The organism is Pseudomonas sp. Gutcm_11s (assembly GCF_028649395.1).
GTDB lineage: Bacteria > Pseudomonadota > Gammaproteobacteria > Pseudomonadales > Pseudomonadaceae > Aquipseudomonas.
In genome coordinates this window covers 1-54,026 of the sequence record NZ_JAQSUW010000016.1, presented here as the reverse complement: position 1 = coordinate 54,026, position 54,026 = coordinate 1, and the positions used below count along the sequence as shown (strand labels likewise).

Sequence of the window (54,026 nt, the reverse complement as noted above, 5' to 3'; positions counted from 1 at the left end):
ACTCCAGAACATCAGGCCGCCATGCTGCCATGCCTGTTGGGGCTGGCCAATCACAGTGATTAAGTGTTACAACATAACCTAACAATTGATCGCCGGAGTTTGCCCCATGCGCCGCACCCTGCTCGCCCTGCCCTTCGCCCTGCTGCCGCTGTCCCTCGCCCAGGCCGCCAGCCACGAGCATGCCCACGACCACGATCATGCCCACGAAGAACACGGCAGCCTCGGCGCCCACGAGCACGGCGTGGCCAGCCTCAACGTGGCACTGGACGGCCAGACCCTGGAGATCCAGCTGGAAAGCCCGGCGATGAACCTGGTCGGCTTCGAGCACGAGGCCAAGAGCGATGCCGACAAGGCCAAGGTCGCCGCAGCCCGCGAGCATCTGGAACAACCGCAGGCGCTGTTCGCCCTGCCGATCGAGGCCAAGTGCGCACTGCAGGAAAGCGCGCTGGAGAGCCCGCTGTTCGGCGAAGCCGAGCATGAGCATGCCGAGCACGAGCACGAACATGAGCACGGCGACGAACATGGTCATAGCGACATCGACGCCAGCTACCGCTTCGCCTGCGCCCATGCCGAGGCACTGAAGACCCTGGAGCTGGGCAGCTTCTTCGGCACCTTCCCCGGCACCGAGAAGCTGGAAGTGCAGCTGATCGGCCCCGGCGGCCAGCAAGGCGCCGAGCTCACCCCGAGCAACTCGCGCCTGAGCTTCTGACACATTTGCGGCGCACCTGCCGGGTGCGCCGTCCGCCTGCTTGCCTTTAAGCTGTCGCCATCCCCGACGCGCGAATCGCCCATGCCCGACGCACTGATCGAACTCAACGACCTCGGCTTCGCCTGGCCCGGCCAGGCCGAGTTGCTGGATATCCCCGCCTTCACCCTGCAACGTGGCGAGAGCCTGTTCCTCAAGGGCCCCAGCGGCAGCGGCAAGACCACCTTGCTCGGCCTGCTCGGCGGCGTGCAGAAGCCCGGCCGCGGCAGCCTCAAGCTGCTCGGCCAGGAGCTGGCCAGCCTGTCCTCCGGCGCCCGCGACCGCTTCCGCGTCGACCACACCGGCTACATCTTCCAGCAGTTCAACCTGCTGCCGTTCCTCTCGGTACGCGAGAACGTCGAGCTGCCCTGCCGCTTCTCCAGGAGCCGCGCACAGCGGGCCAGCGAGCGCCATGGCAGCGTCGATGGTGCCGCCGCGCAACTGCTGGAACATCTGGGGCTGAAGGCCGAGTTGCTGGAGCGCCGCGCCGATTCGCTGTCCATCGGCCAGCAGCAGCGCGTCGCCGCCGCCCGCGCGCTGATCGGCCAGCCGGAGCTGGTGATCGCCGACGAACCGACCTCGGCGCTGGACCACGACGCCCGCGAGGCCTTCCTGCAGTTGCTGTTCGCCGAATGCCGCGCCGCCGGCGCCAGCCTGCTGTTCGTCAGCCACGACCAGAGCCTGTCATCGCTGTTCGACCGTAGTGTCTCGCTGGCAGAACTCAACCGCGCCAGCAAGCCGGTGGAGGTCTGACATGCACCTGATCCGCATCGCCCTGGCCAGCCTGGCCAACCGCCGCTTCACCGCGCTGCTCACTGTGTTCGCCATCGCCCTGTCGGTATGCCTGCTGCTGGCCGTCGAGCGCGTGCGCACCGAAGCGCGCGCCAGTTTCGCCAGCACCATCAGCGGTACCGACCTGATCGTTGGCGCGCGCTCGGGCAGCGTGAACCTGCTGCTGTACTCGGTGTTCCGCATCGGCAACGCCACCAACAACATCCGCTGGGACAGCTTCGAGACGCTGGCCAAACACCCGCAGGTGAAGTGGGCGATCCCGCTGTCGCTGGGTGACTCGCACCGCGGCTACCGAGTGCTGGGTACCGATCCCGGCTACTTCGAGCACTACCGCTATGGTCGTGCGCAGCCGCTGCAACTGGCCCAGGGCAAGCCCTTCGCCGACCTGTTCGAGGTAGTGCTCGGCGCCGAGGTGGCGGAGGCGCTGAAGTACCAGCTCGGCGACCAGATCGTCCTGGCCCACGGCGTCGCCACCGTCAGCCTGACCCAGCACGACGACAAGCCCTTCACCGTGGTCGGCATCCTCGCCCGCACCGGCACGCCGGTGGACCGCACCCTGCACATCTCGCTGGAGGGCATGGAGGCGTTGCACGTCGACTGGCAGAACGGCATGCCGGCGCGCGGCAACGCCAAGGTCTCCGCCGAGCAGGCGCGCGACATGCACCTGCAGCCCAAGGCGATCACCGCCGTGCTGCTCGGCCTGAAGAGCAAGGTCGCCACCTTCGCCGTGCAGCGCCAGGTCAACGAGTTCCGCGGCGAGCCGCTACTGGCGATCCTCCCGGGCGTGGCCCTGCAGGAGCTGTGGAGCCTGATGGGCACGGCCGAGAAGGCGTTGTTCGTGGTCTCGCTGTTCGTCGTGCTGACCGGCCTGATCGGCATGCTCACCGCCATCCTCACCAGCCTCAACGAGCGCCGCCGCGAGATGGCCATCCTGCGCTCGGTGGGCGCGCGGCCCTGGCATATCGCCGGGCTGCTGGTGCTCGAGGCGCTGGTGCTGGCCGCAGCCGGTGCTGCGCTGGGCCTGGCGCTGCTGTATGGCGGCATCGCCGTCAGCCAGGGCTGGGTGCAGGCGCAATATGGCCTGTACCTGCCGTTGGCACTGCCCAGCGCCTATGAGTGGAGCCTGCTCGGCGCTATTCTGGGCGCCGCCCTGCTGATGGGCGCCGTGCCGGCCTGGCGCGCCTATCGGCAGTCGCTGGCCGACGGCCTGTCCATTCGTCTATGAGGTTGCCCATGCGTCATCTGTTGTTCGCCCTGCTACTCGCCATCGCCAGCCCGCTGTGGGCCGCTGACACCCGCGAGCTGACCTGGAGCGAGATGGTCCCTGCGGATGCACCGCCGCAACCGGCGCAGCAGGCGCCGATGCACGACCTGTCGCAACTGGCCGACGCCCTGGCCGCCGAGAGTGCCCCGGCGGCTCAGCAGTCGGCACCGGACGCCCCGGTGGTCAAGGAGCTGGATGGCCAGCGCATCAAGCTGCCCGGCTACATCGTGCCGCTGGACGTGACCGAGGAAGGCCGGGTGACCGAGTTCCTCTTCGTGCCCTACTTCGGCGCCTGCATCCACGTGCCGCCGCCACCGTCCAACCAGATCGTCCACGTCACCAGCGAGCTGGGCGTGCTGATGGATGCGCTGTACCAGCCGTTCTGGATCGAGGGTTCGCTCAAGGTCGGCGCGCACAGCAGCGAGATGGGCACCGCTGGCTACCAGATGGAAGCCGAGAAGATCTATCCCTACGAGATGTAGTGCGACAGGCCGCCGCACCACGGTGTGCGCGGCCATTGAGCCAGGTCAAGAGATCACCCGCGGCGCTCCGTAGCATGACAGTCAGCCAACACACATTGCTGACTCCCTCGGAGCCCCAAGATGAAGAAAACCCTGCTCGCCACCTCCCTGATTGCCCTTGCCCTGGCCGCCCCGCTGGCCCAGGCCCACAAGGCCGGTGACATCATCCTGCGCGCCGGCGCCGTGACCGTCGACCCGCACGAAAGCAGCAGCGACATCTGGGTCGGCGCCCTCAACACCGACGTGGCCGGCACCAAGGCCACCCTGGACAGCGACACCCAGCTGGGCCTGAACTTCGCCTACATGGTCACCGATCACGTCGGCGTCGAACTGCTGGCCGCCACCCCGTTCACCCACAACGTCGGCGTCAAGGGCATGCCCGGCCCGTTCGCCGGTCTCAACGGCAAGCTCGGTGAGCTCAAGCACCTGCCGCCGACCCTGAGCGTGGTGTACTACCCGCTGGACGCCGCCTCGGCCTTCCAGCCCTATGTCGGCGCCGGCATCAACTACACCTGGTTCTTCGATACCGAGCTGACCAGCGAAGCCGAGAACAAGGGCTTCAGCGGCTTCGACCTGGACGACTCCTGGGGCCTGGCCGCGCAAGTCGGCATGGACTACATGCTGACCGACAACGTGATGGTCAACGCCCAGGTGCGCTACATCGACATCGACACCAAGGGCAGCACCAACTACGGCGGCCGCGAGGTCGAGGTGGATGTCGACGTCGACCCGTTCGTCTACATGATCGGCCTGGGCTACAAGTTCTAAGATTCGGCCTGCCTGGACCAACAAAAAGCCCCGCATCTGCGGGGCTTTTTGTTGCGCGGGAGAAGCTGCTATTTGCCCAGCAGATGCGCGAGACCCTGGTTCAGCGGGGTGGCCGGCGCCAGCTGGTAGTGCCGCAGCAACTGAGTGTTATCGGCCTTGGAGTGGCGGATATCGCCAGCCCGCGCCGAGCCGTAGGTCACCTCCGGCAAGCCGCCAAGCACCTGGCCGATGGCCTCCAGCAGCTGATTGAGGCTGACCGACTGGCTGTGCCCGACATTCACCGCCCCGGGCGCGGCCGTTTCCTTCTCCAGCGCCTGCACCAGCAGCGGCACCAGGTCCGCGACATAGAAGAAGTCGCGGGTCTGCTCGCCATCGCCGAACACCGTGATCGGCCGGCCAGCCTGGGCGCGCTCGGTGAAGATGCTGATCACCCCCGAATAGGGCGAGGACGGGTCCTGGCGCGGGCCGAAGATGTTGAAGAAGCGGAAGATCGCCGGCGTGAAGCCGTGCTCGCGGCGATAGAAGTCCAGGTAGTGCTCGCTGGCCAGCTTGTCGGCGGCGTAGGGCGTGAGCGGCGCCTTGGCGGTGTCTTCGGAGACCGCCACACCTTCGCCGTTGTTGCCGTATACCGCGGCACTGGAGGCGAACACCACGCGGCGCACGCCGGCCTCGCGCATGGCCTCGCAGACATTCAGGGTGCCGACGAAGTTGCTCTGGTGGGTGCTCACCGGGTCGTCCACCGAGGCCTGCACCGAGGCCACCGCAGCCAGGTGCACCACCGCACTGCAGCCGGCCATGGCGCGGCGCACCAGGGTGGCGTCGGCGACGTTGCCCTCGATCAGTTCCAAGCGCGGGTCGTGCAGCGCCAAGTTGCTGCGCTTGCCGGTGGACAGGTCGTCCAGCACGCGCACCCGATGACCGGCCGCCAGCAGTGCATCACACAGATGGGAACCGATGAAGCCGGCGCCGCCGGTAACCAGAATCAGAGAGTCGGACATGGGGTTCTCGAAAACGAATCAGACGTGACGATAGTAGCGGCCCAGCAGGGCCGGCAGGCTGGCGCGCCAGGCCCGCGGCTTGATGCCGAAGGTGTGCAGGATCTTCTTGCAGGCCAGCACCGCGTGCTGCGGCTCCTCGGCGGCGTCGGCACGCGCGGCGTGCGCCTGGGCGCCGACTTCCTGCACCTTGAGTGGCTGCAGGCCACGCGCCTCGCCGATCAGCGCCTGGCCCAGGGCCAGCGGCGTGGTGGCCTCGTGGCCGCCGTAGTGATAGACGCCCCACAGCGGGCTCTGGCAGTCCAGCTGCTTGAGCACGGCGAGAATCACCCGCGCGGCATCATCGACCGGGGTCGGGTTGCCGCGCCGGTCGTCGGCCATCAGCAGTTCCTCGCCCTGCTCGGCGCGGCGCAGGAAGCGCCCGAGCAGGCCGTCCTGGCTGTCGTCGAGCAGCCAGCCGAAGCGCAGCAGCACATGGCGCGGGCAGGTGGCGCGCACGCATTGTTCGATACGCAGCAGGGCCTGGCCACGCAGCCCCAGCGGCACTGGCTCGTCCTTCTCGCTGTAGGCGGTAGCGCGCGAGCCGTCGAATACGCGGTAGCTGGAGGGTTGCAGTAGGACGATGTTGTGGTGCTGGCAGAGCTCGGCCAGGCGTTCCATGGCGCGCTCCTGCACAGCGAAACGCGCCGCGTCGAAGGCCTCGGCCTGGAACCAGTCGAAGTAGTAGGCGAGGTTGATCACTGCATCCGGGCGGGTCTCATCGAGCAGCTCGGTCAGGCTGGCGCGGTCCCAGCCGCCTTCTGGCGGGCGCGGCGCGAGGAAGCCGATGTCCTCCTCCGCCCCCTGGCGCACCAAAGCCTGGCCCAGGGCATTGCCCCCTCCCAGCAGTAACAAACGCATTCGCATATCTTAAGAAAGAGCCTCGACTGACCCGACGAAAACCCCGGACGAATCCGGGGCGAAAGGGTCATTCTGCGGGTTTAGTGACGGCTCGTCACTACTAGGGGCTGCTGCCGTTTCGGCGCAAGCCGCGTTGCTGCGAAAAATCTCGCCAGGCTAGGCGTGGGACGCAGGCAATGGTCATTCCCTTGGCAAGTCCCACAACAACGCATGGCGAGATTTTCCGCGCAACCCGCAGGGACGGGCCAGTTTTTGCGCGGAACGTTGTTACTCGACGGCTCATTTGGATCACCAAACTTCGCGTCTCGCGCCTAGCTCCGCGCAAAAACTGGCTCCGTCGCGGTCGCGGCGAAACGGCAGCAGCCCCTATATGACGCTACTGGGTGCCCTTGCGGCGCAGGCTGGCGGGGGTGAAGTAGTTCTCCGGCGGTGGCGTCAGGAGGAACTGGCGTGGCGCCTTCTCGTTGTTGCGCAGGCCGATCACCGTGTAGGTGCGGGCGATCAGGTCGTGGTAGACCAGGTTCACCGGGGTGATGCTGGGCACCTCGTAGGCGTTCTTGCTGAAGGCCAGGTTAACGTGCCACAGCTCTCCGCGGGCATCGTAGTTCTCCACCATCAGGGCGTACCAGCTGTCCTCGTCCAGGTAGAAGCGCCGCTTGGCATGCACGTGGCGCTGGCCAGGGCGCAGCGTGGCCTCGACCACCCACACGCGGTGCATCTCCCAGCGGCTCAGGTCGCTGTTGAGGTGGCCGGGTTTGACCAGCTCGTCGACCTTCAGCCCCGGCTTCTCCATGGCGTAGTTGTGGTAGGGCACCAGCAGGCTCTGCTTGCCGATCAGCTTCCAGTCGTAACGATCGGTGGCGCCGTTGTACATGTCGGTGTCGTCGGCATAAATACCGTCGATCGGCGTGTCGTAGGCCAGGGTCGGCGCGCGGCGCACGCGGCGCTGTCCGGGGTTGTAGATCCACGCCGAACGCGGCTCGGCGACCTGGTCGATGGTCTCGTGCACCAGCAGCGCACGGCCGACGTCGCGCGACGGCGGCAGCAGTTCACTGGCGAAGGAATACAGCATGTTGTCCAGGCTGCCGGCGTCCTTCTTCGGGTTGTAGTAGTTGGACAGCAGCTGGATGCGCTCGCGCAGGATGGAGTAGCTGCCGCTGGTGGTGACCTGGGCGGTTACCGACACCTCGTCGATGTAGCGCCCCTGCCAGCGGGCGATGTGGTTCCAGATCGCCTCGCGGCCGTCCGCCGGGATCGGGAAGGGAATGCCGGCATAGGCATCCTTGAGCCCGTTGCCGCCCTCGGCCAGGGTCGCCTGCTCGGCATTGCGCCGGGTGTTGGCGGCGATGTCGCTGGGCGCGGCGAAGCTGCGATGGCTGGGGTAGACTGGCACCTTGAAGCTCTGCGGGTAGGCCTTGAGCAGTGCCTTCACCCCGGGGCTGAGGTTGGCGTCATCGGCCGCCATGTTCTGCACATCGATGATGCGCAGCGGCTTGTCGCCGGCGAAGGGGTCGACATGGAAGCTGCCAGGGCCGCCATAGCCGGCTGGGGCCTGCAAGCCGCCCCCGGCCTCGGGAATGCCCTTGGCGGCATCGCCCTGGCGCTCAGCGCCGAAGGCGGTCAGGTTGCTACCGAGCTGCGCCGCCTGCTCGGCACTCACCTTGGCCTGGGCCGCCAGCGGCAGCAGCAGACCGAGGGAGAGCAGGACTGAAGAGGCGCACAAAACTGTTCTGGTCATGGTCATGTTCCGCCGTCAGAAGGAATAGGAGACGTTGAAGGCGACGTGGTCGCGGTCGATCAGCGCGTTGTCCTTACGCGCGCCCCAGAACGAGGTGTACGCCAGCTTGCCGGCCAGCTTCTGGCCGTACTTGCCGCCCAGTTCGAGGGTGGCGGACTTGCGCCCCTGGATGAAGTTCTCGTTGAGCGCCGGCGAGGTACCGGACACGTCCTGGCGGAAGGTGATGCCGGGCATCAGGTCGAAGTTGGGCTGCACATCCTGGATCAGGCCGGAGAAGTTCACCGTGTAACCCCAGGCGAAGGAGTCCAGGTAGGCGTAGTTCGGCGTATCCAGCAGGCTGCCGGGGATGTAGTTGAAGGCGGCCTCGGCCAGCAACATCAGGTCATCCATGCCGGCGGTGGGGCCGAAGGTGTGGATGGTGGACAGCGAGCCGGTGAACAGTTCGTCGCGCTTGTACAAGTCGATGTAGCGGCGCGGGTCGTTGGCCGAGCCGTCGCCGAACTCGCCCAGGTCGATGCTGCCGCCACTGGCGCCATTGCCCCCCAGGGCGCCCTCGGCCATCTGTTCCAGCTCGTAGGTCATCGCCGGTTCCAGCGGCGCGTTGGGCCGGTAGGTCAGCTCACCGGCGACGCTGGTGTCGCCCACGGTGCCGGAGACACTGAGGCCGAACAGGCGGATGTCCTCGGGATAGATGAAGTCGTAGTAGGTGCTGTCGAGCAGGGCCAGGCCGTCGACCACCGAGTCCAGGCCCAGGCCGCACAAGCCACTGAACTGGCCGGCCGTGCCGCTGCTGCAGGCAAAGGAATTGCCTTTCTTAACGCTCAGGAACGGCACCTTGCTATGGTAGTTGAGGTAGTAGAGGCTGAACTCGGTGTTGTTCCAGTCCTCCACCAGATAGCGCGTCGCCACGCCGAACTGGCCGTCATCGCGGGCGTCGTGCTCGCGACCGTAGCGGGCGCCGGCGACGATGCCGTTCTCGCCATTGAGCCCCGGCACCAGCTCTGCCAGCGGACCCAGCTCGCCGCGCAGGTCGACCAGCACGCCGTTGCTGCCCTTGCCGAAGTAGTCCTGGTTGTTGAGGAAGGCGCCGGTGGGGATCAGTTCGTGGCCCTTCCACTCCAGGCCGTAGAACGCCTCGACGTTGAGCTGGTCGGTCAGGCCGAACTGACCGGAGATCATGTTGGTCGGCAGCAGCGCGTCCTTGAAGCTGGCGTTGGGCAGCACCACGCGGCCGATATCCACCGGGTTGATCACGTTGAGGCCGTCGGCATAGAAGATGCCCTCGCCCCAGTTGATCACCTGACGGCCGAAACGCAGGCTGACCGGGTGCTCGCCGATGTAGCGGTTGGTGTAGAGGTAGGCGTCGAGCAGGCGCGCGCGATGGCCGGAACGGTTCTTCAGATCGGAGGGATAGCGCTCGTCGCTGTCGGTGTTATGCGTTGCGAAGCCGTCACCCGTGGGATCGTTATCCATGATCTGGGTGTCGTACCAGGCGGTGCCGCGCACGAACATGCCGTCCTGCTCGGTGCGCACATGCAGCTCCGAGGTCAGCTTGAATTCGTTGGAGACAAAGCCGGTGTCGTAGTACTCGCTACCGTCGTTGTTGTTGATGAAGACGTTCTGCCCGCCCTGCTCGATGTGCTCGGGCGAACTGGTGCGGTACACCGAGGTGAACTCGGCGACGCTCTCCAGCGACGTGGTGACATTCGGCCCGGTGTCGATCTCGAACGCCTGGGCCTGTATCCCCCAGATTCCTATCCCAACTGCCAGCGCTATCTTGCTCTTGTTATGCGACATGCTGCTGTCCCCTAGCGGTGATGTGGCGAAACTAGCCGACTTGCAAAAACCTCCATGGGGCCGAGGCGGACAAAAAGAGACGCCGAAAGGGCCCTTGAAACATTTCTACACAGGTGCCGTGCGGCACTCTGCGCAGCACTTGCTACGCCTGCCGGGCAAAGGCCTCGAGGCTGCTGGTGTAAATGAACTGCAGGGTGCGCTTGAGCTGCTGAACCCGCTGTTGGCGCTGCTCGGCCGGCAGGGTCAGGGCCAGCTTGGTCACCGAGCTGCCGCCCTCGCACAGCACCAGCGCCAGGCCCTCGGCCTGCTCCGGATCGACATTCGGATGAGCGCTGAGGATCGCCGTGGCGACCATGCCCGCGGTGGCCAGAGTGTCGGCCTGGTTCAGCTCGCGCAGTTCCGGCGCCGCCGCCACGCAACCCCACACCTCGACGAAGCCCGGATGGCTGATCTGGATCTCCACCATCAGGTCGATCAGCCGCTCGATCAGCAGGCCGGCATCAGCGCTGCTGGCCGGGTCGACGATCAGCTTGAGATCCTCTTCCAGACGCTCGCTGACGCTGCTGGTGTAGCGCTGCCAGACCTCCTTGACGATGGCCAGCTTGGTCGGGAAATACAGGTACAGCGAGGCGATCGGCAGACCGGCCTCGCGGGCGATCTCGCGCATCGATACCGCCTCGTAGCCGCGTGCAGCGATCAGTTCGAGGGCGACCTTGAGGATCGACTCGAAGCGCGCCTGGCTACGCTCCTGCTTGGGAGCACGCGGTGCTTTGGGTTTCACCTCGGGGGTGCTTGACAAGGTTTTGTTGGCCACAGCATTCTCGAAAACATGAGCAATGCTTATGTTTTAGCGCGACTCTCGCAGAATGGAAAGAGGCCGATGCAAACGAGACAAAAATCGTGAGTGAACTGGTACTGGCCGTGGACCTTGGCAGCTCTGGCTGCAAGACCGCCCTGGTCGGCCTGGATGGCCACGTGCGTGCCTTCGCTTTCCGCGCGGTGAGCAACCACCTGCTGCCCGGCGCCGGCGTCGAACAGTGCCCGGAAGACTGGTGGCGCGCCTTCGAGGAAAGCGCCGCCGAGGTGCTGCAGCGCCCCGAGATCACCCGCTCGAACATCGTCGCGCTGGCCTGCTCCTGCCAGGGCGAAGGCACCCTGCCGGTGGACCGCGACGGCAATCCGCTGGCCCGCGCCATGCTGTACATGGACATGCGCGGCCAGGCCGCGGTGCAGCGCCAGGTCGGCGGTGCCCTGCCGCGCGTGGCCGGCTACGACCCGCTCAAGCTGTGGCGCTGGCTGCGCCTCACCGGCGGCGCGCCGGCGCTGTCCGGCAAGGACCCGTTCGGCCACATCGCCTTCATCCGCGAGGAGATGCCGGAGCTGTACGCGCGCACCGACAAGTTCCTCAACGTCCTCGATTTCATGAACCTGCGCCTGACCGGGCGCATCGCCGCCACCGTGGATTCGGCGCTGACCACCTGGGTCACCGACAACCGCGACCCGGCCAACATCCGCTACGACGACGGCCTGCTGCGCCTGGCCGGGCTACGCCGCGAACAGCTGCCGGAGCTGGTGCGCTGCAGCGACATCCTCGGCCCGCTGCGCCCGACCGTGGCCGAGAAGCTCGGCCTGCCCGCCGGTCTGCCGGTGGTGGCCGGTGCGGTGGACAACACCGCATCGGCGCTGGGCTCCGGCGCCGTGGCGGACCACGCCCTGCACCTGTACGTCGGCACCTCGTCCTGGATCGGCGCCCACGTGGCGCAGAAGAAGACCGACGTGTTCAGGCAGATCGCCGCCGTGCCCTGCGCCCTGCCCGACCGCTACCTGATGATGGCCATGCAGTCCGCCGCCGGCGCCAACCTCAGCTTCCTGCGCGACCGCATCCTCTACGCCAAAGATGCCCTGCTGCAGAACGAGGCCGGCCCGGACGTCTACCGCATCCTCGACGAGATCGCCGCTGGCGTGCCGGCCGGTGCCCGCGGCCTGCTCTACCTGCCCTGGCTGATGGGCGAACGCACCCCGGTGGACGACAGCCATCTGCGCGCCGGCCTGCTCAACCTGAGCCTGGAGCATGCCCGCGAAGACATGGTGCGCGCCTTCCTCGAGGGCGTGGCGCTCAACACCCGCTGGATGATGGAATCGGTGCGCAGCTTCCTCGGCACCCGGCCGGACAGCATCACCCTGGTCGGTGGCGGCGGCCAGTCCGATGTGTGGAGCCAGGTCTTCGCCGACGTACTGGACATGACCGTGCTGCAGCCCGAGCAGCCGATCCAGGCCAATGCCCGCGGCGCCGCGTTCCTTGCCGGAGTCGGCATCGGCGCACTGAAGTTTTCCGATCTCGCCGAGCGGGTCGCCATCCGCCGCCGCTTCGAGCCGCAGGCCGCGCACCGCCAGCGCTACACCGACAGCTACGCCACCTTCCGCGCCGCGCACAAAGCGCTGGCGCCCTTCTACGCCAAGCTCCATGGAGACCCACGATGAACGAGCGCGAAGCCCGCGAGGCGGTGGTGCGCACCGCCGTCGCCCTGGCCGACCAGGGCTACCTGGCCGGTGTCGGCGGCAACCTGGCGTTGCGCATCGACGCCGAGCGTTTCGCCGTCACGCCCTCGGCCAGCGACTACTACGCGATGACCGCGGACGACATCTGCGTGCTGCGCCTGGACAACCTCGAGCAGCTCGCAGGTGGCGGCAAGCCCTCGGTGGAGAGCGGCCTGCACGCCCGCGCGCTGCAGGCGCGGCCGGACTGCATGGCCAGCGTGCATACCCACCAGCCGGTGGCCAGCGCCTTCACCCTGCTCGACCGACCATTGCCGATGCACGGTGCCGAGGCGCGCCGGCTGATCGGCGCCGAGGTACCGATGTGCGCCTATGCGCCTTCCGGCACCAGTTGGCTGGCCAGCAATGTCGGCAAGCGCGTGCGCGCCGACCTCAATGCCTACCTGATGCGCAATCACGGCGCCGTCTGCCTCGGCGCCACCCTGGAAGACGCCTGCACCGTGGTGCGGCTGCTGGAGCAGGAAGCCATCGCCTGGTTCCGCCGCGCCCTGGCTGCGCAACCCGATAACCGCCTGTACCGACAGACGCTCGAATTCCTAGAAGAGGATCTGCGATGAACGCCTCCACCGAACTGCCCACCTCCGGCATCAGCCACTGGCCGGATACCGATGCCATCGACGCGCGCCTGAAGACGCTGATCAAGCAGCCGATCCGGCCGATCCGCCGCGAGCACATGGACAAGGTGCTCGGCTACTTCGAGAACAACTGCCGCACCTCCAAGCAGTTGGCCGAGCAGGCCTGCGCGGTCATCCCCGGCGGAGTGCAGCACAACCTGGCGTTCAACTATCCCTTCCCGCTGGCGATGAACAAGGCGGAAGGCGCGCATCTGCAAGACGTCGACGGCAACCGCTACATCGACTTCCTCCAGGCCGGCGGCCCAACCCTGCTCGGCAGCAACGACCCGGTGGTGCAGGAGAAGGTGATCGAGACCCTGCGCGACTGCGGCCCGGTCACCGGCCTGCTGCACGAGTACGAGGTCAAGCTGGCCGAGCAGGTCTGCCGCATGGTGCCGTCGGTGGAGATGTTCCGCATGCTCTCCTCCGGCACCGAATCGGTGATGGGGGCGATCCGCCTGGCCCGCGCTTATACCGGCAAGAAATGGGTGATCAAGATCGGCGGCGCCTACCACGGCTGGAGCGACCAGCTGGTGTACGGCATGCGCATTCCCGGCACCGGCCGGCGCGAGGCCATCGGCATTCCGCGCGGCGCCACTTCGCACACCCAGGAGAGCTTCCCCAACGACCTGGCCGCCATCCGCCGGCGCCTGCAGATCAACCGCCTGCGCGGCGGCACCGCGGCGATCATCGTCGAGCCGCTGGGCCCGGAGAGCGGCACCCGCCCGGCACACCGCGAGTTCAACGCCAACCTGCGCAAGCTGTGCGACGAGTTCGGCGCGCTGCTGATCTTCGACGAGGTGGTCAGCGGCTTCCGCGTCGGCCTGTCCGGTGCCCAGGGCTACTTCAACGTGCTGCCCGACCTGACCATCTTCGGCAAGTGCCTGACCGGCGGCTACCCCATGGCCGGCGGCATCGGCGGGCGTCGCGAGGTGATGATGCTGCTGGCCGGAGGCATCGGCGGCAAGCAGACCAAGCGCGCCTTCGTCGGTGGCACCCTGACCGCCAACCCGCTGTCCTGCGTGGCCGGCTACCACAGCCTGCTGGAAATCGAGCGGCGCAACGCCCCGGCCGTCGCCGGCCGCGCCGGTGACCGCCTGACCGCCGGCCTAGGCCAGATCATCGAACGCCTGGGCCTGCCCTACGTGGTCTACAACCAGGGCTCAGTGGTGCACCTGCAGACTTCCGGCGTGCTGCTGCTCAACGTGCGCAACCCGATCCAGCTGCTGCGCGAGGTCAACCCGCGCAAGCACATGATGGAAGAGATGGGCGCCGCCTACATGGCCCACGGCCTGGTGACCCTGGCCGGCAGCCGCATGTACACCAGCGCGGCCGACACCGATGAAATCATCGACGAGGCGCTGAACCGCTTCGAAGACGTGTTCAAACTGGTATGAACATGCACGACGAACTGCTCCAGGCCAGCCAGCGCCTGGCCGCCAAGGGCCTGTTCAACGACGGTGGCGACAGCCTCTCGCTGCTGCTGCCCGGCACCGGGCGCATCCTGCTGCAGGTCTACGGCGAGGCGCCGCGCGAGGTCGACCTGGGCCAGAGCGAGGATGGCGTGGCCGGCCTGCACGCTCGGCTCTATCGCCTGCGCGGCGACATCGGTGCGGCGGCGCTGCTCAGCCCGCGCTGGAGCCTGCAACTGCAGCAGCTCGGCGAGGCCATGCCGTCGGTGTTCGACGAACAGGCGCGGCATATCGGTCGCTCCTGGGCGCCCGCCACGGTCGAGCGTCTGCCGAGCCTGCTGGCCGGCGGCGGCAACGCCGGGCCACTCGCAGGCCGCCTGCTGGCCTTGGGCGTGACGCGCAACCGCATGCTGTTCAATGCCGAGCTGTTCGAGAAATGCGCCATGGCCTATGTGCTGGCGCGCCTGGGCGGCGAGCGGGTGAAGAAAGTGCCCTGGTGGGTGCGCCTGATCGCCGGCCAGCGCCTGCGCCAGGACCAGGCCCGCGCCGCCGGCAACCATGCCGCTGGCGAGCAGGCCGCCGAGCTGGGCGCCTACTAGCCCGGTGCACTAGGCCGTGCTAACTATGCAAGACCGGCGCGCAGGAGCGCGCCGCATAACAAGAACAAGGCGCCCGCCGCCACTCAACGACTTCCCTGCTGGGAGCGTGTCCATGAAACCCATCGACGATCCGCGTTACTCGGAGGCCTCGGCCCCGCCGCAGATTTCCCGCTTCCTGCTGCAGCACGTAGCCGCCGTCGGCCGCGACCCGGCCATGCTCTGCCGAGGCCTGGGCTTCGAGCCCGACGACCTGAAGAAGCCCGACTATCGCCTGTCCTACCGGCAGAGCTACCTGCTGGTGCGCCGCGCCCTGCACAGCCTGGGCGACAGCGGCCTGGGCCTGGCCGTGGGCCATCGGCAGACCGCCGTATCCTGGGGCCTGGTGGGCATGGCCATGCTGGCCAGCCCGACACTCGGCGAGGCGCTCGACCTCGCCATCCGTTACCAGCGCCACACCGGCGCCCTGCTCGACTGCGAGATGGAGCTGCGCGGCGAACGCTGCCTGGTGTTCGCCACCACGCGCTTCTTCGATCCGGAAGTGGCGGTGTTCTACCTGGAAGAAGCCTTCGCCAGCGCCCAGGCCATCGTCCGCCACCTGTCCGGCCAGGACCTGATCATCGACCGCATCGAGCTGGAATACCCGCGGCCACCACACTGGCAGCGCTACGCGGACATATTCCGCTGCCCGGTGAAGTTCGGTGCCGGGCACAACCTGATCGCCTTCGACGCGAGCTGGCTGCAGCTGCCGCTACCGACCCGCGACGACTACGTGGCCGCCGAGATCGCCGAGCTGCTAGACAGCGCGCGCTGGGAGCAGCACGGCAGCTCCGACCTGATCGAGACCATCCAGCGCGAGGTGCGCAAGAGCCTGTGCCGCCCGCCGCAACTGGCCGAGCTGGCGCAGCAACTCAACCTCGGCGAACGCACGCTGCGCCGGCGCATCGACGAGGCCGGGCTGTCCTACCACGGCATCGTCGACTCCGTGCGCCGGGCCAAGGCCCTGGCTCTGCTCAGCCACCGCGACAGCCGGCTGATCGACGTGGCCAGCGAAACCGGCTTCAGCGACGTGCGCAACTTCCGCCGCGCCTTCAAGCGCTGGACCGGGGTGACGCCACGCACAGCGAAGCAGCGGATCGCTCAGGAGTCCTGATACACCGGCCAGCGCTCGACGATCTTGCCGCCGCGCACGGCCAGCAGATCGCCGAACTGCAGCAACACCGCCTCGCTCTGGGTCGGGCGCAGGAACACCTGGTCGTCCACCGCCAGGCCCACCGCGGGCGAGCCATTGACCAGCTCCTGGTTCGAGCTGCGCCCGTACAGGCCGCTCAGCTGCAGCCCGACCGGCGAAGCCAGGTCGGCCTGCCAGTTGCCTCCATAGATGAAGAAGGTCTCGCGCTGGTTGACGTCCCACCAGGCGAACAACCGCGACTTCTCGTCCAGCGCCGGAATACGCAACGCCCCCGTGCGCTTGAGCACCGGCGTGGCGATATACACCGCCGGCTGATGTTCGGCCAGCGACGGCAGGTCGTAGTGACTGGGCTTGAGCAGGCCGGTGCCGATGGCCACCTCGCTGCTCAGCGTCTCGTGCTCATGGGCGCGGTAGCTGGGACTGCCGGCGGTATTCAGGGTCAGGCCCTCGCGCCACAGCGCCGGGAATTTCTGGCGGGTGAAATCGACATGACCCTGATACAGCGCCATCACCTTGGCCAGCAGTTCGTCCTGGCTGCCCAGCACCGATGGCAGGTTCATGCCGACGAAGGGGTCGTAACCCATGAACCCGGCGAACTCCAGCTGCTGCGGGTTATCCGCAATCAGCTGCAGCAACTGCCCCAGCGTCTGCGTATCGCTGACGCCGCCACGGTGCAGGCCCACATCCAGCTCGATGTTGATGCGCAGCCGCGTACCCAGCCCCCGGGCCAGTTCCAGGTACTGCTGCAGGCGCTCGGGGGTATCGATCAGCCACTGCAGCTGCTTCGCCGGATCGAAGGGGCCGCTGTGCTGCTGGTAGAACAGCTGCGCCGAGCGTACCGGCAGCGGCTTGCCGAGCAGGATGTCGGCCTCGGGGAACAGCCGCGCATCGTGATTGAGGAACGGCTGGTGGAAGGACATCAGCTTGCGGGTGCCGATGCGCTCGCCGATATAGCGCAGCAGACCGGGCGCCGGCAGCGACTTCTCCACCAGGCGCAGCTGCTTGCCGCTACGGGCGAGGAACTGGCGCACCACCTCGATATTGTGATCGAGGCGGTCGAGGTCGATCAGCAGGCTCGGGCGCATCGGCCCGTTGGCCTTGAGCTCCTGGTTCAGCGCCTGGAAGTAGGCATCGTGCGGCTGGCCCCGGTCACCCGGACGCAGCCAGGCAGCGGCCAGCAGACCACCGGCGCCCAGGCCGGCCAGCACTAGAGTGCGTCGCTTCATCGCCGTTCCTTATCCGATGTTGAGGCCGAACAGCCCGGCCAGATGCGCATTGACGAAGCGCCCATGCGGATCGATGTCCCGGCGCAGTTCGGTGAACTCCTTCCAGCGCGGATACAACGCCGCCAGCTGGCGCGCGCCCAGGCTGTGCAGCTTGCCCCAGTGCGGCCGCCCTCCGTACTTCCAGAAGATCGGCTCGATGGCGGCGAAGAAGTCGCGATGGTCCATCGAGTGGTGCTGGTGGATTGACAGCGCGCAACTGTCGCGCCCCTCGAACATGCTCAGGGGGATGTCGTCGGCCTTCACGTAGCGGTACTCGACCGGCATCCAGGTGCGCAGGTTGCCGTCGTCGATGCGCTTGAGGATCTCGCGCAGGCAGGCCGGGCCGTGCTCGGCCGGAACCGAGTACTCCATCTCGTTGAAGCGCACGTTGCGCACGTTGGCGAATATCTCGTAGGACGCGTCCACCCGGTCGTCGAAGCTGGCCAGGTGGCGCATGTTGTTGAGCAGGCTGCGGCGCAGGCCGGGCGAGTCGCTCAGGTGCTTGTCCAGCCCCTCGATGATGTCGATGAAGCCGTTGCCGCCCTCCTCGTCCGGCGGCACCGGCGGCGTGCTCGGGTCCTCGGTCTCGTTCAGCGCCACCGACAGCGCGTAGTCGGAGTGGGTCACCACCAGCATTTCCCAGTGCTGGTTATCGCGCTTGAGGTTGTCGATGTCCTCCAGCAACTCCTCGGTCTTGCCCAGCCACTGGCGCTCACGCAGACGGAAGGCGGCGCGGTTCTGCATGCGCACCTTGGTCACCACGCCCAGCGCGCCGAGGGAGACGCGCGCTGCATTGAACAGCTCGGGGTTCTGCTCGCGGCTGCAGTCGAGCACCTCGCCGGCGGCGCTGACCAGCTGCAAGCCGCAGACGTTGGAGGAGTAGGAGCCGAAGCCGATACCGGTACCGTGGGTCGAGGTAGCAATGGCTCCGGCCAGGGTCTGGTAGTCGGTGTCGGCCATGTTGATCAGCGCCTGGCCGACTTCCTTGAGCGGCGCGCCCATGGTCGACATCGGCGTGCCGCTGCCGAACTCCGCCTGCAGGGTCTGCGCGTCATGCGCCAGCAGCCCGGCGAAGTTGCTCAGCGACAGCAGGGTATCGTCGGTGGGTACCAGCGCACTGAAGGAATGCCCCGAGCCGACCGGGCGGATCTTGCCCGAGGCTTTGCGGATGACCTGCACCAGCTCGTCCAGATTCTTCGGTGCCAGACGCTCCAGCGGCAGGCAGCTCTGCACGCCCGACCAGTTGCGCCAGGGAATGGGGCGCGGCGTTTCTGCGGCCCACAGCGAGCGGCCCGGCAAGGCCAGGCAGGCGCCCAGCAGGCTGGCGCGTTGCAACAGCTGACGACGGGAGACCATATCAGTGGCCCTCCGCAGGCTGCGGCGCGGCGGCCATGAACTCGATCAGCGCGCGGAAGTCCGGCTCCGTGCATTGCATGCACAGTCCCAGCGGCGGCATGCCCTGGAAGCCGTTGATGCTGTGGTCCAGCAGGGTATCCATGCCCTTCTCCAGGCGCGGTTCCCAGGCCAGGGTATCGCCGGTCAGCGGCGCGCCGGCGGCCGGGTTGGCATGGCACTGCTTGCAGCTGGCGCCGTACAGCTGCGCCAGCGCCGCATCCTGCGGCACGCCCTGCCCGGCGGCGGCTTGCGCCTGCGGCGCATCGTCACCGCCACAACCGGCCAGCAGCGCGCCCAGCCCCAGCACCATGGCCCAACCGCGCCAACCCCTGTTTCGCCCTGCCTGCATAGTCCTCTCCGAGTCTCAGCTCATCTCGATAGCGCCACACTAAAGCAGCGACGCATGGCGTATGAGGTCTCAAACGGCCAGCCAGGAACCGGTAAACGGCCAACACCCGATGCGCTCACAACGTCGCGACAGAAGCAGTCGACTGGCCGTTGCTGCCCTCTTTCGCGGCCATCGCTCCCCTGCCGGAGCGGCATCGGCTTGGCTAACGTGAATGCATCGCCAACACCCCGAGCGGAGCGCCCCGTGAGCACAGCGAACGACATCCAGGATTGCGGCGATGCCGTGTGCATCATCGGCGCCGGCCCCGGCGGCCTGTGCATGGCCCGCGCGCTGAAGCGCCAGGGTCTGGCCTACGAACAGTTCGAACGCCACAGCGACGTCGGCGGCGTGTGGGACATAACCAATCCGGGCACGCCGATGTACGAGTCCGCGCACTTCATCTCCTCGCGCGACCTCTCGGGCTTCCTCGACTTCCCCATGCCTAAGCACTTCCCCGACTACCCGAGCCACCGGCAGATCCTCGAGTACGTCCGCGCCTTCGCCCAGGCCTTTGACCTGTATGCCGGCATCCGCCTGAACACCGCGGTGAGCAAGGTGGAAAAGCGTGACGACGGCCGCTGGTTGGTCACCCTCGGCAACGGCGAACGGCGCAGCTACCGCGCAGTGGTCTGCGCCACCGGCTGCAACTGGGACCCGAACATGCCGGCCATCAAGGGCCAGTTCAACGGCGAGATCCGCCACTCGGCGACCTACAAGAAGGCCGCCGAATTCAGCGGCAAGCGCGTGCTGATCATCGGCGCCGGCAACTCCGGAGCGGACATCGCCTGCGACGCGGCCACCCATGCCGACAAAGCCTTTATCAGCCTGCGCCGCGGCTACCACTTCATCCCCAAACACCTATTCGGCCTGCCGTCCGACGAGGTCAGCGAGAAGGGCCCGCAGCTGCCGATCTGGCTGGTGCGGCCGATCTTCCAGGCGCTCCTGCGGGTGATCAACGGCGACCTGACCCGCTTCGGTCTGCCCAGACCGGACCACAAACTGTTCGAAAGCCACCCGCTGCTGAACACCCAGCTGCTGCACTACCTGCAACACGGCGACATCCAGGCCAAGCCCGATCTCGACCACTTCGACGGCGACCATGCGGTGTTCAAGGACGGCAGCCGCGAACGCATCGACCTGGCGCTCTACGCCACCGGCTACCAGTGGAGCTGCAAGTACGCCGCCGACTACTTCGAATGGAAGAGCGGACGCCCGCAGCTGTACCTGTCGATCTTCAGCCGCCAGCACCACAACCTGTTCGGCATCGGCTACCTGGAAACCAACTCCAGCGCCTACAAGCTGTTCGACAACGAGGCCCACGCCATCGCCAGCTACCTGCGCGACCAGCTGCAGCGCCCGGAGCAGGCGCGGCAGTTCGAGCAGTTGATCGCCACGGATGATCCGGACCTTTCGGGCGGCATCGACTTCGTCAAATCCCAGCGCCACGAGGTGTACCTGGAGGTGCACGCGCTGAAGACCCACCTGCGCAAACTGCGCCGGCAGATGGGCTGGGGTGAGCTGGACGAGGGCTACTACGCCAGCCTGCGCCGACCTACCGACTTCCCTTCCGCTGCGCTGCATGCGCAGCCGGTTGGGTGAACGGCGCCAATCAGAGCGCCGCTCTGATCAGGTACGGAACACACCCAGCCCGCCCTTCAGCGCGCGGGCGGTGTCGCCCAGCTCGGCGGCGGAGCGGTTGATTTCGTCGACGTCCTGGCGGGTGTGCTCGAAGGCGTCGCGCATGCCGCCGAGGCGGCCGGACATGTCGGCCACGGCGTGCTGGATTTCCTCGCTGCTGGCCAGCGCCTGGTCCACCGTGTTGCTGACCTGGCCCATCTGCTGCACCAGCGCATCGAGTGCCTCCAGCGCCTCGTCGGCGTCGCCGGCCAGGGCGCGGGAGCGCTCGGCGGTGCTGCCCATGCGCTGGGCGATGACGCGGATCGCGCCGGTGACCTTGTCGATCACCTGGTGCGCATCGCCGAGCACCGCCTGGGTCTGGCTGGCCAGCTTGCGTACCTCGTCCGCCACCACGGCGAAACCACGCCCGGCCTCACCGGCGCGGGCGGCCTCGATGGCGGCGTTGAGCGCCAGCAGGTTGGTCTGGTCGGAGATGCCGGCGATCATCTGCAGCACCTGGCCGATCTGCTCGGCCTCGCGGCTGAGCCCGTCGAGGTCGGTGGCCAGCTCGACGTTGGCCGAGGTGCTGCCGTGCACATCGCCGATCAGCCGCTGCAGCTCGTGGTGAGCGCGGCTCATCTCGCCGCTGGCGCGTTCCAGGTTGGCGCGCACGGCGCCGGCCAGGCTGGAGGAATGCCCGGCCGCGTGCTGGATCGACTGGCCGTGCTGGTCGACATCGGCCAACTGGCTGGCGGCCTGCTGGATCTGCCGGGTGATGTCGTCGGCGCGCAGCAGGAAGGTGTCGGCCAGTTGCTGGTTGCTGTCGGCCATGCCGGAGGCGCCGGACAGGGTCTGGCGCAGGTCGTGCAGCAGGCCCGACAGACGCTCGCCCATCTGCCCCAGTTCGTCGCCGCTGACCAGCGCGATCGGCCGCGACAGGTCGCGGTTGTCGGCGATGCGGTTGAGCTGGCCGGTGAGCTGGAGGATGCCATGCACCAGCATGCGCGCCGCCAGCCAGGACAGCAGCAGGCCGACGCCGAGGGTGGCCGCGCCGATCAGCAGCAGGCTTTGCAGGCCGTCGCTGATGGCCTGGTCGAGGCTGTCCAGGGTGACGTCCACACCGACCACGAAGGGCTGGCCGCCGGCGGTGCGCAGCGGCAGGAAGATCGAGCGGAAGCTGCCGTAGCTGTCGGTGTATTCGTCGAACTGCACCTGGTTGCTGCGTGCGGCGGCAGTCACTGCCGGGCTGGCATCGGAGTAGTGCTCCAGGTGCTTGGCGTATTCGCCGGCGGCGATGTCATCGGGGCTGGCGCCGTCGGAGAGGTAGTACACCTGGCCGGAGCCATCCACCATCATGGTGTAGGCGTACTTGAGGTCCACCTCGGAGGCGTATTCGCCGAGGTTGTGCACCTGGCCGAGGTATTCGCCCTCCTTGAGGCCATCGGCGCTGCGCGCGCGCTCCAGGTAGTCGTCACCGAGCAGGCGCGGCACGGCATGCGCGGCAGCACGCAGGCGGTTGTCCATCTGCGCACGGATGTCCTGGGACTTGGCGTATTGGGCGTAGCTGATGAAGGCGGCGATGCTGATCAGGTTGACCAGGGTGAAAGCCAGCAAAAGCTTGGTTTGCAGGCTGAGGTTGCGCAGCGGCATGACGGCAGTTCCATCCGATGGTAAAGGGCCGCGACTGGCGGCGGCCTCCCTACTGTGGCGGTTGTCGTCAGGAAATCTTTAGTGGCCAATTGCCTGACAACCCGCGGGGCCGCCATGCCGCAGCGCGTAGTCTCAGACCGCCAGCGCCTCGCGACGCTGCTTCTGCATCAGCTCCTGCTTGCGCTTGTGCACCAGCAGGCGCGAGGCGGTGACGTGAATCGGGTTGCCGGTGAAGGTCGGCAGGTCGCGCAGGCCCCAGCGGTCGCCGTCGTCCTTGTCGATGCTCTGACCGTTGGCCAGCTTGAGGCTCAGGGTCACATCGAAGATCAGCTCACGCACGCTGTCGCGGTTGAAGATCGCGGCGCTGTCGATGGCCTTGCTCAGCGGCACCTCGTTCGGCTTGCGCAGCGTCAGCAGCAACATGCCATCCGGGCGCGGAGCGATCGAAACCTTGTGGGCTGGAAAGGCGTCGAAGAATTCCTTGATTGCGAGTTGCATCGTTCTTCTCCCTATTGTGTATGTGTCAGGACCTTTGCCAGTGCAGCGCCTGTGCCAATTTCGGGATAAAGAAAAACTCCATATCAATCATCGAGTTAGGTAAGAGCAACGGCAGAATGACAGCATGCAGAATGCACGACCGTGCCGATGCGCTGTGCAGATTGCACGGTGCACAAATGCAAAGCCCGCCTTGCGGCGGGCTCCGGTCAGCGCGGTGATGGCTCAGAAATCGAAGTCGACCTTGGCCCACAGGGTGCGGCCCGGCTCGTCGATGGCCACCGGGTCGGCCGGGTAGCCGAAGCCGGCATCGCCAGCCAGGTTGAGGTGCTCGGCGTAATCCTTGTCGAACAGGTTGTCGACGCCGGCGCTGAGCTTGACGTTGTCGCTGAAGCGGTAGGCGCCGTTGAGCGAGAACACGCCGAAGCCGGCGCTGCTGCCGAAGTCCTGGCCGACCACGTTGCCCTTGCCCTCGTCGACCCGGTTCTGCGCCGCCACCAGGCGCCACAGCGCGCCGGTGCTCCAGGCGCCCTGCTCGTAGGTCAGGCCGAGGCGCGCCTCCAGCGGCGGCATCTGCGGCAGGGCCTCGCCGTCCGAGCTGTTCTTGCCCCAGGCGTAGGCCAGGGTGGCGTCGGTCTTCCAGTGATGACTGAGGTCGTAGGCCACGCCCAGTTCGCCCCCCATGATGCGTGCGTCGATGTTGTCGGCCCGCGAGCCGCCCATCGCGCCGGCGCTGTAGTCGAACAGGATGTAGTCGCGCACCTGGCCGACGTAGCCGGAGGCCCAGGCCTGCAGGCCCTCGCCGGCGTACTGCACGCCAAAGTCGAGCTGGGTGGTCTTCTCCGGCTCGATGCCGTCGAAGGCGTTGACCTCGCCGGCCGGGCCGCGGCTGGGCGAGAACAGCTCCCAGTAGTCGGGGAAGCGCTGCACGTGGCCGAGGCCGGCGTAGAGAGTGGTCGGCGAGCCGGCCAGGTCGTACTCGTAGCGGGCGAAGCCGCTCGGCAAGGTCTCGGCACGGGTCTCGTCAGCGGTCGGGTTGGGCATGCTCATCATCATGCCGCCGATGCTCTGCCGATAATCCTTGGCCGAGGCGCGGTCCAGCCGCGCACCGCTCACTACCCGGCGGCGCTCGGCGACCTGCCAGGTCAGCTCGGCGAAGGCGCCGTAGTTGTGCATCACCGCATCCTTGCTCCAGGGGAAGCGGTCGGTGTCGGTATAGGTATCGCTCATCATGTCGTAGTCGGAGTTGCGCTCACGGTGCTCGCTGCGCAGCGCATCGACACCGGCCACCAGCTCGACATCGGTCCAGACGAAGGTGCCGGCGAAGCGTCCACCGACGGTGCGCCGGTCGACCTGGGACGCCATCGGCCCGGCCATCATGCTGGTCGGGTCCGGCACGCGCAGGCTGAAGTTGTCCATGATGTGGTCGGCGTAGTTGTAGTAGAGCTGCGCCTCCAGCTTGTCGAGCACGCCGCCGAGGTTGGACTTCTCGAAGCGCAGGCCGAGGCTCTCGCGCTCGAACTGCGCACCGTCCATGCCACGCCCGGCGTAGCGCGCCTCGCCGTCGCCGCGGCCGGCGGACAGTTCGATCAGGGTGTCGGCATCCGGCGTCCAGCCGATGGCCAGGTCGCCGTTCCACTTCTTCCAGCGCGACGGCACGGTATCGCCGTCGCCATCCTCGTAGTCGTCGGCCTGGGCCTGGTTGCCGGTGAAGCGCAGGTAGCCCTGTTCGCCGCCGAGCGCGCCATCCAGCACCTTGTCGAAGCGCCCGTTGGAGCCGGCCAGCACGCTGGCATGCAGGCGGCTGCCGAGTTCGCCGAAGCGCTCCGGCTCACGCTCGAACAGCACGGTGCCGGCCGAGGCGCCCGGCCCCCAGAGCACGGTCTGCGGGCCCTTGATCACGGTCAGCTTGTCGAAGGTCTCCGGCGAGATATAGGAGCTCGGCGCGTCCATGCGGTAGGGGCAAGCACCGAGCATCAGGCCACCATTGGTGCGCAGGTTGATGCGCGAGCCGAACATGCCGCGCAACACCGGGTCGCCATTGCTGCCGCCGCTGCGGATGGCGGAGAAGCCGGGGATGGTCTTCAGGTAGTCGGTGGCATCACTGGCCGGCACCGGCTGGCGGGCGTCCTTGGGGTTGGCGATCACGGTCAGCGGCGAGCTCTGCTGCACGGCGGTGACCACGCTGGGGGCCAGCTCGGCATCGGCGGCCTCCTCGGCGAAGGTCGGCATGGCCATGGCCAGAGTCAGAGCGGAGAGAACGAACGGCAGGCGCCCGGCACGTGTCGGCACGAAAACGGATGGAGTCATGGTGTTTCCTGAATGATGAACAGCACTATGCCCTCGCGACGAGGGCGACTGATGGCGACTTCAGGAAAGCGACGGTGGTGCCCTGCCGGGCGGCGCGACCAGGAACGGCGGGCTGAGGCTCAGTGCCTCGGCGAAGCGCGGGCGCTGTGCCGGCGCGACGGCGGGTGCGGGCGGGGTGAACGGGAAGAACTGCAGGCTGGCGACGTGCGCGCCACATTGCACGCAGGGCATCTGGTGGGACGCCCCCGCCTTGCCCTCCTCGCCCAGCTGCCACTGCATGCCCTGCGAAGTACACATCAGCATGAAGCCGCCTTCGCTCATCTGCGGCAGCGCCCACAGCGGCATGCTCACACGCAGGAGCATACCCACCAGGGCAAAGGCATAGAGCCAATCGCGGAAGTTACGGCTGAGTGGATTCAGGGCGGGCATCCTTCTTTGTCGCGGATTCTAGTCGATGCCAGGCGAGGCTGCTGCGGACAAGGCGTCGCACCCGCCGGCAACCGGCTGGCGGGCAGCAGACAGTGCTCATCTCATGGCTCTACACTGCATACTCAGCGGTGCCCCTGAACCGCATCGAGAACAGCATGAGCGATGAACCCCAGCGCCTCTCCGGCGGCCTGACCGAACACAGCTACGAGCTGCTCGTCCGGGCCGTGGTCGACTACGCCATCTACATGCTCGACCCACAAGGCCGGATCATGACCTGGAACACCGGGGCGGAACGGATCAAGGGCTATCGGGCAGACGAAGTGATCGGCCAGTCGCTGAGCATGTTCTTTCCCGAGGAAGACCGCCGCCAGGGCAAGCCAGAGCGGCTGATCGCCACCGCCCTGCGCGAGGGCCGCGCCCATGACGAGGGCTGGCGCCTGCGCAAGGACGGCTCGCGCTTCTGGGCGCTGGTGGTGCTCGACGCCATCCATGACGACGCCGGCAACCTGGTCGGCCTGGCCAAGATCACCCGCGACATCACCGAGCGCCACGAGGCCCAGCTCCATCTGGACGAGGCCCGCTCGCAGCTGTTCCAGGCGCAGAAGATGGAAGCCCTCGGCCAGCTCACCGGCGGCATGGCGCACGACTTCAACAACCTGCTCACGGTGATCATCGGCTCCAGCGACCTGGCCCGGCGCAGCAGCAACCCCGAGCGCATCCAGACCCTGCTGGAAAACATCCACGAAGCCGGCCTGCGTGGCCGCGAGCTGACCGCCAACCTGCTGACCTTCGCCCGGCGGCGTGCACCGCAGGCGCAGTTGCTCGATCTGACAGAAACCCTCAAGGCCACCTCCGCCCTGTTCGCCCAGGCGCTGCCCGAAGGCATCGACCTGGCGCTGGAACTCGACGACATGCCACACCCGGTGATGGTCGACCCCAACCAGCTGGAAATGGCCCTGCTCAACCTGGTGTTCAACGCCCGCGACGCCATGGAGTGCCGCGGCCAGATTCGCCTGCAGGTGCGCAATAGCCAGTTGAGTGGTGACTGGGACGATCTGCGCGGTGACTTCGTGCTGCTCTCGGTGATCGACTGCGGCCCCGGCATGTCCACCGAGCTGCAGGGGCGCATCTTCGAACCCTTTTTCACCACCAAGAAATTCGGCAAGGGCACCGGCCTCGGCCTCAGCCAGGTCTACGGCTTCGCACGCAACGCCGGCGGTTCGGTGCGCGTGCAGAGCGAGCTCGGACAGGGCGCCAGCGTGACCATCTATCTGCCAGCCAGCGCCCTGTGGGCGCAGGCCTCACGAAATAATGAACCCGAGCATGGAATCGCTGGCCTGACCGATATCAAGACGTACGAATGAGACAACCATGAAGACCATCCTGATAGTCGATGACGAGCATCTGATCGCCAACATGCTCGGCTATGCACTGGAGGACCAGGGCTATCGGGTGGTCAAGGCGGGCGACGGCCAGCACGGCCTGGAACTGCTGGAGCTGGAACAGCCCTCGCTGGTGATCACCGACTTCATGATGCCGCAGATGAATGGCCTGCAACTGGCCCAGGCGATCCGCAGCCGCCTCAGCGCGGCCGAGCTGCCGATCCTGCTCATGAGCGGCGCCCACGGCAACCTCGGCCGGGCCACCCCCGACCTGTTCGCCGCGGTGTTCGACAAGCCCTTCGAAGTCTCACAGATGGTCGCCAAGGTCTGCGCGCTGGTCGGGCCGGGTAACTGAGTTCGATCAGCACGCACCCTCTCACGACGCGCACTGCGATCAATCGAGAATGACTGGCAATTGAGTCTGCTTCCGTGAATCGCTAAGCTGTCGACGACTTTCCTGCAGGTCTGGACCCTTTCCCGGCGATGTCGCAGCAATACCCTTCCCTCCTGGCCTGCTTCATCGCCGAGCGCCGCAACCTGGTCCGCTACCTGACCGGGCGCACCGGCTGCAGCGCCACCGCCGAAGACCTGCTGCAGGACGCCTGGCTCAAGCTCAACCGCCTGCAATCCGGCGAGCTGGTGGACAACCCATTGGCCTACCTGCGCCGCATGGCCACCAACCTGGCCATCGATGACGCCCGCGCCAACGCCCGCCGCCTGCTCGATCCGCTGGAAATCGAGTCGCTGCTGGAAGTCCCCGACGAGGCCCCCAACGCCGAGCAGGCGACCTCCGACCAGCAGCAGCTGCAGCGCCTGGCCGAGATACTCGAAGAGTTGCCTGCGCGGCGCCGCGAGCTGTTCCTCGCCGCCCGCCTCGAAGGCCAGCCGCACAAGGTGCTGGCCCAGCGCTTCGGCGTCAGCCTGCGCACCGTCGAGCTGGAGGTACGCCGCGCCCTCGATCACTGCGCCCTGCGCCTGAGGCAGCAGAGCGAAGGCCTGGCACCAGCACGCCACGATACAATGCCGACACCATGACTCCAGTTACTCCCACCGACTCGCTCGAGCTGACCCGCCAGGCCAATGCCTGGGTGGCGCGCCTCACCTCTGGCCAGGCCACGGCCGAAGACGCCCGCGCCCTGCGCGAATGGTGCGCCACCAGCGCAGAGCATATGCGCGCTTATAAGGAAGCGACGCAGCTGTGGAAGCAACTAGGCCAGCTGCCGGCCGCCACGCCACGCCGCACACCAGGGCGACGTCTACTGGGTGGTGGGCTGGCAGCAGCCTGCGCCCTGCTGCTCGGCTTCGCCTGGTTGCAGGCCGGGCAACATGTCGACGGCCAGGCCTGGCTCGCCGATGTCAGCACCCGCGTCGGCGAGCGCCGTGAAGTGGTCCTGGAGGACGGCAGCCGCGTCGAGCTGGACGCCCGCACCCGCCTCGACCTGGACTTCAGCGCCGAACGCCGGCGCCTGGTGCTGAGCGGCGGCGCCGCCGTCTTCCATGTGCAACACGACGCCAGCCGGCCGTTCGTGGTCGAGGCCGACAACGGCAGCGTCACCGCCCTGGGCACGGTGTTCGAGGTTCGCCACCAGCCCGCCGGCGTACGCGTGACCTGCAGCGAAGGCGTAGTGGCCGTGCGCCTGGCCGACCAGCCACCTCGGCGCCTGGAGGCCGGCCAGCAGCTGCGCTACGACACCCGCACCAGCAGCGCGCCGGCGCCGGTCAACAGCCAGGAAGCCCTGGCCTGGCGCCAGGACCTGCTGGTGTTCAAGCAACGCCCGCTGGCCGAACTGGTCGACGAACTGAACCGCTACCGTACTGGCCGCATCGTCCTGGCCGACGCTGAAACCGCGCGCCGCCCAGTCAGCGGCGTGTTCCATCTGCAGCGCCCCGACGAGGCGCTCGCGCATATCCGCAGCAGCCTGGGGCTGAGCGAGACCCGCCTGCCTGGCGGCTGGATCGTGCTGCGCTAAAAAATCTGCGTCTGCCATTGCGGGTCCGTGCCTCGGCTAACGTCTATCGAATAGGAACGCTTTTCATCTGCACCTATTTGACGATTCACCGGGGAGATAACAATGCCAACACCATTTCCGCTCAGGACCCGCCTGGCGAGCTCAATCCTGCTCGCTTGCTCCAGCCTGCTGATCTCGGCTCCGGCTGCCTGGGCCGCCGAGACCGCTGCCGAACAGAACGAGCAGCTCAGCTTCGACATCCCTGCACAGAGCCTAGATGAGGCCCTCAGTGCCTTCGGCATCGCCAGTGGCGCCCAGGTGCTGTATGACGCCGGCCTGACCCAGGGCCTGAGTTCGCAACCGGTCAGCGGCCGCATGGACCGCCAGCAGGCACTGCAGCAACTGCTCGCCGGTACCGGCCTGAGCTATCGCTTCACCGGTGCACGTACCGTCACCCTGCAGGCCGCTGCCTCCTCCGCCGCTGGCGAGGCGCTGGAGTTTTCTCCCATCCTGATCACCGGCGAGAAGATTGAGCGCGATCTGCAGCAGACCACCAGCAGCGTGGCCGTGGTCGACGCCGCGCGCATCGAACAGGCACGCATCCAGAACCTGCCAGATGCCTTCCGCATGATGGCCAACGTGCGCGACGCCGACTGGGCCGACTCCGGCTACATCATCCGCGGCATCAACTCCGAAGGCGTGGGTGGCCCGGCCGGGCGCCCGCTGGCCACCGTGTATGTCGATGGCGTGGCGCAGACCATGCAGGGCGCGCGGCGCGGTGCGCTGGGCATGTGGGACGTGGAACAGGTCGAGGTGCTGCGCGGCCCGCAATCCACCACCAGCGGCCGCAACGCCCTGGCCGGCGCCATCCGCATCGAATCCAAGGACCCGACCTACCACTGGGAAAGCGCCGCCCGCGGCACCGCCGGCAGCCTCGATACCCATGGCTATGCAGCGATGGTCTCCGGCCCGCTGGTCGAGGACAAACTGGCCTTCCGCCTGGCCGCCGAGCGCAGCCATGCCGATGGCGGCATCGACTACCCCTTCTTCGAGGGCATGCCGCGCCTCGACGAGCGCAAGGACGACGACTACTGGCAGGTGCGCGGCAAGCTACTGTTCCAGCCGCACGGCGAAGATGGCGTGCGCGTGCTGCTGAGCCACTCGAAGAGCTACGACTCGCCGGCCTACAACGATGTCGACGGCCCCAGTGGCGGCGTCGACTACTTCGACCGTGAATGGGGCCACCAGAGCAGCGCGCTGTTCACCGAGGCGCGCAGCACCATCAACTACAACACCGGCCTGGAAATCACCCAGCCGCTCGGCGAAGGCCTGGCGCTGACCTCGCTGACCACTCACGTGAAGACCGAGACCAGTCGCCCCTCGGTCGACCTGGGCACCACCGGCGAATTCGACGAGAAGGAGATCGCCCAGGAGCTGCGCCTGAACTGGGACAACACACAGTACTCGGCAGTGGCCGGCGTCTACCTCAACACCGGCGAGGAGAAGGGCCGTCGCGATCAGCAACGCCCCTGGGAAACCTACCAGCGCCGCGACCGCAGCAAGAACGAGGTGGACAACTACGCCCTGTTCGGCGAGATGAACTGGCACCTGACCGAGCAGTGGACGCTGATCAGCGGCATGCGCTACGACTACGAGAAGCAGGACTACAAGGCCGACAACCGCCGCGTGGACAATGCCAGCGGCACGCCTATCAGCAGCCTCAACAGCGGCGGCGACACCAGCTACGACGCCTGGCTACCCAAGCTCGGCGTGCAGTACCAGATCGACAAGCAGCAGAACGTCGGCTTCGTCGTGCAACGCGCCTACCGTGGTGGCGGCACCGCGACCAACTACGTGACCTCAGAGGTGTATGACTACGACGCCGAGTACGCCTGGAACTACGAGCTGTCGTACCGCTCGCTGTGGGCCGACGGCAAGGTGCGCCTGAACGCCAACCTGTTCCACCTGGACTGGGACGATCAGCAGGTCAACGTGCCGCAGATCCCTGGCGACTTCACCAGCGACGTGGTGATCAACGCCGGCAAGTCGCACGTTGACGGCTTCGAGATCGAGCTGGGTTATCTGCCGCTGGAAGGCCTGGACACCTTCGCCTCGCTCGGCCTGGCCAAGACCGAATTCGACGAGTTCTACTTCGTGCAGAACGGTGTGCCGCTGGACCTGGCCGGCGAAGCCTTCCCGCAGGCACCCGAGTGGACTGCGGCGCTGGGCGCCGACTACCAACACCACAGTGGCTGGTTCGTCGGTGGCGATCTCAAGTACACCGGCAGCACCACTTCGCGCTCACTGCTGGAAGGGGCGGAGAAAGACCGTATGCCGGTCTACACCCTGCTCAACCTGCGCACCGGTTATGCCGGCGATCAGTGGCGCGTGACCCTGTGGGCCAACAACGTCACCGACGAGGAGTACTACCTGTATCGCTACGACGAACCGGGTAGCCAGTTCGCCTCGGTCGGCCGCGAGCGGGTGGTCGGCACCACCCTCGACCTCACCTACTGACAGGCACGCCGCCCCGCGAGGGGCGGCACCCGTTCAGACATATCCCAGCAGTAGCAGGATCAGCACGATCGCCACTACCAGGCCGATGCCGCCGGAGGGGCCGTAGCCCCAGGCGCGGCTGTGCGGCCAGGCCGGAATGGCACCGATCAGCAGCAGGATCAGGACGAGCAGCAGTATGGTTCCCAGGGTCATGGCAGCTTCCTCGTAGTTGGGCCGCGAGGCGATACCTCAGTGGCCTTACACAGATGTCGACCCACCCGCCGCCGTCGCGGTTCGGACTATTTGCAGCACCCGGAAATGCAAGAGCCCGCCAAAAGGCGGGCTCTCTTCGTGCTACGCGGCGCGACTTAGAACGGGATGTCGTCGTCGAAGCTGTCGTAGTCCGGGGCCGGCTGCTGGGCGGCCGGTTGCGGTGCCGGGCGCGGCGCGGACTGTTGCGGGGCCGGGCGCGACTGCTGCTGGCGCGGGGCGTATTCACCGCCGCCTTCGCTGTTGTTGCCACGGCCACCGAGCAGCTGCAGGGTGCCATTCATGTCGACCACGATCTCGGTGGTGTAACGCTTGACGCCGTCCTTCTCCCACTCGCGGGTCTGCAGGCGGCCTTCAACGTAGCACTGGCCGCCCTTGCGCAGGTATTCACCGGCGATCTCGGCGAGCTTGCCGAAGAACACCACGCGGTGCCATTCGGTACGGTCCTGTTGCTGGCCGGTCTGCTTGTCCTTCCAGCTGTCGGTGGTGGCGAGGGTGATGTTGGTCACCGCGTTGCCATTGGGCAGATAGCGAGTTTCCGGGTCGCCGCCGACGTTGCCGATCAGAATGACTTTGTTAACCCCACGGGCCATTTCGTTCTCCTAAGCTGAATGCGTCTCCGCGGCCTCTTCGAGCACTCGCTCGAGCAACACGCGGTCCAATTGTTGGGTGTCCACTTTGATGTACAACGCGGCCTCCTCGGCCACCACGATGGCGTCGCTGACGCCAGGTATCGCGAGGAGTCGCCCCACCAGTGCGCTATCGGCCACGGCATGGGCCGTGAGCGGCCGGCGCAGGCTGGTCACATAAGGCGGCTCGCGCATAGTAGCAGCTGCCGCTAGCCAGAGAAGCCCCAGCAGCGCACAGCCGACGAACACGTAGGCGAGACCGCCATGCTGGTACAACCAGCCCCCCAGAATGCCGCCCACGGCGGCGCCGAGGAACTGGCTAGTGGAGTACACGCCCATGGCCGTGCCCTTGCCGCCGGCTGGCGCCACCTTGCTCACCAGCGAGGGCAGCGAGGCCTCCAGCAGGTTGAACGCGGTGAAGAACAGGATGAAGCCGCACACCAGCGCCGACAGGCTGTGGCCGAAGATCCAGAAGAACAGCTCGCACAGCACCAGCGCCAGCACCGCGCCGGAGAGCACGCGCTTCATCTGGCGCTTTTTCTCGGCGTAGATGATGAACGGCACCATGCCGAAGAAGCCGATCAGCAATGCACTGAGGTAGACCCACCAGTGCTCTTCCTTGGCCAGGCCACCCTGGTCGACCAGCGCCAGCGGCAACACCACGAAGCTGGCCATGAGGATTGCGTGCAGCACGCCGATGCCCAGGTTCAGGCGCAACAGCTCGGCGTTGCGCAGGGTCGGCAGCAACGCCTGGCGCGCCACCCCGGACTCACGGTGCTGCAGCGCGCTGGAGGCGCGCGGCACGAACAGGGCGATGATCAGCATGCCGACCAGCGCCATGCCGGCGGTGGCCCAGAACAGTCCGGAAAGGCCGAAGGCGCGGGTCAGCAGCGGGCCGACCACCATGGCCACGGCGAACGACAGGCCGATGCTCATGCCGATCATGGCCATGGCCTTGGTGCGGTGCTGTTCGCGGGTCAGGTCGGAGAGCAGCGCCATCACCGCCGCCGAGATAGCCCCGGCGCCCTGCAACACGCGGCCGGCGATCACGCCCCAGATGGAGTCGGCATTGGCCGCCAGCGCGGCGCCGGCGGCGAAGATCAGCAGGCCGAGATAGATCACCGGCAGGCGGCCGATGCGGTCGGAGATGATGCCGAAGGGAATCTGCAGCACCGCCTGGGTCAGGCCGTAGGCGCCGATGGCCAGGCCGATCAGCGCCGGCGTGGCGCCGGCCAGGTCGGTGCCGTAGGTGGCCAGCACCGGCAGGACCATGAACATGCCCAGCATGCGGAAGGCGAACACCAGCGCCAGGCCACCGGCGGCGCGCGTTTCGCTGGCGCTCATGCGTTCGCTGTGCGGATCGTGCATGGAAAAACCCTGAACAAAGAGGCCGGCGATTCTATCAGTGATGGCAAGGGCTGTAGACGTTTTGTCGGCACGCGGAGCAGGTGCAAAACGTCGCATCGGCCCCGTCATTCCGCTATCGCTGTGCTTTGCCGCGTACCAGCCAGCGGCCGTATACTTTGCCGTTTCCGCCCGCCACCTGCGAGGCCGTTCGTGGACAAGATTCTGATCCGGGGTGCGCGCACCCATAACCTGAAAAACGTCGACCTGACCCTGCCGCGCGACAAGCTGATCGTGATCACCGGCCTGTCCGGCTCCGGCAAGTCGTCGCTGGCCTTCGACACCCTCTATGCCGAGGGTCAGCGCCGCTACGTCGAGTCGCTGTCAGCATACGCCCGGCAGTTCCTGTCGATGATGGAAAAGCCCGACGTCGACACCATCGAGGGCCTCTCCCCGGCCATCTCCATCGAGCAGAAGTCGACCTCGCACAACCCGCGTTCGACCGTCGGCACCATCACCGAGATCTACGACTACCTGCGCCTGCTCTACGCCCGCGTCGGCATCCCGCGCTGCCCGGACCACGACGTGCCGCTGGAGGCGCAGACCGTCAGCCAGATGGTCGACCAGGTACTGGCCCTGCCCGAGGGCCGCAAGCTGATGCTGCTGGCACCGGTGATCCGCGAGCGCAAGGGCGAGCACCTGGCGGTGTTCGACGAGCTGCGCGCCCAGGGCTTCGTACGCGCCCGGGTCAACGGCCGCATCTACGAGATGGATGAGCTGCCCAAGCTGGACAAGCAGAAGAAGCATTCCATCGACGTGGTGGTGGACCGCTTCAAGGTGCGCGAGGACCTGCAGCAGCGTCTGGCCGAATCCTTCGAAACCGCCATCAACCTGGCCGACGGCATCGCCCTGATCGCGCCCATGGACGATGAAGTCGGCGACGAGATCATCTTCTCCGCACGCTTCGCCTGCCCGCACTGCGGCCACTCGATCAGCGAGCTGGAACCCAAGCTGTTCTCCTTCAACAACCCGGCCGGCGCCTGCCCGACCTGCGACGGCCTGGGCGTGAAGCAGTTCTTCGACGGCAAGCGCCTGGTCAACGGCGAACTGACCCTGGCCGAGGGCGCGATCCGCGGCTGGGACCGGCGCAACGTCTACTACTTCCAGATGCTCGGCTCGCTGGCCGCGCACTACGGCTTCAGCCTGGAAGAGCCGTTCGACGACCTGGCCGCCGAGCACCAGAAGTTCATCCTGTTCGGCAGCGGCACGCAGAACGTCGACTTCAAGTACCTCAACGACCGTGGCGACATCGTCAAACGTTCGCACCCGTTCGAGGGCATCATCCCCAACCTCGAGCGCCGCTACCGCGAGACCGAGTCGGCCACCGTGCGCGAGGAGCTGGCCAAGTTCCTCAGCACCCAGCCCTGCCCGGACTGCCGCGGCACCCGTCTGCGCCGCGAGGCGCGCCACGTGTGGGTGGGCGAGCGCACCCTGCCGGCCGTTACCGGCCTGCCAGTCGGTGAGGCCTGCGACTACTTCGGCGGCATGCACCTCACCGGCCGCCGTGGCGAGATCGCCGAGAAGATCCTCAAGGAAATCCGCGAGCGTCTGCAGTTCCTGGTCAACGTCGGCCTCGACTACCTGACCCTGGACCGCAGCGCCGACACCCTGTCCGGTGGTGAGGCCCAGCGCATCCGCCTGGCCAGCCAGATCGGCGCCGGCCTGGTGGGCGTGATGTACATCCTCGACGAGCCGAGCATCGGCCTGCACCAGCGCGACAACGAGCGCCTGCTGGGCACCCTCACCCACCTGCGCAACCTGGGCAACACGGTGATCGTGGTCGAGCACGACGAGGACGCCATCCGCCTGGCCGACTACGTGGTCGACATCGGCCCCGGCGCCGGCGTGCACGGTGGCCGCGTGGTCGCCGAGGGCACCCCGGACGAGGTGATGAACCACCCCGACTCGCTGACCGGCAAGTACCTCTCCGGCCGCGAGAAGATCCGTTACCCGGCGCAGCGCACCGCCCGCGACAAGAAGAAGTCGCTGAAACTCAAGGGCGCCCGCGGCAACAACCTGCGCAACGTCGATTTGGAGATTCCGCTCGGCCTGCTCACCTGCGTCACCGGCGTGTCCGGCTCGGGCAAGTCGACGCTGATCAACAACACCCTGTTCCCGCTGGCCGCCACCGCGCTGAACGGCGCCACCACCCTGGAAGCCGCCGCCCACGACTCGCTCGACGGCCTGCAGCACCTGGACAAGGTGGTAGACATCGACCAGAGCCCGATCGGCCGCACACCGCGTTCGAACCCGGCGACCTACACCGGCCTGTTCACCCCGATCCGCGAGCTGTTCGCTGGTGTGCCGGAATCGCGCTCGCGCGGCTACGGCCCGGGCCGTTTCAGCTTCAACGTCAAGGGCGGCCGCTGCGAGGCCTGCCAGGGCGACGGCGTGATCAAGGTGGAGATGCACTTCCTGCCGGACATCTACGTGCCGTGCGACGTGTGCAAGGGCAAGCGCTACAATCGCGAAACCCTGGAAGTGAAGTACAAGGGCAAGAGCATCACCGAGGTGCTCGACATGACCATCGAGGAAGCCCGCGAGTTCTTCGATGCCGTGCCGGCCCTGGCGCGCAAGCTGCAGACCCTGGTCGACGTGGGCCTGTCCTACATCAAGCTCGGCCAGAGCGCGACCACGCTGTCCGGCGGCGAGGCGCAGCGGGTCAAGCTGAGCCGCGAGCTGTCCAAGCGCGACACCGGCAAGACCCTGTACATCCTCGACGAGCCGACCACCGGCCTGCACTTCGCCGACATCCAGCAACTGCTCGACGTGCTGCACCGCCTGCGCGACCACGGCAACACAGTGGTGGTGATCGAGCACAACCTGGACGTGATCAAGACCGCCGACTGGCTGGTCGACCTCGGCCCCGAGGGCGGCTCCAAGGGCGGAATGATCATCGCCACCGGCACCCCGGAAGACGTGGCAGCCAACCCGGCGTCGCACACCGGGCACTTCCTCAAGCCATTGCTGGAGCGAGATCGCGCCTGATACGAAAAAGCCCCGCAGATGCGGGGCTTTTTCTTGGTGCGGTGAATCAGGCCAGATCGAAGCGATCCAGGTTCATCACCTTGGTCCAGGCGGCAACGAAGTCCTTGATGAACTTCTCCTTGCCGTCGGCGCTGGCGTACACCTCGGCATAGGCCCGCAGGATCGAGTTGGAACCGAAGACCAGGTCGTTGCGCGTCCCGGTGTACTTCACCTCACCGGTCTTGCGGTCGCGCCCCTCGAACAGCTCGTTGTCGCCACCAGTCGGCTTCCACACCAAGCCCATGTCCAGCAGCTTGACGAAGAAGTCGTTGGACAGCACGCCGACCTGGTCGGTGAACACGCCGTTCTGGCTGCCGTCGTAGTTGGCGCCCAGCACGCGCAGGCCACCCACCAGCGCGGTCAGCTCCGGCGCGGTGAGCGTCAGCAACTGCGCACGGTCGATCAGCAGGGCCTCGGTCGGCGCCCCGCTCTTGTCCTTGCGGTAGTTGCGGAAGCCATCGGCATCCGGTTCGAGCAGCTCGAACGACTCGACATCGGTCTGGTCCTGGCGTGCATCCACACGCCCTGGGGCGAAGGGCACGTTGACGCTGACCCCAGCGGCCTTGGCAGCCAGCTCAACGCCCACGTTACCGGCCAGCACGAGCACATCCGCCAGCGACGCCTTGCCGGAAGCCTTCTGGATCTCGACCAGCTTCGGCAGTGCCTTGACGGCAATCTGGTTCACCACCCAGTCCTTCTGCGGCGCCAGAGCCAGGCGCGCGCCATTGGCACCACCGCGCTTGTCGCCACCACGGAAGGTCGAGGCCGAAGCCCAGGCCACCGAGACCAACTCACTGACCGACAGGCCGGATGCGGCGATCTTGGCTTTGAGGTCGGCGATGTCGGCGGCCGTTGGCTGATGGGTAGCCGCCGGCAGCGGGTCCTGCCAGAGCAGGTCTTCCTTCGGAATCTCCGGACCCAGGTAACGAGCCTTCGGCCCCATGTCGCGGTGGGTCAGCTTGAACCAGGCGCGGGCGAAGGCCTCGGCAAAGGCCTGTGGGTCCTCGTAGAAGTGCTTGGAGATCTTGCCGAACTCGGGATCGAAACGCAGGGTCAGGTCGGTGGTGAGCATCTTCGGCTTGTGGAATTTGCCCGGCACATGCGCATCCGGAATGTTCTCCGGCGCGTCCTTGGCCACCCATTGCTTGGCGCCGGCAGGGCTGTGCTCCAGCTCCCACTCATACTTGAACAGGTTCTCGAAGAAGTTGTTGCTCCACAGGGCCGGGGTCTTGGTCCAGGTCACTTCCAGGCCGCTGGAAACGGTGTCCTTGCCATGGCCGCTGCCGAAGTTGCTGGTCCAGCCCAGCCCCTGGTCTTCCATCACCCCGCCCTCGGGGTCAGCGCCTTTGTGCGACTCGGGCGCAGCACCGTGGGTCTTGCCGAAGGTGTGGCCGCCGGCGATCAGCGCCACGGTTTCCTCGTCATCCATCGCCATGCGGCTGAAGGTGGCGCGGATATCCTTGGCTGCGGCCATGTAGTCGCCGCTGGCGTTGGGGCCTTCCGGGTTCACGTAGATCAGGCCCATATGGGTAGCACCCAGGCCCTTGATCAGTTCGCGGTCGCCCTCGAAACGCTTGTCATCGCCGAGCCAGGTGGTCTCACCACCCCAGGCCACGTCCTTGTCCGGCTCCCAGACATCCTCACGACCTGCGGCGAAACCGAAGGTGCGGAAGCCCATGGACTCGAGCGCGACGTTGCCGGCCAGGATCATCAGGTCGGCCCAGGAAATGCGTTGCCCGTACTTCTGCTTGATCGGCCAGAGCAGGCGACGCGATTTATCGATATTGACGTTGTCCGGCCAGGAGTTGAGCGGCGCGAAGCGCTGCTGGCCGCGACCGCCGCCGCCACGTCCGTCAGTGGTGCGGTAGGTGCCGGCGCTGTGCCAGGCCATGCGGATCATCTGCGGACCGTAGTGGCCGAAGTCGGCGGGCCACCACTCCTGCGAATCGGTCATCAGCTTGACCAGGTCACCCTTGAGCGCCTTGTAGTCGAGCTTCTTGAATTCTTCGGCGTAATTGAACTTCTCGCCGAGCGGGTTGGACTTCTCGGAATGCTGGTTGAGCAGGTCGACAGCCAGCTGATTGGGCCACCAGTCCTTGTTGCTCGTGCCGGCGCCGGCCACGCGGTGGAATGGGCATTTACCTTCGTTGGACATTGCTCTCTCCTTCTCCTCATCGGGTCGGTCTCGTGACAACTCGGCCGACAGTGGGAAAAGACTAGACCCGCGCTAACAAACGAGCCAATTTATGAAAGGCAATAGCCTGATAGTTTTTTTCTCTTAACCGATAGATTTCACCGCTGCGTCTACCGCAACGTTCTCCAGCGGCGCATGTCGCCGCCAGACGCCACTCCAGAAAACAAAAAACCGGGCACTAGGCCCGGTTTCTCGTGAAGCAGAAGCAGCTTATTCGGCAGCTTCTACGGCTTCGCCAGCGACCTGACGGTCAACCAGCTCGACGTACGCCATAGGGGCGTTGTCGCCAGCGCGGAAGCCGCACTTCAGGATGCGCAGGTAGCCGCCCTGACGGGTGGCGTAGCGCTTGCCCAGATCGTTGAACAGCTTGCCGACGATGGCTTTCGAACGGGTACGGTCGAAGGCCAGACGACGGTTAGCAACGCTGTCTACCTTGGCCAGGGTGATCAGCGGCTCGGCAACGCGGCGCAGTTCCTTGGCTTTCGGCAGGGTGGTCTTGATCAGTTCGTGTTCGAACAGCGACACCGCCATGTTCTGGAACATGGCCTTGCGGTGGGCGCTGGTGCGGCTCAGGTGACGGCCACTTTTACGATGACGCATGATTGAAATTCCTTACCAAACTTTCGGTTCGGTGATTACGGAAGATTAGGCAGTAGCCTTATCGTCCTTCTTCAGACTTGCCGGCGGCCAGTTGTCGAGGCGCATACCGAGGGACAGACCACGGGAAGCCAGAACGTCCTTGATCTCGGTCAGGGACTTCTTGCCCAGGTTCGGAGTCTTGAGCAGCTCTACTTCGGTGCGCTGGATCAGATCACCGATGTAGTAGATGTTCTCCGCCTTCAGGCAGTTGGCCGAACGTACGGTCAGCTCGAGGTCGTCAACCGGGCGCAGGAGGATCGGATCGATCTCGTCTTCCTGCTCAACCACTACCGGCTCACTGTCGCCCTTCAGATCAACGAAGGCCGCCAGTTGGTGCTGGAGGATGGTTGCGGCACGACGGATAGCCTCTTCAGGATCCAGGGTGCCGTTGGTTTCCAGGTCAATGACCAGCTTGTCCAGGTTGGTACGCTGCTCGACGCGGGCGTTTTCCACCACGTAGGCAACACGACGGACCGGGCTGAACGAGGAGTCCAGTTGCAGACGACCGATGCTACGGCTTTCGTCTTCATCGCTCTGACGGGCGTCAGCCGGCTCGTAGCCACGGCCACGACGCACGGTGAGTTTCATGTTCAGAGCGCCGTTGTCCGCCAGGTTGGCGATTACGTGATCGCCGTTGACGATCTCGACGTCGTGATCCAGCTGGATATCGGCAGCAGTGACCACACCCGAGCCCTTTTTGGCCAGAGTCAGGGTGACTTCGTCACGACCGTGCAGCTTGATAGCCAGACCTTTCAGGTTGAGCAGGATTTCAATGACGTCTTCCTGCACGCCTTCGATGGCGGAGTACTCATGGAGTACGCCGTCGATCTCGGCCTCGACTACTGCACAGCCAGGCATGGAGGACAACAGGATGCGGCGCAGCGCGTTGCCCAGGGTGTGACCAAAACCACGCTCGAGAGGCTCGAGAGTGATCTTGGCGCGGGTCGAACTGACCGCCTGAACGTCGATGTGACGGGGGGTCAGGAACTCATTTACCGAAATCTGCATGGATGCACCTATTTCCTAGCCCTTACTTGGAGTAGAGCTCGACAATCAGGCTTTCGTTGATGTCGGCGGACAGATCGCTGCGAGCCGGGACGCTTTTGAACACGCCAGACTTCTTCTCAGTATCTACGTCAACCCACTCAACGCGACCACGCTGGGCGCACAGGTCAAGAGCCTGGGCAACGCGCAGCTGGTTCTTGGCCTTTTCGCGAACTGCCACGACATCACCAGCTTTGATCTGGTAAGACGGGACGTTCACGGTCGAACCGTTCACGGTGATGGCTTTGTGCGATACCAGCTGACGGGATTCGGCGCGAGTGGCACCAAAGCCCATGCGGTAAACCACGTTGTCCAGACGGCATTCCAGCAGCTGCAGCAGGTTCTCGCCGGTAGCGCCCTTGCGACGGGCAGCTTCCTTGTAGTAACCGCTGAACTGACGCTCCAGCACGCCGTAGATACGACGGACTTTCTGCTTTTCACGCAGCTGGGTACCGTAGTCGGACTGACGACCACGGCGAGCGCCGTGCTGGCCAGGAGCCGCTTCGATGTTGCACTTGGATTCGAGCGCGCGCGCACCACTCTTCAGGAAGAGATCGGTGCCTTCACGGCGAGACAGTTTGCATTTGGGACCAATGTAACGAGCCATTCTTCACTGTCTCCTATTACACGCGACGCTTCTTCGGCGGACGGCACCCGTTGTGCGGGATAGGCGTCACGTCGGTGATGCTGGCGATTTTGTAGCCGCAGGCGTTCAGAGCACGCACAGCGGATTCGCGACCAGGACCTGGGCCCTTGACGTTAACGTCGAGGTTCTTCAGGCCATATTCCAGGGCTGCTTGACCAGCACGCTCGGCAGCCACCTGGGCAGCGAACGGAGTGGACTTACGGGAGCCGCGGAAACCGGAACCACCGGAGGTAGCCCAAGACAGGGCATTACCTTGACGGTCGGTAATGGTAACGATGGTGTTATTGAAAGAAGCGTGGATATGGGCGATGCCATCCACCACTGTCTTTTTGACTTTCTTACGAGTACGAGCAGCAGGCTTAGCCATGACTTATTTCCTGTCGATTCGCGGGCGCAATTACTTGCGGATCGGCTTACGCGGGCCCTTACGGGTGCGCGCGTTGGTCTTGGTGCGCTGACCGCGGACCGGGAGGCCACGACGGTGACGCAGACCGCGGTAGCAGCCCAGGTCCATCAGACGCTTGATCTTCATGTTGATTTCGCGGCGCAGGTCACCTTCAGTGGTGATCTTGGCGACTTCGCCACGCAGCTGCTCGATCTGCTCGTCAGAGAGATCTTTGATCTTCGCCGCCGGATTTACGCCGGTGGTTGCACAGATTTTCTGCGCAGTGGTGCGACCAACACCGTAGATGTAGGTCAGCGAGATAACAGTGTGCTTGTTATCCGGAATGTTGACGCCTGCAATACGGGCCATTCAGTGGAACTCCAATTGACAGCTACCCACGCCCTGGAAGCCAAGAAATAGGGCGCGCGATATTAGCGCTGTAATAACAAAGAATCAACCCGGCAGCGCACTAGCTGCCGGGCTCATTACGCGTGACTCACACTCAGCCTTGGCGCTGTTTGTGACGCGGTTCCGCGCTGCAGATCACGCGCACGACGCCGTCGCGACGGATGACCTTGCAGTTACGGCACAGCTTCTTGACCGATGCACGAACTTTCATCAGTAACTCCTAGAACCTTACGGCAACCATGTCAGCGGAGCATGCCGCTGCCATGACCCTTCAGGTTGGCTTTCTTCATCAGGGATTCGTACTGGTGCGAAACGAGGTGCGATTGTACTTGGGCCATAAAGTCCATCACAACCACGACCACGATCAGCAACGAGGTCCCGCCAAGGTAGAACGGAACGTTGGCTGCCACCTGCAGGAACTGCGGGAGGAGGCAAACGGCCGTCATGTACAGAGCACCGAACATGGTCAAGCGGGTCAGCACGCCATCGATATAGCGCGCGGATTGCTCGCCCGGACGGATGCCCGGAATAAAGGCACCGGACTTCTTCAGGTTTTCCGCTACGTCTTTCGGGTTGAACATCAGCGCCGTGTAGAAGAAGCAGAAGAAGATGATCCCTGCACTAAACAGCAGAATGTTCAACGGCTGACCGGGAGCGATCGCCTGCGAGATGTCCTGCAGCCAGCCCATACCTTCGGACTGACCGAACCAGGTCCCCAGCGAAGCCGGGAACAGCAGGATACTGCTGGCGAAGATGGCCGGGATTACGCCCGCCATGTTCACCTTCAGCGGCAGGTGGCTGGTCTGCGCAGCGAAGACCTTGCGGCCCTGCTGACGCTTGGCGTAGTGCACCGCAATGCGACGCTGACCACGCTCGATGAACACCACGAAACCGATGATCGCTACCGCCAGCATGCCGATGGCGATCAGAGCGAAGATATTGATATCGCCCTGACGAGCAGACTCGAAAGACTGCCCGATTGCCGACGGCAGACCGGCCACGATGCCTGCAAAAATCAGCATCGAGATACCGTTGCCGACACCGCGCTCGGTGATCTGTTCGCCCAGCCACATCATGAACATAGCGCCGGCCACGAAGGTCGTCACCGCCACGAAGTGGAAGCCGAAATCAACCGAGAACGCTACGCCCTGGCTAGCCAGGCCGACGGACATGCCGACAGCCTGAACGATCGCCAGGACGAGAGTGCCGTAGCGGGTGTACTGGCTGATCTTGCGACGGCCAGCTTCACCTTCCTTCTTCAACTGTTCCAGCTGTGGGCTGACAGCGGTCATCAGCTGCATGATGATCGACGCCGAGATGTACGGCATGATCCCCAGTGCAAAGATACTCATCCGCTCCAGCGCACCGCCGGAAAACATGTTGAACAGGCTAAGAATGGTCCCCTCGTTCTGCCGGAACAGGTCGGCCAGCCGGTCAGGGTTGATTCCGGGCACCGGAATGTGCGCGCCGATCCGATAGACGATGATCGCCAGGAACAGAAAACGCAGTCGAGCCCAGAGCTCGGACAACCCGCCATTGCTGAGCGCGGAGAGAGCACCTTGCTTAGCCATTTAGTCCTCGAACTTACCGCCAGCTGCTTCGATGGCCGCACGCGCACCTTTGGTGGCGGCGATACCTTTCAGGGTGACCGCACGAGTAACCTCGCCGGACAGCATGACTTTCACACGCTGTACGTTTTGGTTGATCACGTTGGCATCCTTCAGCGACTGCAGAGATACGACGTCGCCTTCCACTTTAGCCAGCTCGGAGGTGCGTACTTCGGCACGATCCATGGCTTTCAGGGAAACGAAGCCGAACTTCGGCAGACGGCGGTGCAGCGGTTGCTGACCACCCTCGAAGCCCGGAGCGATGGAGCCACCGGTACGGGAGGTCTGACCTTTGTGGCCACGGCCGCCGGTCTTACCCAGACCGCTACCGATACCACGGCCCGGACGGTGCTTTTCGCGACGGGCACCCGGCGCGGAACGCAGATCGTTCAGTTGCATGATTAACCCTCCACCTTCAGCAGGTAGTAAGCCTTGTTGATCATGCCGCGGTTTTCAGGAGTGTCCTGAACCTCAACGGAGTGACCGATGCGGCGCAGGCCCAGGCCTTTGACGCAAGCTTTGTGGTTGGCCAGACGGCCGTTGGTGCTCTTGACCAGAGTAACTTTGACGGTAGCCATGATCAGAGGATCTCCTCGACGCTCTTACCACGCTTGGCAGCCACGGACTCCGGCGACTGCATGGCTTTCAGACCCTTGAAGGTGGCGTATACCACGTTCACCGGGTTGGTGGAGCCATAGCACTTGGCCAGAACGTTCTGCACGCCAGCCACTTCCAGCACGGCACGCATGGCGCCGCCGGCGATGATGCCGGTACCTTCGGAAGCCGGCTGCATGAACACGTGGGACGCGCCATGTACGGACTTCATCGGGTATTGCAGAGTGGTACCGTTCAGGTCGACCTGAATCATGTTGCGACGCGCAGCTTCCATCGCCTTCTGGATGGCGGCCGGCACTTCGCGGGACTTGCCGCGACCGAAACCGACGCGACCTTTACCATCACCCACCACGGTCAGCGCGGTGAAGGTGAAAATACGGCCACCCTTTACGGTTTTGGCAACACGGTTAACCTGGACCAGCTTCTCGATGTAGCCATCGCTCTGGGCATCATCACGGTTACCGCGATCGCGCTTTTGCTCGTTATTTGCCATAACTTAGAACTCCAGCCCGCCTTCACGAGCAGCATCAGCCAGCGCTTTCACACGGCCGTGGTACTTGAAGCCAGAACGGTCGAACGCCACCTGGGTGACGCCAGCGGCTTTCGCGCGCTCGGCAACCAGCTGACCGACTTTCTTGGCCGCGTCGACGTTGCCAGTGGCGGCGTCACGCAGTTCTTTGTCCAGGGTCGAGGCGCTGGCCAGAACCTTGGCGCCGTCGGCCGAAATGACCTGGGCGTAGATGTGCTGGGAAGAGCGGTACACGCAGAGGCGTACGGTTTCCAGCTCGCGCATTTTCAGGCGTGCCTTGCGAGCGCGACGCAGACGAGTTTCTTTCTTTTCGCTCATTTGCTATGCCCTACTTCTTCTTAGCTTCTTTGCGACGTACGACTTCGTCGGAATAACGCACGCCTTTGCCTTTGTACGGCTCAGGACGACGGAAGTCGCGGATCTCCGCAGCTACCTGACCAACCAGTTGCTTATCGATGCCCTTGATCAGGATATCGGTTTGGCTCGGGGTCTCGGCAGTAACGCCCTGCGGCAGTTCGTAGTCGATCGGATGGGAGAAGCCCAGCGCGAGGTTCAGCACCTGGCCTTTAGCTTGGGCTTTGTAACCCACACCAACCAGCTGCAGCTTGCGCTCGAAGCCTTGGCTCACGCCAATGACCATGTTGTTGACCAGCGCACGAGTGGTACCGGCCATGGCTTTGTTCTGCTGGTCGCCATTGCGAGCAGCGAAACGCAGTTCACCAGATTCCTGGGTCACTTCCACGGACGAGTGCACGTTCAGTTCGAGGGTACCCTTGGCGCCCTTGATCGAAAGCTGTTGGCCTGCGAGTTTGACCTCGACACCAGCCGGCAGCTTTACGGGGTTCTTAGCAACGCGAGACATGCTTATCCCCCCTTAGAACACGGTGCAGAGCACTTCACCGCCGACACCGGCAGCGCGTGCAGCGCGATCAGTCATCACACCTTTGTTGGTGGAGACGATGGAAACGCCCAGACCGCCGCGTACTTTCGGCAGCTGATCGGCCGGCTTGTACTGGCGCAGGCCAGGACGGCTGATGCGTTTAACCTCTTCGATGACCGGACGGCCTTCGAAGTACTTCAGCTCGATGGACAGTTGCGGCTTGGCGTCGCCACTGACCTGGTATCCCGCGATGTAGCCTTCGTTCTTCAGAACGTTGGCAACTGCCACCTTCAGCTTGGAAGACGGCATGCTTACTACCGACTTTTCAGCCATCTGGGCATTACGGATACGAGTTAGCATGTCCGCTAACGGGTCCTGCATACTCATGGGCTTGATGCTCCTAAAACAAAAAGAACAGCCTTTCGGCTGGAACCATCCTCGACCCCGACAAACGCCAGGCTCAGGAGAGCCGGACATTCTAGAGATCGATCAAAAATGAATCAAGCCCCAAAAGGGGCTTGATCAATAAAACAAAGCCGGCGCTAGGCCGGCTTCGCTTTTATTACCAGCTGGCTTTCACCAGACCTGGTACATCACCGCGCATCGCAGCTTCGCGCAGCTTGTTACGGCCGAGGCCGAACTTGCGGTACACGCCGTGCGGACGGCCGGTGATGCGGCAACGGTTACGCAGGCGGCTAGCGCTGGCGTCACGCGGTTGCTTTTGCAGGGCTACCTGGGCTTCCCAACGCTGCTCCGGAGTGGAGTTAGGGTTGGCAATAGTAGCTTTCAGCTCGGCACGCTTTTTGGCGTACTTGGCTACCGTTTGCTGACGCTTCAGCTCACGGTTTTTCATGCTGGTTTTGGCCATGATCCAAACTCCAATCAGTTGCGGAACGGGAACTTGAAGGCGCGCAGCAGAGCGCGACCTTCATCGTCCGTACGGGCGGTGGTAGTCAGGGTGATATCCAGACCACGCAGCGCATCGATCTTGTCGTAATCGATTTCCGGGAAAATGATCTGCTCTTTAACGCCCATGCTGTAGTTGCCACGACCATCGAAGGACTTGGCATTCAAGCCGCGGAAGTCACGCACGCGCGGCAGGGAGATGGAGAGCAGGCGATCCAGGAATTCGTACATACGATCGCGACGCAGGGTCACCTTGACACCGATCGGCCAACCTTCACGAACCTTGAAGCCAGCAATGGATTTGCGGGCGAAGGTCACGACGGGCTTTTGACCGGTGATCTTTTCCAGGTCGGCAACGGCGTTTTCGATGATCTTCTTGTCACCGATCGCTTCGCCAAGACCCATGTTCAGGGTGATTTTGGTAACGCGCGGAACTTCCATCACGTTGCCCAGCTTCAGCTCTTCCTTCAGCTTGGGCGCGATTTCTTTCCGGTAAATCTCTTTCAGTCGTGCCATGGTGTTTTACCTATGATTCTCAAGCGCCAACCGGCTTTTGGGTGGACTTGAAGACACGAATTTTTTTGCCGTCTTCGACTTTGAAACCAACGCGGTCAGCCTTATTGGTTTCGCTGTTGAAGATGGCGACGTTGGAAACGTGCAGCGGCGCCTCTTTCTCGACGATACCGCCCTGAACACCAGCCATCGGGTTCGGTTTGGTATGACGCTTGACGAGGTTGATGCCGCCGACGATCAGACGATCGTCAGCCAGCACTTTCAGCACCTTGCCACGCTTGCCCTTGTCTTTGCCGGCGATGACGATGATCTCGTCGTCACGACGAATCTTTTGCATGACGGCTTCTCCTTACAGCACTTCGGGGGCGAGCGAGACGATCTTCATGAACTTCTCAGAACGCAGTTCACGAGTCACCGGCCCGAAGATACGGGTGCCGATCGGCTCTTGCTTGTTGTTCAGCAGAACAGCAGCGTTGCCGTCGAAGCGGATGATCGAGCCGTCGGCACGACGTACGCCGTGACGGGTACGGACCACAACAGCGGTCATTACCTGGCCTTTCTTCACCTTGCCGCGCGGAATCGCTTCCTTCACGGTGACCTTGATGATGTCGCCGATACCGGCATAACGACGGTGCGAACCACCAAGGACCTTGATGCACATAACGCGACGAGCACCGCTGTTGTCAGCGACGTCGAGCATGGATTGAGTCTGAATCATATCTTTCTCCGACCCTTAGTCCTTAGACTTCCACGGCACGTTCGACGACTTCCACCAGGGCCCAGGACTTGGTCTTGGCCAGCGGACGGGTCTCACGAATGGTGACCTTGTCGCCGATCTTGCACTGGTTGGTTTCGTCGTGGGCGTGCAGCTTGGTCGAGCGCTTCACGTACTTACCGTAGATCGGGTGCTTAACGCGACGCTCGATCAGAACGGTGATGGTCTTGTCCATTTTGTCGCTGACCACGCGGCCGGTCAGCGTACGGACGGTTTTCTCTGCTTCAGCCATGATCACTTACCTGCCTGCTGGTTGAGCACAGTTTTCACGCGAGCGATGTCGCGTTTCACTTGCGAGAGCAGGTGAGACTGCCCCAACTGACCAGTCGCCTTCTGCATACGCAGATTGAACTGGTCGCGCAGCAGGCCGAGCAGTTGCTCGTTCAGCTGCTGAACCGATTTTTCACGGAGTTCTTTCGCTTTCATCACATCACCGTCCGCTTAACAAAGGAGGTGGCGAGGGGCAGCTTTGCAGCAGCCAGGGCGAAAGCCTCACGCGCCAGCTCTTCCGGAACACCTTCGATCTCGTACAGCACCTTGCCCGGTTGGATCTGGGCTACCCAGTACTCGACACCACCCTTACCTTTACCCATACGAACTTCGAGGGGCTTTTTGGTAACTGGTTTGTCCGGGAACACACGGATCCAGATTTTACCGCCACGCTTAACGTGACGAGTCAGGGCACGACGGGCCGATTCGATCTGACGAGCAGTCAGGCGACCACGGGAAACAGCTTTGAGAGCGAACTCGCCGAAGCTGACCTTGCTACCGCGATGAGCCAGACCACGGTTGTGGCCAGTCATCTGCTTGCGGAATTTTGTACGCTTGGGTTGCAGCATGTTGCGTACTCCTTACTTAGCAGCTTTCTTACGCGGCGCCGGGGCGGCAGGTTTGGACTCTTCCAGCTGGCCACCGATGACCTCGCCTTTGAAGATCCACACCTTCACACCGATCACACCGTAGGTGGTGTGCGCTTCGTAAGTGGCGTAGTCGATATCGGCACGCAGGGTGTGCAGAGGCACACGACCTTCGCGATACCACTCGGTACGGGCGATTTCTGCACCGCCAAGACGGCCGCTCACCTGGATCTTGATGCCCTTGGCACCAATACGCATGGCGTTTTGTACGGCACGTTTCATGGCGCGGCGGAACATCACACGACGCTCCAGCTGCTGAGCAACGCTCTGCGCTACCAGCATACCGTCGAGCTCCGGCTTGCGGATCTCTTCGATGTTGATGTGCACCGGCACACCCATTTGCTTGGTCAGGTCCTGACGCAGCTTCTCAACATCTTCACCTTTCTTGCCGATCACGATGCCGGGACGAGCGGTGTGGATGGTGATGCGTGCAGTCTGAGCCGGACGAGCGATGTCGATACGGCTTACGGACGCGCTTTTTAGTTTGTCTTGGAGGTACTCACGAACCTTCAGGTCGGCAAACAGATAATCAGCGTATTGACGCTTGTCTGCGTACCAAACGGAGGTGTGCTCCTTGACGATTCCCAGGCGAATGCCAGTGGGATGTACTTTCTGACCCATCTGATCGACTCCGTTACTTGTCCGCAACCTTGACAGTGATATGGCAAGACCGCTTGACGATGCGATCAGCGCGGCCTTTGGCACGCGGCATGATGCGCTTCAGCGAACGCCCCTCGTTGACGAAAACGGTGCTGACCTTCAGGTCATCAACGTCTGCGCCTTCGTTGTGCTCGGCGTTGGCTACGGCCGACTCCAGCACTTTCTTGATGATCTCGGCGGCTTTCTTCGAGCTGAAAGCCAGGAGGTTGAGCGCTTCGCCCACCTTCTTCCCGCGGATCTGGTCGGCGACCAAGCGGGCTTTCTGGGCGGAGATACGAGCGCCCGACAGCTTAGCGGCTACTTCCATCTTCCTTACCCCTTAACGCTTGGCTTTCTTGTCCGCAGCGTGCCCACGATAAGTGCGGGTACCAGCGAACTCGCCGAGTTTATGGCCGACCATGTCTTCGTTCACGAGGACCGGGACATGTTGACGACCGTTATGCACAGCAATGGTCAGACCGACCATCTGCGGCAGAATGATGGAGCGACGCGACCAGGTTTTCACCGGCTTGCGATCGTTCTTTTCCACCGCCACTTCGATCTTCTTCAGTAGGTGAAGATCGATAAAAGGACCTTTTTTCAGAGAACGCGGCACTGTCGTATCCCTCTAATTACTTACGGCGGCGGACGATCATGTTGTCGGTACGCTTGTTCGCACGAGTTTTGGCACCCTTAGTCGGGAAGCCCCACGGCGAAACAGGGTGACGACCACCGGAGGTACGACCCTCACCACCACCATGCGGGTGGTCGACCGGGTTCATGGCAACACCACGAACGGTCGGGCGAACGCCGCGCCAGCGTTTGGCACCGGCTTTACCCAGGGAGCGCAGGCTGTGCTCGGAGTTGGATACTTCACCCAGGGTTGCACGGCACTCGGAGAGAACCTTGCGCATCTCGCCGGAGCGCAGACGCAGGGTGACGTAGACACCTTCACGAGCTACCAGCTGGGCGGAAGCACCAGCGGAGCGAACCAGCTGTGCGCCTTTACCCGGCTTCAGCTCGATACCGTGAACGGTCGAACCAACAGGGATGTTGCGCAGCGGCAGGCAGTTACCGGCCTTGATCGGAGCAGCAGCACCGGATACCAGTTGATCGCCAGCACTCACACCTTTCGGGGCGATGATGTAGCGACGCTCACCGTCCGCATATTTCAGCAGGGCGATGTGGGCGGTACGGTTCGGATCGTATTCCACGCGCTCAACGACGGCAGGGATGCCATCCTTGTTGCGACGGAAGTCGACCAGACGGTAATGCTGCTTGTGGCCACCGCCGATGTGGCGAGTGGTGATACGACCGTTGTTGTTACGGCCGCCAGTTTTCGACTTCTTCTCGAGCAGCGGAGCATAAGGAGCGCCTTTGTGCAGCTCCTGATTGACCACTTTGACCACGAAACGACGGCCAGCGGAAGTCGGTTTGCATTTAACGATTGCCATGATGCGCCCCTACCTTACTCAGCACTGCTGGTGAAATCGAGATCTTGGCCAGCCTGGAGGGAGACGTACGCCTTCTTCCAGTCGTTACGCTTGCCCAGACCGCGAGCGGTACGTTTGGTCTTGCCCTGTACGTTGACAGTGCGGACCTCGTCCACTTTCACGCTGAACAGGCTTTCGACGGCCTTCTTGATTTCCAGCTTGGTTGCATCAACGGCAACCTTGAAAACGAATTGGCTCTTACCATCTGCCAGCACGGAGGCTTTCTCGGAGATGTGCGGGCCAACCAGCACTTTGAATACGCGTTCCTGGTTCATGCCAGCAGCTCCTCGAATTTCTTCACGGCCGACACGGTTACCAGCACTTTGTCGAAGGCGATCAGGCTGACCGGATCGGTGCCTTGAACGTCGCGAACATCAACGTGCGGCAGGTTGCGCGCAGCCAGGTACAGGTTCTGGTCAACGGCTTCGGTAACGATCAGCACGTCGGTCAGACCCATGCCATCCAGCTTGCCCAGCAGAGCCTTGGTTTTCGGGGCATCGACGGCGAAGTCTTCAACCACGACCAGGCGATCCAGACGGACCAGCTCGGAGAGGATGGAGCGCAGAGCAGCGCGGTACATCTTCTTGTTCAGCTTTTGGCTGTGATCCTGCGGCTTGGCAGCGAAGGTCACGCCACCGCCACGCCAGATCGGGCCAACACTGGAGCCGGAACGAGCACGACCGGTGCCCTTCTGACGCCACGGCTTTTTGCCACCACCGGTGACTTCAGCGCGAGTTTTCTGAGCACGGGAGCCCTGACGACCGCCAGCCATGTAGGCGACGACAGCCTGGTGCACCAGAGTCTCGTTGAACTCACCGCCGAACGTGCGCTCGCTGACTTCGATAGCCTGAGCGCCATTTACATTCAGTTGCATCTCAGCTTCCCCTATTAACCGCGAGCTTTGACAGCCGGACGAACCAGCACGTCGCCACCGGTAGCACCAGGAACGGCACCTTTGACCAGCAGCAGATTACGCTCGGCGTCGACACGGACCACTTCCAGGGACTGTACGGTCACGCGCTCAGCGCCCATATGACCGGACATTTTCTTGCCCTTGAAGACACGACCAGGAGTCTGGCACTGGCCGATGGAGCCCGGAGCACGGTGGGAAACGGAGTTACCGTGGGTATTGTCCTGACCGCGGAAGTTCCAGCGCTTGATGGTACCGGCATAGCCTTTACCCTTGGACTCACCGGTAACGTCTACCAGTTGGCCAGCTTGGAACAGTTCGGCAGTGATCTGATCGCCAGCCTGGTAATCGCCCTCTTCCAGGCGGAATTCCCAGACGCCACGACCAGCAGCGACATTAGCCTTGGCGAAGTGACCGGCCTGAGCCTTGGTAACGCGGGAAGCACGACGCTCGCCCACGGTTACCTGCACAGCACGGTAGCCATCGCTTTCTTCGGATTTGAACTGGGTGACGCGATTCGGCTCGATCTCAATGACCGTAACCGGAATGGAGACACCTTCTTCGGTGAAAATACGGGTCATACCCGCTTTTCGACCGACTACACCAATAGTCATGTTGTAAACCTCATGAGTGTACGGGGCTTTCACCCGCTATGGCCGCCCATTTCAGAGCGTTACACGACTAAAACCGCAAGGTTTTAGCCGAGGCTGATCTGCACTTCCACGCCAGCAGCAAGGTCGAGCTTCATCAGCGCATCGACGGTTTTATCCGTCGGCTGGACGATGTCCAGAACACGCTTATGAGTGCGAATCTCGTACTGATCACGCGCGTCTTTGTTGACGTGCGGGGAGATCAGAACGGTGAAACGCTCCTTGCGAGTGGGCAGCGGAATAGGACCACGCACCTGAGCACCAGTACGTTTCGCGGTTTCCACGATTTCCTGGGTGGATTGATCGATCAGGCGATGGTCAAAAGCCTTCAACCGAATACGGATTTGTTGGTTTTGCATTTTGACCTCAGACTCTATCTCTGCTTTCCCTAACGGACGGACTACGCCCGTTAAAAGGAGGCGTGATTGTACGGATGCCCCCTGGGGGTGTCAACTTTTAACCAATCACAAAGAAAAAGGGCCCCGAAGGGCCCTTTTCCTCAACAGCCTTCGATTACTCGATGACTTTGGCAACCACGCCAGCACCAACGGTACGGCCGCCTTCGCGAATTGCGAAACGCAGGCCGTCGTCCATGGCGATCGGCTTGATCAGGGTGACAACCATTTTGATGTTGTCGCCCGGCATTACCATCTCAACGCCTTCCGGCAGTTCGCACGAACCGGTCACGTCGGTGGTACGGAAGTAGAACTGCGGACGGTAGCCCTTGAAGAACGGGGTGTGACGACCACCTTCTTCTTTGGACAGAACGTACACTTCAGCTTCGAACTTGGTGTGCGGCTTGATGGTGCCCGGCTTGGCCAGAACCTGGCCACGCTCGACCTCATCACGCTTGGTGCCGCGCAGCAGCACGCCGCAGTTCTCGCCAGCACGACCTTCGTCGAGCAGCTTGCGGAACATTTCCACGCCGGTGCAGGTGGTCTTGGTGGTAGCACGCAGACCAACGATTTCGATCTCTTCCTGAATGCGGACGATACCGCGCTCAACACGACCGGTTACCACGGTGCCGCGACCGGAGATCGAGAACACGTCTTCGATCGGCATCAGGAACGGCATGTCGATGGCACGAACCGGCTCAGGGATGTAGGCATCCAGAGTCTCGACCAGCTTCTTAACAGCACTGGTACCCATTTCGTTGTCGTCTTGGCCGTTCAGAGCCATCAGAGCGGAACCGATGATGATCGGAGTGTCGTCGCCCGGGAAGTCGTAGGTGGACAGCAGGTCACGAACTTCCATCTCGACCAGTTCCAGCAGCTCAGCGTCATCCACCATGTCAGCCTTGTTCAGGAAGACAACGATGTAAGGAACGCCTACCTGACGGGACAGCAGGATGTGCTCACGGGTTTGCGGCATCGGGCCATCGGCGGCCGAGCAAACCAGGATCGCGCCGTCCATCTGCGCAGCACCGGTGATCATGTTCTTCACGTAGTCGGCGTGGCCCGGGCAGTCAACGTGCGCGTAGTGACGCACGGCCGAGTCGTACTCAACGTGAGCGGTGTTGATGGTGATACCACGAGCCTTCTCTTCCGGAGCCGAGTCGATCTTGTCGAAGTCGACCTTGGCCGAACCGAATACTTCGGAGCAGACGCGAGTCAGAGCAGCGGTCAGAGTGGTTTTACCGTGGTCAACGTGACCGATGGTGCCAACGTTGACGTGCGGTTT

At 64.4% G+C, this 54,026-nt stretch carries 62 protein-coding genes; 17 read left to right on the top strand and 45 right to left on the bottom strand.

The annotated features are described in order from the left end of the window. The first annotated feature begins 106 nt into the window (after window positions 1-106). The 5 genes from PTT45_RS16510 (at window position 107) to PTT45_RS16490 (ending at window position 4,090) form a co-directional block, all read left to right on the top strand. On the top strand, window positions 107-709 hold the full coding sequence (locus PTT45_RS16510; RefSeq protein WP_273814712.1) for a DUF2796 domain-containing protein: 603 nt from the start codon (window positions 107-109) through the stop codon (window positions 707-709). An 81-nt stretch (window positions 710-790) separates the two neighbouring features. Further along, window positions 791-1,498, top strand: a complete 708-nt coding sequence (locus PTT45_RS16505) for an ABC transporter ATP-binding protein (protein ID WP_273814710.1) — start codon at window positions 791-793, stop codon at window positions 1,496-1,498. Window position 1,499: 1 nt separating this feature from the next. Then, window positions 1,500-2,762: an ABC transporter permease gene (locus PTT45_RS16500; protein ID WP_273814708.1), complete on the top strand. Its 1,263-nt coding sequence runs from the start codon at window positions 1,500-1,502 to the stop codon at window positions 2,760-2,762. Between the two features lie 8 nt (window positions 2,763-2,770). Next, entirely contained in the window at window positions 2,771-3,283 is a 513-nt protein-coding gene (locus tag PTT45_RS16495; protein ID WP_273814706.1) for a DUF3299 domain-containing protein, read from the top strand. A gap of 120 nt (window positions 3,284-3,403) precedes the next feature. After that, on the top strand, window positions 3,404-4,090 hold the full coding sequence (locus PTT45_RS16490) for an OmpW/AlkL family protein (RefSeq protein WP_043310350.1): 687 nt from the start codon (window positions 3,404-3,406) through the stop codon (window positions 4,088-4,090). A gap of 68 nt (window positions 4,091-4,158) precedes the next feature. Here the strand turns inward: PTT45_RS16490 and PTT45_RS16485 are convergent, their stop codons facing one another. From PTT45_RS16485 to PTT45_RS16465, 5 genes are all read right to left on the bottom strand, one after another. Continuing rightward, complete coding sequence (locus PTT45_RS16485; RefSeq protein WP_273814704.1) at window positions 4,159-5,088, bottom strand: NAD-dependent epimerase/dehydratase family protein; 930 nt, start codon at window positions 5,086-5,088, stop codon at window positions 4,159-4,161. 18 nt (window positions 5,089-5,106) lie between these two features. Continuing rightward, on the bottom strand, window positions 5,107-5,991 hold the full coding sequence (locus tag PTT45_RS16480) for a sugar nucleotide-binding protein (RefSeq protein WP_273814702.1): 885 nt from the start codon (window positions 5,989-5,991) through the stop codon (window positions 5,107-5,109). A 370-nt stretch (window positions 5,992-6,361) separates the two neighbouring features. Then, window positions 6,362-7,729, bottom strand: a complete 1,368-nt coding sequence (locus tag PTT45_RS16475) for a DUF1329 domain-containing protein (protein WP_273814700.1) — start codon at window positions 7,727-7,729, stop codon at window positions 6,362-6,364. A gap of 9 nt (window positions 7,730-7,738) precedes the next feature. Continuing rightward, the gene (locus tag PTT45_RS16470; RefSeq protein WP_273814699.1) at window positions 7,739-9,520 is read right to left on the bottom strand and encodes a DUF1302 domain-containing protein; all 1,782 of its coding nucleotides are present in this window, start codon (window positions 9,518-9,520) and stop codon (window positions 7,739-7,741) included. A 142-nt stretch (window positions 9,521-9,662) separates the two neighbouring features. Further along, complete coding sequence (locus PTT45_RS16465) at window positions 9,663-10,301, bottom strand: TetR/AcrR family transcriptional regulator (protein WP_273814697.1); 639 nt, start codon at window positions 10,299-10,301, stop codon at window positions 9,663-9,665. A 119-nt stretch (window positions 10,302-10,420) separates the two neighbouring features. On the opposite strand from PTT45_RS16465, the gene PTT45_RS16460 reads away from it, so the two are divergent. From PTT45_RS16460 to PTT45_RS16440, 5 genes are all read left to right on the top strand, one after another. After that, window positions 10,421-12,001 (top strand): xylulokinase, encoded by a 1,581-nt coding sequence (locus PTT45_RS16460; RefSeq protein WP_273814695.1) that lies wholly within the window; start codon window positions 10,421-10,423, stop codon window positions 11,999-12,001. Then, window positions 11,998-12,633 carry a class II aldolase/adducin family protein gene (locus tag PTT45_RS16455; RefSeq protein ID WP_273814693.1) on the top strand — a complete coding sequence of 212 codons (636 nt, stop codon included), beginning with the start codon at window positions 11,998-12,000 and terminating at the stop codon, window positions 12,631-12,633. Before PTT45_RS16460 ends, PTT45_RS16455 begins: the two co-directional genes overlap by 4 nt. After that, entirely contained in the window at window positions 12,630-14,087 is a 1,458-nt protein-coding gene (locus PTT45_RS16450; protein WP_273814692.1) for an aspartate aminotransferase family protein, read from the top strand. Before PTT45_RS16455 ends, PTT45_RS16450 begins: the two co-directional genes overlap by 4 nt. A gap of 2 nt (window positions 14,088-14,089) precedes the next feature. Next, the gene (locus PTT45_RS16445) at window positions 14,090-14,701 is read left to right on the top strand and encodes a hypothetical protein (RefSeq protein WP_273814691.1); all 612 of its coding nucleotides are present in this window, start codon (window positions 14,090-14,092) and stop codon (window positions 14,699-14,701) included. 112 nt (window positions 14,702-14,813) lie between these two features. Continuing rightward, complete coding sequence (locus PTT45_RS16440) at window positions 14,814-15,851, top strand: AraC family transcriptional regulator (RefSeq protein WP_273814690.1); 1,038 nt, start codon at window positions 14,814-14,816, stop codon at window positions 15,849-15,851. On the opposite strand, the gene PTT45_RS16435 is transcribed toward PTT45_RS16440, so the two are convergent. The 3 genes from PTT45_RS16435 to PTT45_RS16425 form a co-directional block, all read right to left on the bottom strand. Further along, window positions 15,839-17,053: a DSD1 family PLP-dependent enzyme gene (locus PTT45_RS16435; protein WP_273815258.1), complete on the bottom strand. Its 1,215-nt coding sequence runs from the start codon at window positions 17,051-17,053 to the stop codon at window positions 15,839-15,841. The genes PTT45_RS16440 and PTT45_RS16435 overlap by 13 nt on opposite strands. A gap of 72 nt (window positions 17,054-17,125) precedes the next feature. Beyond that, the gene (locus PTT45_RS16430) at window positions 17,126-18,511 is read right to left on the bottom strand and encodes a D-arabinono-1,4-lactone oxidase (protein ID WP_273814688.1); all 1,386 of its coding nucleotides are present in this window, start codon (window positions 18,509-18,511) and stop codon (window positions 17,126-17,128) included. Between the two features lies 1 nt (window position 18,512). Beyond that, entirely contained in the window at window positions 18,513-18,899 is a 387-nt protein-coding gene (locus tag PTT45_RS16425) for a c-type cytochrome (RefSeq protein ID WP_443218202.1), read from the bottom strand. Window positions 18,900-19,142: 243 nt separating this feature from the next. On the opposite strand from PTT45_RS16425, the gene PTT45_RS16420 reads away from it, so the two are divergent. Next, window positions 19,143-20,537, top strand: coding sequence for a flavin-containing monooxygenase (locus PTT45_RS16420; RefSeq protein ID WP_273814684.1), 1,395 nt, complete (start codon window positions 19,143-19,145; stop codon window positions 20,535-20,537). Between the two features lie 27 nt (window positions 20,538-20,564). Here the strand turns inward: PTT45_RS16420 and PTT45_RS16415 are convergent, their stop codons facing one another. From PTT45_RS16415 to PTT45_RS16400, 4 genes are all read right to left on the bottom strand, one after another. After that, the gene (locus PTT45_RS16415) at window positions 20,565-22,205 is read right to left on the bottom strand and encodes a methyl-accepting chemotaxis protein (protein ID WP_273814683.1); all 1,641 of its coding nucleotides are present in this window, start codon (window positions 22,203-22,205) and stop codon (window positions 20,565-20,567) included. A 132-nt stretch (window positions 22,206-22,337) separates the two neighbouring features. Next, window positions 22,338-22,703, bottom strand: coding sequence for a hypothetical protein (locus PTT45_RS16410; protein ID WP_273814682.1), 366 nt, complete (start codon window positions 22,701-22,703; stop codon window positions 22,338-22,340). A gap of 222 nt (window positions 22,704-22,925) precedes the next feature. Further along, complete coding sequence (locus tag PTT45_RS16405; RefSeq protein WP_337961742.1) at window positions 22,926-25,010, bottom strand: TonB-dependent copper receptor; 2,085 nt, start codon at window positions 25,008-25,010, stop codon at window positions 22,926-22,928. A 60-nt stretch (window positions 25,011-25,070) separates the two neighbouring features. Then, entirely contained in the window at window positions 25,071-25,439 is a 369-nt protein-coding gene (locus PTT45_RS16400; RefSeq protein ID WP_273814681.1) for a DUF2946 family protein, read from the bottom strand. 155 nt (window positions 25,440-25,594) lie between these two features. Here PTT45_RS16400 and PTT45_RS16395 point away from each other — a divergent pair, with 155 nt between their 5' ends. From PTT45_RS16395 to PTT45_RS16375, 5 genes are all read left to right on the top strand, one after another. Further along, complete coding sequence (locus tag PTT45_RS16395; RefSeq protein WP_273814680.1) at window positions 25,595-26,803, top strand: two-component system sensor histidine kinase NtrB; 1,209 nt, start codon at window positions 25,595-25,597, stop codon at window positions 26,801-26,803. 7 nt (window positions 26,804-26,810) lie between these two features. Continuing rightward, complete coding sequence (locus tag PTT45_RS16390) at window positions 26,811-27,176, top strand: response regulator transcription factor (protein WP_273814679.1); 366 nt, start codon at window positions 26,811-26,813, stop codon at window positions 27,174-27,176. A gap of 128 nt (window positions 27,177-27,304) precedes the next feature. Next, complete coding sequence (locus PTT45_RS16385) at window positions 27,305-27,856, top strand: sigma-70 family RNA polymerase sigma factor (protein ID WP_273814678.1); 552 nt, start codon at window positions 27,305-27,307, stop codon at window positions 27,854-27,856. Continuing rightward, window positions 27,853-28,791, top strand: coding sequence for a FecR family protein (locus PTT45_RS16380; RefSeq protein ID WP_273814677.1), 939 nt, complete (start codon window positions 27,853-27,855; stop codon window positions 28,789-28,791). The genes PTT45_RS16385 and PTT45_RS16380 overlap by 4 nt, the downstream gene beginning before the upstream one ends. A gap of 102 nt (window positions 28,792-28,893) precedes the next feature. Next, complete coding sequence (locus tag PTT45_RS16375; protein ID WP_273814676.1) at window positions 28,894-31,287, top strand: TonB-dependent receptor domain-containing protein; 2,394 nt, start codon at window positions 28,894-28,896, stop codon at window positions 31,285-31,287. A gap of 33 nt (window positions 31,288-31,320) precedes the next feature. Here PTT45_RS16375 and PTT45_RS16370 read toward each other — a convergent pair whose 3' ends face one another. The 3 genes from PTT45_RS16370 to PTT45_RS16360 all read right to left on the bottom strand — a co-directional run bounded on the left by PTT45_RS16370 (window position 31,321) and on the right by PTT45_RS16360 (window position 33,533). Beyond that, on the bottom strand, window positions 31,321-31,479 hold the full coding sequence (locus tag PTT45_RS16370) for a DUF3309 family protein (protein WP_043310330.1): 159 nt from the start codon (window positions 31,477-31,479) through the stop codon (window positions 31,321-31,323). Between the two features lie 155 nt (window positions 31,480-31,634). Beyond that, a complete protein-coding gene (locus PTT45_RS16365) occupies window positions 31,635-32,129 on the bottom strand; it encodes a single-stranded DNA-binding protein (protein ID WP_273814675.1) in 495 nt (164 codons plus the stop codon). A gap of 9 nt (window positions 32,130-32,138) precedes the next feature. Next, the gene (locus PTT45_RS16360) at window positions 32,139-33,533 is read right to left on the bottom strand and encodes an MFS transporter (RefSeq protein WP_273814673.1); all 1,395 of its coding nucleotides are present in this window, start codon (window positions 33,531-33,533) and stop codon (window positions 32,139-32,141) included. Between the two features lie 189 nt (window positions 33,534-33,722). On the opposite strand from PTT45_RS16360, the gene uvrA reads away from it, so the two are divergent. Next, on the top strand, window positions 33,723-36,557 hold the full coding sequence (gene uvrA, locus PTT45_RS16355; RefSeq protein ID WP_273814671.1) for an excinuclease ABC subunit UvrA: 2,835 nt from the start codon (window positions 33,723-33,725) through the stop codon (window positions 36,555-36,557). A 46-nt stretch (window positions 36,558-36,603) separates the two neighbouring features. Here the strand turns inward: uvrA and katG are convergent, their stop codons facing one another. From katG to tuf, 30 genes are all read right to left on the bottom strand, one after another. Next, entirely contained in the window at window positions 36,604-38,751 is a 2,148-nt protein-coding gene (gene katG / locus PTT45_RS16350) for a catalase/peroxidase HPI (RefSeq protein ID WP_273814669.1), read from the bottom strand. A gap of 249 nt (window positions 38,752-39,000) precedes the next feature. Further along, window positions 39,001-39,390, bottom strand: coding sequence for a 50S ribosomal protein L17 (gene rplQ, locus PTT45_RS16345; RefSeq protein ID WP_021702687.1), 390 nt, complete (start codon window positions 39,388-39,390; stop codon window positions 39,001-39,003). A gap of 45 nt (window positions 39,391-39,435) precedes the next feature. Further along, window positions 39,436-40,437, bottom strand: a complete 1,002-nt coding sequence (locus tag PTT45_RS16340) for a DNA-directed RNA polymerase subunit alpha (RefSeq protein WP_043310325.1) — start codon at window positions 40,435-40,437, stop codon at window positions 39,436-39,438. Between the two features lie 22 nt (window positions 40,438-40,459). Continuing rightward, complete coding sequence (rpsD, locus tag PTT45_RS16335) at window positions 40,460-41,080, bottom strand: 30S ribosomal protein S4 (RefSeq protein ID WP_043310324.1); 621 nt, start codon at window positions 41,078-41,080, stop codon at window positions 40,460-40,462. Window positions 41,081-41,096: 16 nt separating this feature from the next. Further along, complete coding sequence (rpsK, locus tag PTT45_RS16330; protein WP_021702690.1) at window positions 41,097-41,486, bottom strand: 30S ribosomal protein S11; 390 nt, start codon at window positions 41,484-41,486, stop codon at window positions 41,097-41,099. A 30-nt stretch (window positions 41,487-41,516) separates the two neighbouring features. Further along, on the bottom strand, window positions 41,517-41,873 hold the full coding sequence (gene rpsM, locus PTT45_RS16325) for a 30S ribosomal protein S13 (RefSeq protein ID WP_273814666.1): 357 nt from the start codon (window positions 41,871-41,873) through the stop codon (window positions 41,517-41,519). A gap of 133 nt (window positions 41,874-42,006) precedes the next feature. Then, complete coding sequence (rpmJ, locus tag PTT45_RS16320) at window positions 42,007-42,123, bottom strand: 50S ribosomal protein L36 (RefSeq protein WP_043217073.1); 117 nt, start codon at window positions 42,121-42,123, stop codon at window positions 42,007-42,009. Window positions 42,124-42,154: 31 nt separating this feature from the next. Then, complete coding sequence (secY, locus tag PTT45_RS16315; protein ID WP_273814664.1) at window positions 42,155-43,483, bottom strand: preprotein translocase subunit SecY; 1,329 nt, start codon at window positions 43,481-43,483, stop codon at window positions 42,155-42,157. After that, a complete protein-coding gene (rplO, locus tag PTT45_RS16310; RefSeq protein WP_273814662.1) occupies window positions 43,484-43,918 on the bottom strand; it encodes a 50S ribosomal protein L15 in 435 nt (144 codons plus the stop codon). Window positions 43,919-43,920: 2 nt separating this feature from the next. Then, window positions 43,921-44,097: a 50S ribosomal protein L30 gene (rpmD, locus tag PTT45_RS16305; protein ID WP_273814661.1), complete on the bottom strand. Its 177-nt coding sequence runs from the start codon at window positions 44,095-44,097 to the stop codon at window positions 43,921-43,923. A gap of 2 nt (window positions 44,098-44,099) precedes the next feature. Next, complete coding sequence (gene rpsE, locus PTT45_RS16300; RefSeq protein ID WP_052081091.1) at window positions 44,100-44,627, bottom strand: 30S ribosomal protein S5; 528 nt, start codon at window positions 44,625-44,627, stop codon at window positions 44,100-44,102. 3 nt (window positions 44,628-44,630) lie between these two features. Next, window positions 44,631-44,981, bottom strand: coding sequence for a 50S ribosomal protein L18 (rplR, locus tag PTT45_RS16295; RefSeq protein ID WP_043310316.1), 351 nt, complete (start codon window positions 44,979-44,981; stop codon window positions 44,631-44,633). 10 nt (window positions 44,982-44,991) lie between these two features. Beyond that, window positions 44,992-45,525, bottom strand: a complete 534-nt coding sequence (rplF, locus tag PTT45_RS16290; protein WP_273814658.1) for a 50S ribosomal protein L6 — start codon at window positions 45,523-45,525, stop codon at window positions 44,992-44,994. Window positions 45,526-45,537: 12 nt separating this feature from the next. Continuing rightward, a complete protein-coding gene (rpsH, locus tag PTT45_RS16285) occupies window positions 45,538-45,930 on the bottom strand; it encodes a 30S ribosomal protein S8 (protein WP_273814657.1) in 393 nt (130 codons plus the stop codon). A gap of 175 nt (window positions 45,931-46,105) precedes the next feature. Next, window positions 46,106-46,411, bottom strand: a complete 306-nt coding sequence (gene rpsN, locus PTT45_RS16280) for a 30S ribosomal protein S14 (protein ID WP_043310313.1) — start codon at window positions 46,409-46,411, stop codon at window positions 46,106-46,108. A gap of 14 nt (window positions 46,412-46,425) precedes the next feature. Next, on the bottom strand, window positions 46,426-46,965 hold the full coding sequence (gene rplE, locus PTT45_RS16275) for a 50S ribosomal protein L5 (protein WP_043310312.1): 540 nt from the start codon (window positions 46,963-46,965) through the stop codon (window positions 46,426-46,428). A gap of 19 nt (window positions 46,966-46,984) precedes the next feature. Further along, window positions 46,985-47,299: a 50S ribosomal protein L24 gene (rplX, locus tag PTT45_RS16270; protein WP_043310311.1), complete on the bottom strand. Its 315-nt coding sequence runs from the start codon at window positions 47,297-47,299 to the stop codon at window positions 46,985-46,987. A 12-nt stretch (window positions 47,300-47,311) separates the two neighbouring features. Then, window positions 47,312-47,680, bottom strand: coding sequence for a 50S ribosomal protein L14 (gene rplN / locus PTT45_RS16265; RefSeq protein WP_003243907.1), 369 nt, complete (start codon window positions 47,678-47,680; stop codon window positions 47,312-47,314). 22 nt (window positions 47,681-47,702) lie between these two features. After that, window positions 47,703-47,969, bottom strand: coding sequence for a 30S ribosomal protein S17 (gene rpsQ, locus PTT45_RS16260; protein WP_187807876.1), 267 nt, complete (start codon window positions 47,967-47,969; stop codon window positions 47,703-47,705). Between the two features lie 2 nt (window positions 47,970-47,971). Beyond that, window positions 47,972-48,163 (bottom strand): 50S ribosomal protein L29, encoded by a 192-nt coding sequence (gene rpmC / locus PTT45_RS16255; RefSeq protein ID WP_021702703.1) that lies wholly within the window; start codon window positions 48,161-48,163, stop codon window positions 47,972-47,974. After that, on the bottom strand, window positions 48,163-48,576 hold the full coding sequence (gene rplP, locus PTT45_RS16250; protein WP_043310310.1) for a 50S ribosomal protein L16: 414 nt from the start codon (window positions 48,574-48,576) through the stop codon (window positions 48,163-48,165). The genes rpmC and rplP overlap by 1 nt, the downstream gene beginning before the upstream one ends. A gap of 12 nt (window positions 48,577-48,588) precedes the next feature. Further along, on the bottom strand, window positions 48,589-49,275 hold the full coding sequence (rpsC, locus tag PTT45_RS16245; RefSeq protein ID WP_043310309.1) for a 30S ribosomal protein S3: 687 nt from the start codon (window positions 49,273-49,275) through the stop codon (window positions 48,589-48,591). Window positions 49,276-49,288: 13 nt separating this feature from the next. After that, window positions 49,289-49,621, bottom strand: a complete 333-nt coding sequence (gene rplV, locus PTT45_RS16240; protein ID WP_003210077.1) for a 50S ribosomal protein L22 — start codon at window positions 49,619-49,621, stop codon at window positions 49,289-49,291. 12 nt (window positions 49,622-49,633) lie between these two features. Beyond that, complete coding sequence (gene rpsS / locus PTT45_RS16235; RefSeq protein WP_003448728.1) at window positions 49,634-49,909, bottom strand: 30S ribosomal protein S19; 276 nt, start codon at window positions 49,907-49,909, stop codon at window positions 49,634-49,636. Between the two features lie 16 nt (window positions 49,910-49,925). Beyond that, entirely contained in the window at window positions 49,926-50,747 is an 822-nt protein-coding gene (gene rplB / locus PTT45_RS16230; protein ID WP_273814641.1) for a 50S ribosomal protein L2, read from the bottom strand. A 14-nt stretch (window positions 50,748-50,761) separates the two neighbouring features. After that, entirely contained in the window at window positions 50,762-51,061 is a 300-nt protein-coding gene (gene rplW / locus PTT45_RS16225; protein WP_021702707.1) for a 50S ribosomal protein L23, read from the bottom strand. Next, entirely contained in the window at window positions 51,058-51,660 is a 603-nt protein-coding gene (rplD, locus tag PTT45_RS16220) for a 50S ribosomal protein L4 (protein WP_043310306.1), read from the bottom strand. The genes rplW and rplD overlap by 4 nt, the downstream gene beginning before the upstream one ends. A 14-nt stretch (window positions 51,661-51,674) precedes the next feature. Continuing rightward, entirely contained in the window at window positions 51,675-52,310 is a 636-nt protein-coding gene (rplC, locus tag PTT45_RS16215; RefSeq protein ID WP_273814636.1) for a 50S ribosomal protein L3, read from the bottom strand. 83 nt (window positions 52,311-52,393) lie between these two features. Then, a complete protein-coding gene (rpsJ, locus tag PTT45_RS16210; protein WP_003103876.1) occupies window positions 52,394-52,705 on the bottom strand; it encodes a 30S ribosomal protein S10 in 312 nt (103 codons plus the stop codon). Window positions 52,706-52,859: 154 nt separating this feature from the next. Continuing rightward, window positions 52,860-54,026 (bottom strand): elongation factor Tu (gene tuf, locus PTT45_RS16205; protein WP_273810991.1); only part of this gene is annotated, 1,167 nt, incomplete at its 5' end.

Bases quoted from the DNA above. Each gene is read 5' to 3' on its own strand.
- rplN (WP_003243907.1), bottom strand. From the start codon at position 47,680: ATGATTCAGACTCAATCCATGCTCGACGTCGCTGACAACAGCGGTGCT.
- PTT45_RS16495 (WP_273814706.1), top strand. From the start codon at position 2,771: ATGCGTCATCTGTTGTTCGCCCTGCTACTCGCCATCGCCAGCCCGCTG.
- PTT45_RS16400 (WP_273814681.1), bottom strand. From the start codon at position 25,439: ATGCCCGCCCTGAATCCACTCAGCCGTAACTTCCGCGATTGGCTCTAT.
- PTT45_RS16395 (WP_273814680.1), top strand. From the start codon at position 25,595: ATGAGCGATGAACCCCAGCGCCTCTCCGGCGGCCTGACCGAACACAGC.
- PTT45_RS16375 (WP_273814676.1), top strand. From the start codon at position 28,894: ATGCCAACACCATTTCCGCTCAGGACCCGCCTGGCGAGCTCAATCCTG.
- rplQ (WP_021702687.1), bottom strand. From the start codon at position 39,390: ATGCGTCATCGTAAAAGTGGCCGTCACCTGAGCCGCACCAGCGCCCAC.
- PTT45_RS16500 (WP_273814708.1), top strand. From the start codon at position 1,500: ATGCACCTGATCCGCATCGCCCTGGCCAGCCTGGCCAACCGCCGCTTC.
- rpsD (WP_043310324.1), bottom strand. From the start codon at position 41,080: ATGGCTCGTTACATTGGTCCCAAATGCAAACTGTCTCGCCGTGAAGGC.
- rplR (WP_043310316.1), bottom strand. From the start codon at position 44,981: ATGAGCGAAAAGAAAGAAACTCGTCTGCGTCGCGCTCGCAAGGCACGC.
- rplF (WP_273814658.1), bottom strand. From the start codon at position 45,525: ATGTCTCGCGTTGCTAAGAACCCCGTAAAGCTGCCGGCTGGTGTCGAG.
- PTT45_RS16430 (WP_273814688.1), bottom strand. From the start codon at position 18,511: ATGGTCTCCCGTCGTCAGCTGTTGCAACGCGCCAGCCTGCTGGGCGCC.
- rplO (WP_273814662.1), bottom strand. From the start codon at position 43,918: ATGCAACTGAACGATCTGCGTTCCGCGCCGGGTGCCCGTCGCGAAAAG.
- PTT45_RS16370 (WP_043310330.1), bottom strand. From the start codon at position 31,479: ATGACCCTGGGAACCATACTGCTGCTCGTCCTGATCCTGCTGCTGATC.
- PTT45_RS16475 (WP_273814700.1), bottom strand. From the start codon at position 7,729: ATGACCATGACCAGAACAGTTTTGTGCGCCTCTTCAGTCCTGCTCTCC.
- rpsH (WP_273814657.1), bottom strand. From the start codon at position 45,930: ATGAGTATGCAGGACCCGTTAGCGGACATGCTAACTCGTATCCGTAAT.
- rplD (WP_043310306.1), bottom strand. From the start codon at position 51,660: ATGCAACTGAATGTAAATGGCGCTCAGGCTATCGAAGTCAGCGAGCGC.
- PTT45_RS16365 (WP_273814675.1), bottom strand. From the start codon at position 32,129: ATGGCCCGTGGGGTTAACAAAGTCATTCTGATCGGCAACGTCGGCGGC.
- PTT45_RS16405 (WP_337961742.1), bottom strand. From the start codon at position 25,010: ATGACTCCATCCGTTTTCGTGCCGACACGTGCCGGGCGCCTGCCGTTC.
- PTT45_RS16340 (WP_043310325.1), bottom strand. From the start codon at position 40,437: ATGCAGATTTCGGTAAATGAGTTCCTGACCCCCCGTCACATCGACGTT.
- rplX (WP_043310311.1), bottom strand. From the start codon at position 47,299: ATGCAAAAGATTCGTCGTGACGACGAGATCATCGTCATCGCCGGCAAA.
- PTT45_RS16440 (WP_273814690.1), top strand. From the start codon at position 14,814: ATGAAACCCATCGACGATCCGCGTTACTCGGAGGCCTCGGCCCCGCCG.
- rpsN (WP_043310313.1), bottom strand. From the start codon at position 46,411: ATGGCCAAAACCAGCATGAAAAACCGTGAGCTGAAGCGTCAGCAAACG.
- PTT45_RS16505 (WP_273814710.1), top strand. From the start codon at position 791: ATGCCCGACGCACTGATCGAACTCAACGACCTCGGCTTCGCCTGGCCC.
- PTT45_RS16360 (WP_273814673.1), bottom strand. From the start codon at position 33,533: ATGCACGATCCGCACAGCGAACGCATGAGCGCCAGCGAAACGCGCGCC.
- PTT45_RS16485 (WP_273814704.1), bottom strand. From the start codon at position 5,088: ATGTCCGACTCTCTGATTCTGGTTACCGGCGGCGCCGGCTTCATCGGT.
- rpsM (WP_273814666.1), bottom strand. From the start codon at position 41,873: ATGGCCCGTATTGCAGGCGTCAACATTCCGGATAACAAGCACACTGTT.
- secY (WP_273814664.1), bottom strand. From the start codon at position 43,483: ATGGCTAAGCAAGGTGCTCTCTCCGCGCTCAGCAATGGCGGGTTGTCC.
- katG (WP_273814669.1), bottom strand. From the start codon at position 38,751: ATGTCCAACGAAGGTAAATGCCCATTCCACCGCGTGGCCGGCGCCGGC.
- PTT45_RS16385 (WP_273814678.1), top strand. From the start codon at position 27,305: ATGTCGCAGCAATACCCTTCCCTCCTGGCCTGCTTCATCGCCGAGCGC.
- rplW (WP_021702707.1), bottom strand. From the start codon at position 51,061: ATGAACCAGGAACGCGTATTCAAAGTGCTGGTTGGCCCGCACATCTCC.
- PTT45_RS16410 (WP_273814682.1), bottom strand. From the start codon at position 22,703: ATGCAACTCGCAATCAAGGAATTCTTCGACGCCTTTCCAGCCCACAAG.
- rplP (WP_043310310.1), bottom strand. From the start codon at position 48,576: ATGCTGCAACCCAAGCGTACAAAATTCCGCAAGCAGATGACTGGCCAC.
- rpmD (WP_273814661.1), bottom strand. From the start codon at position 44,097: ATGGCTACCGTCAAAGTTACTCTGGTCAAGAGCACCAACGGCCGTCTG.
- rpsJ (WP_003103876.1), bottom strand. From the start codon at position 52,705: ATGCAAAACCAACAAATCCGTATTCGGTTGAAGGCTTTTGACCATCGC.
- PTT45_RS16510 (WP_273814712.1), top strand. From the start codon at position 107: ATGCGCCGCACCCTGCTCGCCCTGCCCTTCGCCCTGCTGCCGCTGTCC.
- PTT45_RS16470 (WP_273814699.1), bottom strand. From the start codon at position 9,520: ATGTCGCATAACAAGAGCAAGATAGCGCTGGCAGTTGGGATAGGAATC.
- PTT45_RS16480 (WP_273814702.1), bottom strand. From the start codon at position 5,991: ATGCGAATGCGTTTGTTACTGCTGGGAGGGGGCAATGCCCTGGGCCAG.
- PTT45_RS16380 (WP_273814677.1), top strand. From the start codon at position 27,853: ATGACTCCAGTTACTCCCACCGACTCGCTCGAGCTGACCCGCCAGGCC.
- rplB (WP_273814641.1), bottom strand. From the start codon at position 50,747: ATGGCAATCGTTAAATGCAAACCGACTTCCGCTGGCCGTCGTTTCGTG.
- PTT45_RS16425 (WP_443218202.1), bottom strand. From the start codon at position 18,899: ATGCAGGCAGGGCGAAACAGGGGTTGGCGCGGTTGGGCCATGGTGCTG.
- rpmJ (WP_043217073.1), bottom strand. From the start codon at position 42,123: ATGAAAGTTCGTGCATCGGTCAAGAAGCTGTGCCGTAACTGCAAGGTC.
- rpsQ (WP_187807876.1), bottom strand. From the start codon at position 47,969: ATGGCTGAAGCAGAGAAAACCGTCCGTACGCTGACCGGCCGCGTGGTC.
- PTT45_RS16455 (WP_273814693.1), top strand. From the start codon at position 11,998: ATGAACGAGCGCGAAGCCCGCGAGGCGGTGGTGCGCACCGCCGTCGCC.
- rpsK (WP_021702690.1), bottom strand. From the start codon at position 41,486: ATGGCTAAGCCTGCTGCTCGTACTCGTAAGAAAGTCAAAAAGACAGTG.
- PTT45_RS16445 (WP_273814691.1), top strand. From the start codon at position 14,090: ATGCACGACGAACTGCTCCAGGCCAGCCAGCGCCTGGCCGCCAAGGGC.
- rpmC (WP_021702703.1), bottom strand. From the start codon at position 48,163: ATGAAAGCGAAAGAACTCCGTGAAAAATCGGTTCAGCAGCTGAACGAG.
- rpsE (WP_052081091.1), bottom strand. From the start codon at position 44,627: ATGGCAAATAACGAGCAAAAGCGCGATCGCGGTAACCGTGATGATGCC.
- PTT45_RS16450 (WP_273814692.1), top strand. From the start codon at position 12,630: ATGAACGCCTCCACCGAACTGCCCACCTCCGGCATCAGCCACTGGCCG.
- PTT45_RS16415 (WP_273814683.1), bottom strand. From the start codon at position 22,205: ATGCCGCTGCGCAACCTCAGCCTGCAAACCAAGCTTTTGCTGGCTTTC.
- PTT45_RS16390 (WP_273814679.1), top strand. From the start codon at position 26,811: ATGAAGACCATCCTGATAGTCGATGACGAGCATCTGATCGCCAACATG.
- rplE (WP_043310312.1), bottom strand. From the start codon at position 46,965: ATGGCACGACTGAAAGAGATTTACCGGAAAGAAATCGCGCCCAAGCTG.
- rpsC (WP_043310309.1), bottom strand. From the start codon at position 49,275: ATGGGTCAGAAAGTACATCCCACTGGCATTCGCCTGGGAATCGTCAAG.
- PTT45_RS16490 (WP_043310350.1), top strand. From the start codon at position 3,404: ATGAAGAAAACCCTGCTCGCCACCTCCCTGATTGCCCTTGCCCTGGCC.
- rplV (WP_003210077.1), bottom strand. From the start codon at position 49,621: ATGGAAGTAGCCGCTAAGCTGTCGGGCGCTCGTATCTCCGCCCAGAAA.
- rplC (WP_273814636.1), bottom strand. From the start codon at position 52,310: ATGACTATTGGTGTAGTCGGTCGAAAAGCGGGTATGACCCGTATTTTC.